Here is a 57,406-nt window from a genome sequence, read left to right as displayed (position 1 = left end):
GATTGCGCCAGCGTTTCAAGCAATTCCATCAGCATAGGACGCAGGCGCAATATCTCCTCGCGGTGGACCGCGCTTAATCGCGCCAGAATGCCATGCGCCTGTTCGGTCAAAAGCAGCAGCGCCTGCCGCCTGTCCCGCGCCGATGGCTGGCGCTGGACCAGATTCAGCGCCACCAGCCGGTCGATCAGGCCGCTCGCACTGTGCGGTTTCAGGATCAGCCGGTCCGCGACATAACCTACCGTCGCCTCCCCTGACGGGGCCGCGCGGATCGCGAGCAGCGCCTGATGCTGCTGCGGCGTCAGCCCGCAAGCCGCAGCGCGATTCTCGCTGAACGCCAGGAATTGGCGCAGGGAATATCGGAATTCCGCGAGGGTCGCATAATCGGCATCGGAAAGGTCGGCAGGCATAAGACACCTCTACGCCGTCATGCGGCATTGATAAATATCGTACTACGATATATTGGCGCGCCTTCCTTGTTCCTTTGGATGGACCCGCGATGCGTTCCTTCAACCTTTCCTCCTCTCCCCCGCGCCTGGCCGACCACAGCGCCGACCGGCGCATGCTGATGCTGGCGGCGGCGGCCATCGTGGTGGGGACAGGCGGCGCCATGGGGGCATGGCTGCTGTTGAAGGCGATAGCGGCCGCCACCAACATCTTCTGGTTCGGCCGCCTCTCCGCTGCGCCGTCCGAGATCACCGGCAACAGCCTTGGCCCGGCGGTCGCCGTCATTCCGGTCATCGGCAGCCTCATCGTCGGCCTGATGGCCCGTTTCGGTTCGGACAAGATTCGCGGCCACGGCATACCGGAGGCGATAGAGGCGATCCTCTATGGCGAAAGCCGCCTTTCGCCCAAGGTCGCCATCCTCAAGCCCCTGTCCTCCGCCATCTCCATCGGCAGCGGCGGGCCGTTCGGCGCGGAAGGGCCGATCATCATGACGGGCGGGGCGATCGGCTCTCTGTTCGCCCAGCGGTTCCACCTGAGCGCGGCGGAGCGCAAGACATTGCTCGTCGCGGGCGCTGCGTCCGGGATGACCGCGATCTTCGGCACGCCTGTCGCGGCCATCCTCCTCGCGATCGAGGTGCTGCTGTTCGAATGGAAGCCGCGCAGCTTCGTGCCGGTCGTCATCGCCGCCCTCACCGCGCTGCTGTGGCGTCCTCATCTGATCGGCGGCGGGGCGCTGTTCCCCGTCATCCACCATATCGCTCTGGAGCCGGTCATCATCGGCATCGCTCTCGCCATGGGCGCGCTCGCGGGATGTCAGGCCTCGCTGCTGTCGATCCTCCTCTACCGGGTGGAGGATCTGTTCGCCCGGCTGCCCCTGCATTGGATGTGGTGGCCCGCCATCGGCGCGGTCGCGGTGGGGATTGGCGGCCTGATCGACGCCCATGTGCTGGGCGCGGGCTATGACAGCATCCGGGCCCTGCTCGACGGATCGCTGGCGCTGCGGGTCGCGCTCGCGCTCCTCTTCGTGAAGGCGGCGGTGTGGCTGATCGCCCTTGGTTCGGGCACTTCGGGCGGGGTGCTCGCGCCGCTGCTGATGCTCGGCGGCGCGCTCGGTTTCGTGATCGGCCATTATCTGCCGGGCGGCAGCGCGCTATGGGCGCTGGCGGGCATGGCCGGGACGATGAGCGGCGCGATGCGCGCGCCTCTGACGGCGGCGCTGTTCGCGGCCGAACTGACCGGCGATTTCGCGATGCTGCCGCTTACCATGGCGGCGTCGGCCAGTGCCTATGCCGTCAGCGTCCTCCTCATCCGCCGGTCGATCCTGACGGAAAAGATCGCGCGCCGGGGACGCCACGTCTTGCAGGAATATAGCGTCGATCCGCTCGACTTCCTGCAAGCGGGACAGGTGATGACGCCCAACCCGGAAACGCTGCCCGGCACGATGACGGTCGCCCAAACGGTGCGCTTCTTCGCGGATGCGAAGCATCGCAGCTATCCCGTGGTGGACGAGGCCGGGCATCTGGTCGCGCTCGTATCCCGCTCCGACGCGCTGCGATGGCAGACGGACGCCGCGCCGCTGGACGCCACATTGGCGGAAGTGCTCTCGGACATATCCCTTCCCGTCGCCAGGCCGGAGGAGCCGATCGGCCGGATCGCGGACCTGATGGTCGACAACGGCATCGGGCGTATCCCGGTCATCGATCCGCACACCTCCCGCCTTGTCGGCATATTGAGCAGGCAGGACATGCTCAAGATACGGCATGTTCACCGCGCCGCCGAACAGGCGCGCGGCTGACGGCCCAGCCTCCGGCGGGGTGAGGACCAGACGATTGCGCAAAGGCCAGGACCCTGCTCCCGCCATGGGAACAGGGTCCAGTCTCAGCGCTTCACATTGCCGTTCCTCGACACTTCAAGTCGCAGGCGGCATCACCATTTGAAGCTCAGCGTCGCGCCGAATTCACGCGGGTTCGTGACGTTGACGGTGCTGTAGCCGGACTCGAACGCGCCAGCGACAGCAGCGCCGGTCTGCACTTCGCCCAGCGAGATGTTCGTGATCCGCTTCTGATTGAACAGATTCTTCGCGAACACATCCAGTTCCCATTTATCATCGTTGGAACGCACGCCCACGAACAGGTTGACGATTTCGCGATGCTTGAACCTATATTGCGACTGCCACCAATAATAGCTGGGCGTGTAGGTCAACAGCGCCCGGACAAAGGGTGTGACATTGTCCATCGGAAACCGCACTTCCGTATTGGCGTTCAGGCTGAAGTCCGGCGTATTCGCCAGCTTATCGTCGATATTGCAGTAGCTGACATTGCCTGGGCCGGTAACGTCGGGATCGCCAATGGTATTGGGCGCGCCAGTGCCCGCATAGTCGTTGCACGGCAGCCTGGCATTATCCCAGCGCGCCTTGGTATAGGCGGCGCTGACGTTCAGGTCCCAATCGGGCGTGGGCCGCGCATCGATGGACGCCTCGACACCCTTGATCGTGGCGTCTCCATTATAGTTGAAGTCGAAAACACCCGTGGGTCCGCTTGGGTTGGCGGGCGAAGACCAGAAGATATTGGTGAAGCGGCTGAGGAAACCGTCCAGCTTCTGATAGAAGGCCGCGACGCTATAGTTCAGCCTGCGATCGAACAGCGCTCCCTTCATGCCGATTTCAATGGAGTCCGTCTTTTCCGGCCGGGTCTGAATAAGATCGCCGGTAACTACGGCCGGGCCCGCCACTTTCGAACTGCCCTGGCGGAAAGAATGCCCATAGGCGGCATAGATGTTCAGGTCAGGGGTCGCTTCATAGTTGATGGTCGCCCCGCCAGTGATTGGCGTATTGCGGATGCGCTGCAAAGGCGCCGGAATGATTTCCTCGGCCGGTGAACTGATGAACCCTGCAAGCCCCTGCTGTGTCGTCTGCACCTTCTTCAAGATCGAATAACGCAAACCGCCCTGAATGGTCAGCGGGCCCGTCTTGTATCGGAGATTGCCGCTGAACGACCAGGTCTGCGTATTTACCGGAACTCTTATCAGCGCCGTCAGCGGGAGCTGGTTGGCCACGGTAAAGGGCGCGATCGGATCGTTGCATCCCACGGCCGCCCCGCCCACCAAGGCGCAAGGCGGATTGACCTGCGCATCCGGCGCCACGGGGTACAGAAGCAGGCTGCTATCCTGCTGCACGCGCGTCGTGCCGGTTTGCTTCGAATAGAAGGCGCTCACTCCCCAGCCAAGACCTTCCTCATTGTTCGAGGCCAGGCGCAACTCGCCCGTATCGACCTTGTACGGCGTGATCACGTTGGAAGTCTGGATATAGCCGGGAATGCTGTTTGCCGAATCCAGGTCCCGCTCGATCTTCAACTTGGTATATTGATGCGCGCCGACAAATGACAGCGTTGCGGGACCAAGGTCATAGTCGAACTGCAAGTTGACGAGGTGCGTTTCGTTCCGATTGCGGAAGATGCCTTCCTGCACCGAACCGCGATCGGACACGCTCAGCGGCGGACCGGACACGACGCTGGTATCAGGAGCGAAGGAACCGCCCCCAAATGCTGGCGGAACGAGGATCGTGGGCGTGCCGAAGAATGTGCTGTAGATGCCCAGCGGCGTATTGCCGCTTCCGACGACCTGCTGGAAAACGCGATTGTCCGCGTGCAGATATTGGTAGGTCAGGAAAGCGGTGAAGTCCGTGCTGGGCTGCCAGCCCAGCGTGATGCGGCCGCTTTCCGTCCGGCTGCGCGAATAATCGCCGCTGTTGACGTCCCGCACCTGATTGACGCGATTGCCATCGACCAGCCCCGCAACGCGGATCGCCAGCGTGTCGTTGAACGGCAGGGATACGCCGCCCTGCACATTATAGGCGTGCCGGTCGGTTCCGGTGATTTGCATATAGCCGTCCGGCCCGTCGAAAACCGGCTTGCGCGTGGCGATGGTGATCGATCCGGCGGGCGCCGACAGGCCGCGCAGCAGCCCCTGAGGACCGCGCAGCACTTCGATCTGCTGAATATCATAGACTGCCGTGAAGACGGTCTGCGCATCCGCCGGGACTTCATTATAATAGACCTGAACCGCAGGACCCGTCCCCTGATCGGGGTCGAACGTGATACCGCGCAAAGTCGTCGTGTTGTTACGGCCAGTCGTATTGGTAAGTTGCAGGCCCGGCGCAAGTTGCGAGATATCCTTGACGTCGAAAATCTTAAATTGCTCAAGCTGCTCGCCGGTGGCGACGTTCACCGACATCGGCACGTCTTGCAGCCTTTCTTCACGCCGGGTCGCGGTTACGATAATGTCGGCGGTGTTGCTGCTTTCAGCCCCTGATTGCGCATGAGCCGCAGCAGGCATGGCAAAAGCGGAAACACTGGCGCACAGCATAGCGGCGCGCGAAATGCGCTTCATCTTCATCCAGACATCCTCCCTCAGACGTAATTTTGTTGGACGACTCTTATCGGCCGTCTCTGTTCTTTATATCGCAGCTACTAAGGGGAGCAATGATCTTTCGAACGCCCCCGCACGATTTATTTCGGGAAGACTTGCCGCGCCATGGACATGCGCGATGGCGGCGGCAGATGCCATATCACTCCCGCCGCTGCTGCGTGCCGGAGCCCTCTTCCTCCGGCTGCCCGTCCGCCGCTGCCTCCGGCACGACCCAATTGAGCCGGATGCCCCCGCCCGCTATTCCCTCGACGGCGCGTCCGCCGCGCGATACGATGCCTTCGGCTATGGCGCGGCGCTGGGCGGCGGTTCCCCCGTTCACCTGCATGTCCTGCGACCGGCGCGACGATGCCCAGGCGGCAAGGTCCAGCAGCCTGCCGTCGACCACGCCCTGATCGATCCGCACGCCGGGCAGGTTCGTCTGTTCAGGCGGCGCCAGCGTCACCGTCCAGTCCGGCAAAGCGCGGCGGGCGCGATCTTCCAGCGCGCGATAGCCCTCAAGGCCCAGCCCCGGCAGCACGGCGGCGGTCGCGCCCAGGCTGCGCCGTCCGGGGTTCAGCCGCACGGCGGACGGGCTGGTTCCGGCGATAAGGCTCAGGATGCTGGCGGCCTGGTCAGGGCGGCTGCCAAAGTCCTGCCGCCCGCTCTCGCTCGCGCGGGCGATCTGCGCGGCCTCCGTCGCCCCTGCATCCTGCGAGGTGCGGAGCTGGTCGACATGGATATCCACCGGGCGGCCCAGCCGCGCCCGCAGGTCGGCCGCCAGCAGCGCGTCGGCCCTGGGAACGATGCCGGGCGTCAGCATGACGGCACGCACCCTCATCGGCGAGCGGGCATAGTCAATCTCGACCTGACTGAGCCGCGCGTCCGAAGGAAAGCGCGCCCGCACGGTATCGCGCACCTGACGCTGCGCCACCGCCTCGAACGCGATCTGCTTGAGCGCCGCGCTCAAGGGGATCGACAGCAGGCCCAGCCCTGCGAAGAACAACACCAGCTGCCATCCGGTATGGTGCGGCGATAAATGGCTGCCAAACCCATAGACGCGCGCCACCAGCGCCGCCGTCAGCGATATCGTCACCGCGTTGGTGATGAACAGCAGCAGCGCGCCGGAAAAGATCGTCCAGTTCCAAGTGGCGATGCCGAATCCGACCACCACGATCGGCGGCATCAGCGCGATGGCGATCGCGACACCCACCACCGTGCCGCCCCGCCCGCGGATCAGGGCATAGGCCCCGGCGAGGGCGGACAGCAGCGCCACCAGCAGGTCGAACAGGGTCGGCTGCGTTCGTCCGGCAATCTCGCTCGTGATCGTCTGGACCGGCGACAGGGCAACCAGAATGACCGACAGGATGACCGCGACGGCTGATCCCAGGCCCAGCGCAGTGGCGGCGCGCCGGATCTCCTGGAAATCGAGCGTCGCTATCCCGAAGCCAAGGCCGATGATCGGCATCATGAGGGGTGAGAGCAGCATCGCGCCGATCAGCACCGCGACCGACGGCATCAGCAGGCCCAGCAAGGAAATCGATGCGGAAATCAGCACCAGGAAGAGGTATCGCCCTGACCAGCCGGAATCCTCGCTGATCTGGTCGAGGACGGCCGCGTGATCCACGCCGCCCACGACCCAGATGCTCCACCATCGCCGCAGCTTGCTCCTGCTTTCGCGCTCTGCGGCTTCCACTGCAAAAACCTCTTGCTTTACATCAATGTGCCTCCTGCTAGGCGATCGGGTCCATGTCCGCAACCGCACGGGGACGGCAGGCCGCCATCACTCCGCCCGCGCACTGGACTCCGGCAGCACCAGCGTGACCAGCAGGCCCGGCCCAGCGTCCGACAGGACCAGCGTGCCGCCATGCAGCCGCGCCACCGCCGACGCCAGGGAAAGCCCCAGCCCCGCGCCGGCGATATGGCGCGAAGCATCCAGCCGGGCGAAACGCCGCAACGCCTCCTCCCGCCGGTCCTCGGCAATACCGGGTCCGTTATCCGCCACGCTCACCAATATGCGCCCCGGCTCGCGCCGCGCGGACAGCCGGATATGGGTGCCGCCATATTTCAGCGCATTGTCGATCAGGTTGGACAGCACCTGTCCGATCAGTTCGCGTTGCGCCCGGATCGAAAAGGCCGGCTCCGCATCGACGGTGATGGTCGCGCCCTTCTCCTCCGCGATGACGCCGTACATCTCCTGAAAATCACGCAGCAGCGCCCCGGCGTCGACGGCGGCGAAGCTGTCACGCCCGATCCCCGCCTCCGCCCGGCTGATGACCAGCGCGGTGTTCAGCATCCGCAACAGGGTATCGCTCTCCTCCAGCACGCTTTCCAGAGCGGCCCCGGTGCTCTCGTCCCGGCTGCTTTTGAGCGCGCTTTCGATAACGGCGCGCTGGCGCGTAAGGGGGGAGCGCAGGTCATGGGCCAGCCCGTCCGTCACCAGGCGCAACTCGCCCACCAGCCGGGTGATCTGGTCGAGCATGGCGTTGATGGCGCGGCCCAGCGCATCGAACATATCCCCGCTGCCCGTCAGCGCGATCCTGCGCTCCATCTCGCCCGTGCTGACCGCCGCCGCCGTGTCGATGACCGATTTCAGCCGCCGCTTGATGATCGCCGCCGACAGCCACGCCGCGCCGCCTGCCAGCGGCACCGCCAGCAGCACCGCGCCAATGAGGGCCGTCTGGAGGAAGCCGCCGACGCGCAAGTCATTCTCGACGACATGCCCCGTCATCAGCCGCGCGCCATCGGGAAAGCGGGCGGCGACGACGCCTATCTCTTCCCGCGCCCTGCCCTTGCGGTCGTTGCGCACCAGCCGGGCGCGATGCCATGTTTCGGAACTGCCTGTCCCCGCTGGCCAATGGTCCAGATTGCCCGCGATCTTCCGGCCATCCGGCGACAGCAGCAGGATCACCGAATTGCCGCTGGGGTCGGACGCGATCCGGCTGCGGACGGTCGCGCCTGCTGCGGCCGGACCGGCGGCGGCATAGGTCGCCGCGATATCGTCGCGCAGGCCCACCGCCACCTCCCGGCTCGCATGCGCCATCGACCGGCTGGTGAACTGGTGCACCGCCGCCAGCGCCACCAACACGCAGGCGATCTGCATCAGGAAGACGAGGATGGCAAAGCGCCAGATGACCGAATGAAGCCTCCGCACGAAGCCGCGTCAGCCCTGATCGCCCAGGCGATAGCCCGCGCCCCTTACCGTATGGATCAACGGCGCTTCCCCTTCCTCGTCGATCTTGCGCCGCAGCTTGCTGATATGCACGTCGATCACGTTGGTTCCGGGGTCGAAATGATAGTCCCACACCCCTTCCAGCAACATGGTCCGCGTCACCACCTCGCCCTGATGGCGCATCAGGAAATCGAGCAGGCGAAACTCGCGCGGCTGCAACTCTATCGTCCGCCCGCCCCGCGTCACCCTGCGCGACAGCAGGTCGATCTTGAGGTCGCCGCAGGTCAGCCGCGTTTCGGGAATAGGCCCCGCCGTCCGCCTGCGGATGATCAGGCGCAGGCGCGCGAGCAGTTCGGCAAAGGAAAAGGGCTTGGCGAGATAATCGTCGGACCCGGTGGTCAGCCCCGCAACCCGATCCTCCGCCGCGGCCAGCGCAGATAGGATGATGACCGGCGTTTCGATCGCCGCCGCGCGCAGCGCCGCCAGCACCGCCATCCCGTCCATGCCCGGCAGCATCCGGTCCAGGATGATCGCGTCATGGGTCCGCCCGGTGGCCAGGAACAGACCGTCGCGGCCATCGCTGGCGCGGTCGACCGTGAACCCCTCCTCCGTCAATCCCCTGCCGATATAGTCCGCGGTCGTCGCGTCATCCTCGACCAGCAATATCTTGTGGCTCATGACTGCCCTACCCCTTCCGCCGTCCGGTCCCGCGCGGCCCTGCCCATGCGCGAAGCCGCGCTGCCCCGGCCGCCGCCGACCAGCCGCTGAAGGTCGACCATGGCGCGCGCCATCGACAGCCCTTGCGGCCCGGCGATGAAGCGCGGCTCCCATTGCGGCGCGAACTTGGTCTTATAGGCGCGAAGCCCCTCGAAGCCATAGAAGCTCTCGCCATGGCGGTAGAGAAAGGCTCCGGCCTTGGCCCACCATGGCGACAACGGCCGCGCCGCGAGGCCCGACAGCGGCGCCAGGCCCAGCGTGAACCAGCGATAGCCCTTGTCCCGTCCCCACAGCATCAGCCGGGAAAACATGAAATCCATCGTGCCATAGGGCACGTCACTTCCATGGCGCATCAGGTCCACGGACAATTCGCCGCCGTCCGCCGCCGCCCATATGTTCGCGAAGGCCACGATCTCCTCGCCCCGGCACACCACGGCGCAGTCGAACTGTTGCAGATAGGCCGGATCGAAGCGGCCGACGCTGAAGCTCTTTTCCGTCGCGCCCTTCGCCTCCAGCCACTCGTCCGAAATCGCCTTCAGCCGGGGGATCAGCATGGGCACGTCCGCCCGTGGCACGATCTCGAACCGCGCGCCCTCCCGCTCGGCCCGGCGGACCGCATGGCGCAGCGGCCGGGCCGCCGGGCCGTCCAGGCTGAACCGCGTCAGGTCGACCCGCGCCTCCTCCCCATATTTGACGATCGACAGTCCAAGGTCGATGGCCAGCGGCAGCGCATCCATGCTCAGTTGATAGAGCAGCAGCCATCCCTGCGCCGCATGCGCCCTTTCCCGCATCCGCCACAGCAGGTCCGCCCATTCCGCCGGGTCGCCCACCGGATCGCCCATGACGATCCAGCTGCGCCCCTGCACCTGATACATCAGGAACGCGCTGCCGGTGGGAGAGGTCAGAAAACGCTTGTCCCCGGTCAGCGCCAGAAAGGCTTCGGTCCGCCGCGCCAGCGCCAGCGCCGTCCCGCTCGCCGATCCGCCATCCTCGTCCCCGCGCTGCGCGGCGGGCTGCATCATCGCCCAGACCGCCGCGCCGATCACGACCACGCCGGTCGCCAGCGCCGCCCGCAGGAATCGCGAAGCGTCGTGATGGCGGCCGAACTGCCACCACAGGTCGCTCTGATAATCGACATGCCGGAAAGCGAAAAAGCCGATCCAGATCGAAATGCCGACCGCGATCGACAATGCCGCGATCCATTCCCTCGACAGCACGGCGGAGGTGAAGCTGGTCGTCCGGTAGAAATCGCGGCGGCTGGCCTGCAGCACGGCGGCGATCACCAGCAGGATGATGGCCTCCTCATAATCCAGCCCCTTCATCATCGAAAAGACCGCGCCCGACAGCAGCAGCAGCCGCGTCAGCCAGAATGCGCCGTCCAACCTGCGGTACAGGCCCGCCGCCAGCAGGATCAGCACCGCGCCGATGACGCTGGCCGCCAGATGCGACGCCTCGACGAAGGGCATGGGCACGATCCCGCTCAACGCCCTGAACCGCGCCGGTATCGCGGGCAGGGAGCCCGACACCAGCAGCAGCGCGCCGCCCACCGCCACCAACGCGGCCAGCATGGCGGGCGCTATCCCGCGCACCACCAGTTCCGCGCCGTCCCATATCCGGCTGACCGGCCGCCGCCACGCCCGCCCCTCATGCAATGCCAGCAGCGCCGCCGCGACGATCAGCGGGATGACATAATAAATCGCCCGGTAGGCCACCAATCCCGCCAGCAGCCCCGGCCTGTCGAGTTGGGGAAGCGCCGCCAGCATCACCGCCTCGAACACGCCCGCGCCGCCCGGCACATGACTCACCAGCGCCACGATGATCGCCAGTGCGTAGCTGAGGAAGAAAAGCGGATAGAGGCTGAGGCTGACATGCGGCACCAGCACGAACAGCGCCGCGCTCGCCAGCATCAGGTCGATGCAGGCGACGCCGATCTGCGCGGCCGCCTGCGCGCGGGTCGGCAGCGCCAGGCTCCATCCCCACAGCCGGATCGACCTGGGCCGCCGCCCCAGCGCCGCCAGCAGGACCAGCGCGAAGAACAGGAGGATACAGCCGATGGCCCGCTGCATCCCCGCGCCGATCGTCACGTCCGCCAGCGTCAGCGGAGCGGGATGGACCACCATCATCAGCGCGGCCATGGTGATGACGCCGCTCCAGAAGGCCAGCCCCGCCGAAGCGATCACCCGCGCTATGTCGCTCGGCCGCAATCCCGCCGCGCCATAGATGCGCAGCCGCGCCGACCCGCCGGTCAGCAGCGACAGCCCCAGATTGTGGCTCAGCGTATAGCTGCAAAAGGACGCAAGCGCCGCCGTCCGCCATTTCAGCCGCTTGCCCACGATATGCAGCGCGACGTGATCATACAGCGTCAGCGCCAGATAGCTGAGGATGGTGAAGGCGATGGACAGCGCGATGGCCGCCGCCGGGATGGCGCGGAACGCCGACCGGAAATCGCTCGCCCGCACTTCGGCCAGCAAATGGTGGAGCGCGGCGAAGCCCAGCACCGCCACCAGCAGCGTGGCCGCGATCGCCAGAGCCGCCTTGCGCCTGCGCATCCAGCTCCCGACGCTGGCGAAGCTCATCCGGCCCGGCCTGCGCGGGACAGCGCCCGGTCCATCGCATGCAGGATCGCAGCGCTCGCGGCGTCCGCGTCGTCGTTCAGCTCATGCCCGCCCGGCAGCCCTACCACGGTCGCATTATCCTGGCCCAGCGCGGGGCACAGGCTGGCCCGCTCCTCCAGCCCATAGATGCAGAGCAGCGGCGTCCAGCTAAGCCGCCGGGCGGCAGTCACCGCATCTTCCTCCGGCTCGCCGATCGAGAATATTTCCGAGGGCGACGCGCGCCATTCCCGCGTCGCTCCCGGAACCACCAGCCCGACAAAAGCGATCCGCTTGCGCAGCGCGGTCGGCACATAGGGCAGCGATGGCGCGATCACATCCGCGCCGAAGGACTGGCCCAGCAGCAGCAGGGGCGCGCCGGGGTTCAGCCGGATCGCCCGGCGCAGGCCCTCCGCGATCATCGCGCCCGTCTCTTCGGGCGTCCGCCGGGTGCGGAAGAAATGCAGGCTGTTTCCCGTGACGATGCTGATGCCGCGCCGGTTGAGCCGTTCCGCGATGTCCGGTCCAAGCCCCGCATGAAACCCCATGTCTCCCGACAGATAGAGCGCCACCGCGCGCGGGTGCTGCGGCATCGCCCGCGCGGGCAGCACCCCGAACAGCGGACCGCCTATATAGCCGATATACCAGAAAGCGGCCAGCATCGCGGCGGCCAGCCCCAGCAGGCCGCGAACCACTTTCGTCATGGCGTCGCGCCGCCTTCCAGCGCGGCTGCCCGGCTTCCCGCCGTGGCGACATTCCCCGTCCGCTCCAGCTTGCCCCAGCCGACCCATGGCCCCAATATCGCGATGCCCACCGCCCGGATGACCACGCCATACATGATCTGGCGGTAGACGATCCGCTGCGCCAGCAGCAGCAGCGCCGGATATCGCCGCTCGCGCGGTTCCAGCCGGTAGGCGACGGCGCCGCATGCCAGGTCGATCGCGGTGAAGACCAGCCAGTAAACCGCCATGCGCAGCACGTCGCTTTCCGTCTGCGCCCAGCCATGCTGATGCACCCGCACCGCCGTGTCGATGGCGCTGACCAGCAGCGCCAAATCTATGATCGGGGACACGATCGCAAAGCCGATCTGGAACAGCCACGCCTGCGGCAATCCCACCCACGCCAGCCCGGCCGGATGGCCGTCACGCCAGATGCTGCGATGCTTCCACAGGCATTGCAGCGTGCCATAGGCCCAGCGGAACCGCTGCCTGGCGAGCGCGCGGAAACCTTCCGGCGCTTCGGTCCATGCCACCGCGTCCGTGTCGAAGGCGACCTGCCAGCCAGCGCGCTGCACCGCGATCGTCAGGTCCTGATCCTCCGCCAGCGTGTCCAGCGGATATCCGCCTACCGCGTCCAGTGCCGTCCGCCGCCACGCGCCCACCGCTCCCGGCACGACCGTGATCGCGCCGAACCGGGCAAAGGCGCGGCGCTCCAGATTCTGCGCTGTCACATATTCGACCGCCTGCCATCGCGTGACCAGGTTGACGCGGTTGCCGACCATCGCATTGCCCGCGACCGCGCCGACCCGCTCGTCCGCGAACCAGCGGGCGAGCCGCGCGATCGTCATTTCCTCGAACAGCGTGTCGGCGTCCAGCGCGACGATGATCGGCGCATTGGCGATCCTGAGCGCCCGGTTGAGCGCCGCCGCCTTGCCGCCGTTGGTGAGGGTGAGCAGCCGCACCCTCTCGTCACCGGCAAAGGCGCGGGCGACGATGGCGCTCGTGCCGTCGGTCGATCCGTCGTCGGCGACGATGACCTCCAGTGTCACGTCACGGCTGGCAAGGACCCGGCGGATCGACTGTTCGATCACCTTCGCCTCATTATAGGCGGGAATGATGACGGATACGAACTGGCCCGGCACGACCGGCGGCGGATCGATCCGCACGGACGGCGCGCGGCTGCGCAGCGCCAGCGCCGCCAGCATCACCGCCCGCCCCATGCCGAACAGGATGACGGCGAAGAACAGCCATTTGAGCGCCACGACGATCGCCGCGAAGATCAGGAACATGCCGACATCGATGCGCACCGCCGCAAGGTCGGCGCCTCTGACGGGCGGCATGACCTGCGCCCGGCTCAGCCCCGCCAGCGCCGATACCGTGACGAAGCGATAGCCCTTCGCCTCCAGCGTCCTGATGATCCGGGGCAGCGCCGCCACGGTCTGCGCCCGGTCGCCGCCGCTGTCATGCAACAGCACGACCTGCGCGGAACGATCGCCGTCGCCCGCTTCCACCTGCCGCACCGTCCGGTCGACGATGGCGTCCACGCCCGGCCGCGTCCAGTCGCCCGGATCGGCATGCAGCCCGACATTCAGATATCCGGCCTTCTGCGCCTCCAGCGCGGGCCCGATCTCGTCCGCCGTGGTCGGTTCGGCGTCCCCGAAATAGGGCGCGCGGAACAGCCTCATCGCCCGGCCCGTATAGGCCTCGACCAGCCGCTGCGTCCCGTTCAGCTCCAGCGAGATGCCGCGCGGCGACACTTCCGCCATGTTGGGATGGGTGTAGCTGTGATTGCCGATCTCGCTGCCCTGCGCGACGATCTGGCGCAGCAGGCCGGGATGCATCATCGCATTCTCACCGATGACGAAGAAGGTCGCCGGGACATGAGCGGCCTTCAGGATGCGCAGGATCGGCGCGGTCCACACCGCGTCCGGCCCGTCATCGAATGTCAGCGCGACAAGGTGCGGTCGATAGCCCGTCCGGCGGATCACATAGGGCGTCGGCAGGCTGGCATAGCGTTCGTCGACGATCAGGCCCTTGGCCCTGCCCGACCCCATCTGCACGGTCCGATGTCCCATCGTGGGCACATCGTCGATGCGCAATATCTCGCCATTGCCCTCGACATCGACCGAATTGAAGCTGGTAAGGCGGCCCAGCCCGCCCGCGCGCCCGGCCAGCGCCGCCCAGAAGCCAGGATCTTCCGACCCCAGCCGCCACAGCGCGATCCCGCCCGCGCCCGCCAGCTTCACCGCGCGGATCTGGTTCCACGCGCTCGCCGCGTCCAGCATCCAGACATGATGGACCCGCCCATCCTCCTGATAGTCGAAGGTGGCGTTGCCGCTTGCCGGATCGAAGCGCACCGGCGCGCCCGCATCATGGGCGGAAAGCCATGCATCCTCGATCGACAGGGCGTTGGCGAGGCCTCCATGCTCGGTCCAGTCATAGGCATAGTTCCCCACGGCGACGATCGCCTTGTCCGCCGGAACCTTGGTCAGCGCCGCGCGCAGCCTCTCCACGAACCAGGGCTGCGCGGCGATCGGCCCGGCATTCTGGCCGATATAATGCTGGTCATAATCCATCAGGATCAACCGGTCCGCCACCCGCCCATAGGCGCGCAGGTCCCATGTCCTGTCGTCCACCGGCACGGTCAGCATCGATTGGAGATGCCGTTCATGCAGGACCGCGCCCGCATGTCTCAGGAACCGCAGATAATCGCCCTGCGCCCGCCCCGGCAGCGCCTCCAGGTCGAAGACGGCGCCTGACGCATGGAGCGCCTTCAGTGCGGGAAGAAGCTGCTGCTTCAACCAGCGATCCGCCGCGCCGCGATCATGCAGCAGGCGCGCGGTCCCTTCTCCGTCCCAGTCGCCATTCTCGACATTCTGCACGACCGGCATCACGCGCGGCCGGTGCCGCGCCGTCCGCAATATGGATGCGAAGACCGGGTCCGCCGTCACGCGGAGCCGGTGCGCCGGTCCGGTGACGGACAGCAGCGATGGCGCCACCCAGTCGATCTGCCCGATATGCTGGCGCAGCGCCGCCTTGCTCGCATCGTCCCACGGCACGTAGAAGGCGACCCGGACGGGCGGGCGAACCGCTCCATGCCCGCCGCGGGGCAGCCATCCCGCAATCTCCCGCCGCAGCGACGCGCCGAAACGGCCCAGCCGCTGGCCGATCCCTTCGGGCCGGGGCCGCTCCATCCGCAAAGGCATGGCCGGAGGCACCGGGACATTCACGATCGTCGCGGCAAAGGCGATTGCAGCCGCCAATATGGCGGCCAGCATGACAGCTATGGCAGGCAGCGTCAGGCGGCGGCGGCGTCCGCTGGCATCATAAAAGACTGGCCTGTCCATTGTCCCGTTCGAAGGATTGGAGAGGCGGCATTAACAGGGGTAAATGCCGCCTCTCACCTGTGTGGCCATGCCATGGCCGCACCCGTCATTAGACCGGCTCAGTTGACCCGCCGATGGGCGGAACATGAAAAATAGTTCATGATCAGGCGCGATGGCCAAGCGGAGCGGGAGCGAATAGCCCGCCCCGCATTACCTCAGGACTGCGTCAGCACGCCCTCATAGGCGCTGTCTTCCAGCGCCCTGCCCGCGCCCGTCGCCACGCAGATCAGCGGGCTGTCGGCGACCTTCACCGGCAACCCGGTCGCATCCATCAGCGCTTCGTCCAGCCGCCGCAGCAGCGCCCCGCCGCCGGTCAGGGTGATCCCTTCCTCGATGATGTCGGCCGACAGTTCCGGCGCAGTCTGTTCCAGAGCGGTCATGACCGCCATCTTGATCTGGCCGACCGGCTCAGCGAGCGCCTCGGCGATCTCGGTTTCGCTGATGGTCATTTCCGCCGGACGTCCGTTCACCAGATCGCGGCCCTTGACGATCATGCGCCGCCCTTCGCCATCGGGCACGGTCGCGGCGCCGATCTCGCACTTGACCCGTTCCGATGTCGCTTCGCCAATCATCAGATTGTGGCTGCGGCGGATATGCGACGCGATCGCCTCGTCCAGCCGGTCTCCCCCCACGCGCGCCGAATTGCTGTAGGCGACCCCGCGCAGCGAAAGCACGGCGACTTCGGTGGTGCCGCCCCCTATGTCCACGACCATCGCGCCGCGCGGTTCGGTGACGGGCAGTTCCGCTCCGATCGCCGCCGCCATCGGTTCCTCGATAAGCTGGACGCGCGCCGCGCCCGCGTTCGACGCCGCATCGCGCAGCGCGCGCCGCTCCACCATCGTCGATCCCGAAGGAACGCAGACGACCACCTCATGACGCCGCCCGAACCTGCTGCCGTTCAGCGCCTTGTCGATGAAATGCTTGATCATCTGCTCCGCCACCTCGATGTCGGCGATGACGCCGTCGCGCAGCGGCCGGATCGCCTGGATATTGGCGGGCGTCTTGCCCATCATCAGCTTGGCTTCGTTGCCGACCACCTTGACCCGGCGCGTCCCCTGCTGCGTTTCGATGGCGATGACCGATGGCTCGTTCAGCACGATGCCCCGGTCGCGCACGTAGATGACGGTGTTCACGGTGCCAAGATCGATGGCCATGTCACAGGCCGAGGAAGAGAATAAGCGGGGAAATTTCATGGGAAGAATGAGCAATCTGCTGGGTGCCGGGGGGGGAGCCGATCCCCTGCATAACCGCCGCCTTCAGCAGAAGGGAAGTGCGACGGTCCGCCGGTCTGGCGGGTTCAACGGAGCCTGCACGCTCCATGCGCCGGTCTGCGGCCGCGCTCGCGAAAAGCCCCGCTTCGCAGAACCGAAGCGGGGCAGTTTGGGTCGCAATGCGGGCAAATGCCTGCGCCTGCCACTAAGTCATTCGATGGAGTTGATGACAAGCTCGAAACAAATTGATCCAGATAAACCCCGGCCACCAAACCTATGTATCTGAATATGTTAGCTGTCCCTTTTCAGAACAGCCTTAACATCTGTTATACATTATCTTTGCCCACAGGAAATTGCTGCTGGCCCTTCAAAATCCGGCAGACTGGCGCTATCTCGATCATATGAGCGCAACCGGCGCCTGGGGCCTTGCAGATGATGGACTTGTCGCCTGACACGCATGACAAAGCTTCGCCAGCGGCGGAGCTGCAAGGCGCGCCCCGGCACGACGCCATCTCCCCTGACGTCTCCGGACAGGATCGGCCCGCGCGGTGGTGGCATATGTCGCATGACCGGGCCGAAGCAGGGGTTCAGCTACTTTCGCGCTGGGCCGGGCCTGCCGTCCTCGCGCTGGCGATCGCGGCGATCGGCTGGTGGATTTTCGGCTGATCCCCTTTCCCGGATGATTTTCCCCTGATTCGTCCGTGTGTTGGTTAACGCTTCGGTGCAATGCAGCACATCGGGAATTCCGTTGGCCGCATTTGCGGGGCGGCACATCTCCGGGACTCAACGGATCATCGGAAAAGATGGTCCGCGCGTCCCACGCCCGATTGCCGGCCCCGAACATTTATGCCCTGCTGCTCCGCAACATAAAGAACAGGGCTGCGGAATTCTGATGAAAGCAAGCGGTTCCGAAAGGGACATGCTGCGCAATGACGTCACGACATAAAAAGGGTTGCAGATGTCGAAAATTGATCTGGCGATAGAGGGTTCCCCAAGTCGCCAGCCAGCAACAGCCGCGGTGCAGCGGAACGTCCGGCTCGGGCTCTGCCTGCTGATGCTGTTGGCGGACATGGCGGCTCTGGCCGCGGGCTTCGCTGCCGGGCTGCGCATTGCGGGTGTTCCCCTGTTTTCCGGGGACATCTGGCAACCGCTTGCGGGGGGCATGGCCGCCTATGGCATCGTCGCCTTTCACAACCAGGCCTATAATCCCGAATGCCTCACGCGTCTGACCTGCTCGCTGCGCAGCGCGCTCATGGCCTTTGCGGGCACGCTGCTGATCTTCCTGCTGGTCGTCTTTTCGCTCAAAGCCACCGGCGATCTGTCGCGGCTCGGCATCTCGACCGGGATATTGTGCAGCGGGACGCTGCTGGTGCTGCAACGCCTGCTCATCGTTCATTCGGTCAGGCGGAATCTCAGCGACAACCTTTTCGCGCAACTGCTGATCATCGATGACGGCGTCATCCCGGACGATGTCAACGGCATGATCCTGGTCGATGCCGCCGCCATAGGGATCAAGGCGGATCTGGACGATCCCTATATGCTGCACCGGCTTGGCACTTTGCTGCACGGTTATGACCGGGTTGTCATTTCCTGTCCCGCCGACCGGAAAGCGGATTGGGCACAGATGCTCAAGGGCGCGAATATCCTGGGTGAGATCATCGTCCCCGAACTCGATCCCATGGCGCCGCTGGCCGTCGAAAATTGCCGTGGCGTGCCCACGCTGGTGGTGGCGCGCGGTCCGCTGAACCTTGCGAACCGGGCGAAGAAGCGGCTGCTGGACATCGCCATCACCGTCCCGCTGCTGATCGCGCTGTCGCCGCTGATGATCGTCATCGCCATCGCCATCCGGCTGGATTCGCCGGGGCCCGTCTTCTTCAAGCAGGAGCGGATCGGCCGGGGCAACCGCCTGTTCCACATCCTCAAATTCCGCAGCATGCGGGTGGAACAGTGCGACGCTGCGGGCGCTGCATCCACGCGTCGCGACGATGACCGGATCACGCGGGTCGGGGCTTTCATCCGCAAGACAAGCATCGATGAACTGCCCCAGCTCATCAACGTCCTGCTGGGCGAAATGAGCCTCGTCGGCCCCCGCCCCCATGCGCTGGGATCGACCGCCGAAGAACAGCTGTTCTGGCAGGTCGACCGCCAATATTGGCACCGCCACGCGCTCAAGCCCGGCATTACCGGCCTCGCCCAGATCAGGGGTTTCCGCGGCGCGACCGAAACCCGCCGCGACATATTGAACCGTGTCGAGGCTGACCTTGAATATCTGCATGGATGGAGCCTGATGCGCGACATCGCCATCCTGATCGGGACGTTCAACGTGCTGGTGCACCGAAACGCCTACTGATCCCGCTTCCCTGCTTCGCCCGGCGCTGCCCTTCAGCGCCAGGCACTTTTTGCGATGAAATGATGACGTTTCCCGCACCCTGACAACTATTTGTTAACCCTGAAATCGGATATGTCCGTCATCACGAACAGGGCGGACATCAGAACGTGGCAGATGATTTTGCAGCGGTTGCCGTGGCGCAGCCTTCTCCGGGCCGTAGCCATGATGCAGAGGCGATCCGCCCGGCTGCCCTTCCCGCTTCATCCTTGGCCGATCGGGCCGATCGCGGCGTGGAAATCCTGTCGCGCTGGGCGGGCATCCTCACCTTCATTGGAGTCGTGGCGGGACTCGCCTATCTCATCTTCTGACCGCCGGGCATGCTGTTTAGCTTGCTCCCAGATTAACAACTTCGGACTTGGTTAACGCCCGGGACTGCGGGCTCTTTTTGCGACCAACCGAGCCGTTGCATTGACGCGACCAACTGCATCCGCAGTGGTTCGTTTTGCCTGAAAATCGGACTAGCATGACCTCAGTTGCTGCAATGCAATAAAGGGTCTGCGTTTGAATAATCCAGTAATTCCGTGCTTTCGGAAGCGGCTTTTTGCGCCCGCAAAACAGCCGCCTGGCTGGTCGGGCGCCGCAATGGCGGCGCTGGCTGGCACCGTTGTTGCTGCGGGCGCTCCGGCATCATTGTGCGCACAAACAACCGGTCCGCAAACCAATGCGATCGATGACGCTACCCGCATCAAGACCATGGGTCTTAACGCGACCGCTGGCCTCGACCTTCTCTATGACGACAACGTCTATCGGGTGGACGACCGGATCGAGGACCCAACGGCCGACCTGATCGTCACGCCTTGGGTCGAACTCACCTATGGCAAGCCGATCGGCCGCCACGACCTGCTGCTGCGCGGCCGCGTTGGTTACGACCGCTTCATATCGGAGGGCCAGCGCAGCAAGGTCAGGATCGACACCGAAGCCAGGGCCGTGATCCGCTTCGGCGCGACCTGCTCCGTCACGCCTCTCGCCTCCTATCGCCAGCAGCGCGCCGACTATGGCGATCTCAACCAGCAGACGGAAAATCTGCAACGCTTCACCACCTTCGGCGCTGATCTCAGTTGCGAGCGGCCGGGCTTTTTCCCCGTCGCCAGCTATCGCCGCGACATGACGCGCAATGCCGATGCGTTCGACTATGCCGATCAGACCAGCGACAGCTTCCTGGGCGGCGTCGGCTATTACAAACCCAGCCTCGGCACGATCACCGCCTTTTACGAACGGGTGAACAGCGACCGCAAAAAGCTGGGGGTCGAAAACCGGATCGACAGTTGGGGCGTCACCTTCAAGCGGAGCGTCTCCCCGCTGACCCAGATCGACGCGGACGTCCGCTGGCTGGACGTGGAAAGCGATTCCGATGCGGTCGGCAGCTATGACGGCCTTGGCTGGAATGTCAGCCTGTCGAGCAGCATCGTCCCGCGCCTCAAGCTCACCGCGACGACGCAGCGGGACATCGTCAACGACAGCCTGATCGCCAGCGGCTTCGCCGTCCGCACCCGCCACCGGATACAGGGCGAATTCGCCATTTCGGAACTGACCTCCGCCGGGCTCTATGCGGAATGGGAAAGGCGCAAATTCCGTCAGGATGCTGCGTTGCGTCCCTTCTCCATCACGGCCGATCGCAATCGCCGTTTCGGCGGCACATTGAAGCGTAAACTGTCCGACCGCGCCGAAGTGGCGCTGGACGCGCAGCATTATGTCCGCCGCACCGACACCAGCGTCGCCAATTTCAGCGGCACGCAGGTGACGCTGGGCGCGGCGCTCCGATTTTGACCTCGAACGAACAAGCAGGAGCTTGCGCTGTGAAAGCAGAAATCCTCCTCAAAACCCTCTCGGCAGGCCTGGCATTGGCGGCCCCCCTTGCCGCCGTTGCCCAGACGGCAACGGCCGCGGCGGCGTCTGCCCCGGCGGCCGCAACCGCGCCAGCCGCTCCGGCGGCGGATGCGGGCTATCTGCTCGGCCCGGATGATGAGGTAAAGATCTCCGTCTTCGGCCAGCCCGACCTGTCCTCGACCACGCGCATCAAGGCGGACGGCACCGTCACCCTCGCGCTGATCGGCCCGATTTCCGCGCGCGGCAAGACGACCTCGCAACTGGCGCAGGCGATCGCGTCCAGCTATGCGGCGGGCGGCTATCTCACCAGCCCGTCCGTGAATGTGGAGGTGAGCAATTTCGTCAGCCGCTTCGTCACCGTGCTGGGCAATGTGCCGCAGGCGGGCAACTATCCGCTCGACCGCAACTATACCGTCGCGTCCATGCTGGCGAAGGCTGGCGGATCGACCACGGCGGGCGCGAACGCCGTCGTTCTCACCCCCGCCGACGGCAGCGGCCCGGTGCGCATCTCGCTTGCCGACATGAGCGCTGGCGCCAACCGCGTCCTGAAACCCGGCGACATCCTGTTCGTGCCCCCTGCCGAGAAGGTCTATGTCTACGGCCAGGTGCAGGAGCCCGGCGCCTTCGCCTATGTGCCGGGCCAGAGCTTCCGCCAGGCGCTGGCGCTTGCCGGGGGGCCGACGCTCGCCGGATCGACCAAGCGCATCAAGGTCCGCCGCGCGGGCAAGGAAATCCAGGCCAATCTCGACGATCCCGTCCAGCCTGAGGACGTCCTCATCATCCGGGAGAAGCTGTTTTGACCGCAATCGACCATGGCTTCGTGCAAGACCGTCCCAGCGGCATGCTGGACTGGCTTTTGTCCTTCCGCCGCGGATTGTCGCGCACCGATGACGGCGTGAGCCCATCGCGCGAAATTCCGCCCCCGCCCCCTACGCTGCTGCTCGACACGCCGGTGCAGCCCGGCTTCCGCCCCGCCGCGCAGGAGGAGCAGGACGGCGCGCCGCGTCCCCTGTCGATGGGCGCGATGGCCGCGCCGATCAAGCCGATCAGCCTGCGCCGCGATTCCATCTACAACGCCTTCAACACGGCCATGCCCGTGTCCGACCGCCATGGCCTGGCCGGGCGCAACAATGAACTTGAGCGGCTGGTCGAAGCCATCGTGGTCCAGCGCAAGCATGCCGTCATCTTCGGCACGCGCGGATCGGGCAAGACCTCGCTCGCCCGCGTGTTCGGCGACCTTGCCGACGAAGCGGGCTGCATCGCCCTGTATGGCTCGGCCAGCGGCGACGCTGATTTCGACTCCCTGTTCCGCCCCTTCCTGACCGAACTGCCGATGAGCGCCGCCGGGCAGGAACGGGCGCGCAAGATGATGAGCGAGCCGCTGGACGTCACCCGCCTCGCCGCCCTGCTGGTGGAGGATGTGCGGCAAAGGTCCATCCTGATCCTGGACGAATATGACCGGGTGCGATCGGAAGAGGCGAAGGCCGATGTCGCCACCCTGCTCAAATTGCTGACGGACATTCATTCGCCGGTTCAGGTCGTGCTGGTCGGAATTGCGGGCGACGTGGACGGGCTGATCGCGGCCCACCCCTCGCTGCGCAGGCATATCGCGCCGCAGCGGGTGGCGGCGATTCCCAAGCCCGAACTGGAACGGCTGCTGCTGAGCTGCGCTGAAAATGCGGGGTTGCGGCTGGACCCGGATGCGCTCGACGCGCTGGCCGGGGCGGCCATGGGATCGCCCTATCATGCGCGGCTGTTCGGCATGCAGGCGGCGCTCGTCACCGAAGCGGCGGGGCGTGATCGCATGACCCTGCCCGATGTCGAACAGGGCCTCGCCGCCGCGCTGGAGGACTGGGCGGAAATGAGCGGCGCGACCCACGCGCTGTTCCGCCGCATCCTGTGGGATGCGGGCGCCAGCCGCCGGATGATCGCGCTGGCGGGCGTCGCCGCGTCTCAGATGCCCGCCCTCTCCTACGACCGGCTGGTCCGGCTGGGGCATGAGGTGCTGGGCGGCGGATCGATCAATGAAGGACAGGCGGCCGACGCCATGCGGCGGCTGGAACCGGCGCTGACCGCGTTGCCGGGCGGCGGCCTGTTCATGTTCGAAGATACGCTGGCCCCGCAATTCCTGCTGCTGATGGCCAAGCAACCAGCGCCAGCCACGCCTCCGCCGCCGACACCGGCCGAAGAGATGCGGGCCATGCTCAAGGGAGTGGACGGGCTATGACCATGAACCCCATCGACCTTCTGTCGGCGGTGCAAGCCCGCTGGCGGACGGCGGCGCTGCTGGGCGGCGCGCTGTTCCTGGTCATCGCCATCATCGCCTTCCTCCAGCCGCGCCAATATGCCGCGACCACATCGCTGCTGCTGGACCTGTCGCAGACCGACCCGACCGATTCCGGTAACCAGCAGGGGCCAAGGGTGGAGGTGGACAGCATCCTTGGCACCCAGACCGACGTCATCCGGTCGGCCAAGGTGATCAACGCCGTGGCGAAGGAAGCCGGTTTCGTCGACGCCCTGCCAAAGGAAATTCCCGCCGCCGCCCGTCTCCAGCAGGCAGCGGACCGGGTTCGCGCTGGCCTGACGGTCACGACCGGGCGGCAGAGCAATGTGCTGCAAATCCAGTATCTGGACCCCGACCCCGCAATAGCGGCGAAGGTCGCGAACCTGACCTCGCAAATCTACATGCGCGAACAGGTCGAACTGCGCGCCTCCCCCGCGCGCGGGTCGGCCAAATGGTTCGACGATCAGACGCAGGAAGTGCGCCGCCGCTACGAACGGGCGCAAAAGCGCCTGTCCGATTTCCAGCGCGCCCATGACATCATCGGCATCAACCGCATGGATCTTGAGGCCGAAAAGCTCAAGAATATGTCCTATCAGCTCACCCAGGCCCAGGCCGAGGCAGCGGCCGCCCGGTCGAAGGCTGGCGCGGGCTCCGTGTCGGACATCGAAGGGTCGCTGATCGTCCAGAACCTTCAGGAACAGGTGGCGACCCAGTCCGCGCGCGTGTCGGAGCTTTCCAAGACGCTTGGCCCCAATCACCCGAACATGGCGGCCGCCAATGCGCAGCTTTCGGAATTGCAGGCGAAGCTGGCGGCAGCGCGGGGAAGCCAGGCGGCGGCGGTCAGCGCCAACAGCCGCGCGGCCAGCCGCCGGGAAGGCGACCTGCGTTCGAACATGGCCGGGCAGGAAGACCGCATGATCCGCATGTCCGACGTGCAGGATCAGCTCATGGTGCTCCAGCGCGACGTGGATGCGGCGCGCCAGACCTATGACACCGTGCGCCAGCGCTTCAATGAAGCGACGCTGAAAAGCCAGATCTCCCAGCCCAACGCCAGCCTGCTGGACGAGGCGGCGGTCCCGCTGCTCCCGGCCAAGCCCAATCTGATGCTGTGGCTGGTGGCGGGCGTCGCGCTGGGTCTGGTCGGTGGCGTCGCGGCTGTCGTCATCGCCGAAATCCTCCATCCGCGCGTCCGCTCCGCCACCGGCGTGGCCCGCGCGACCGAAGTCGAAGTGATCACTGAACTGATGCCGGCTCCTTCCCGGAACGGCTGGTTCTTCAAACAGCAGGAGGCCGCATGAGACTGCGTTCAACGGCAGGCGCCCCGCCCCAGATGATGCCGGGCGGCGGCAGCGCCGCTCTGCGTCCCCGCGCCAGGGACCATCAAAGCTTCGCCCGGCTGGCGGTCGAAAACGGCTTCCTGGCGGAGTCGGACGTCAACCGGGTCGATGCCCATGCCCGCGCCCAGGGGCTTCCCTTCCATGAAGCGGCGGTCGACCTGGGCCTGCTGGATGCGGACGCCGCCGGGCTGCTGGCGGCCTTGCAGGGCGGCTTCGCCCTTCTGCCCGCAGGCGACGAGCGGATCGACCCGCTGGTGGTCGCCGCCTTCGATCCGGCAAGCCCCTATGCCGCGAAGGTCAGGACCGTGCGCGCCAAGATGCGCGCGGCGGCCAGGGCGGGCGATCCCGCCGCGCTGCGCCTTGCCGTCCTGTCCATCGATGCGGGGGACGAGGCAGCGATCCTCGCCGCCAACCTCGCCGTCGTGCTGGCGCAGATGGATGGCCAGACCATGCTGATCGACGTCGACATGGGCACGCCCCGGCTCGACCGGCTGTTCCGGGTCGCGAACAAGGCGGGCCTTGCCGAACAGTTGATGGGCAGCGCGGCGCTGCTGCCTGCCGCGCGGACGGCGATAGACGGCCTCTGGCTGATGACCGCCGGGCGGGCGTCGGGCAGCGCGGCCAGCCTCATCACGCGCGGTCCCCTCGCCGAAACCGCCAATGGCTGGGGCCTCAGGGATACGTCGATGCTGTTCTACCTTGCCGAACGCAGGGGCGAACAGACGCCGTTCGGCAGCATCCTTGCCGGTTTCCACGCTGTGGTCATCGTCGCCCGGCGGGGCGGCACCGCCATTGCCGACATGCGGCGGGTCATCGACGATCTCGACCGGCAGGGCGTGCCCATCGCGGGTACGGTCATCGCATGAGCGCAGAGCAAGCGCTGCATCAGCCCTTTCCTCCGGCCGAGCAGGAAAGGACCGTCATGGTGGGCGGCATTCCCGTGTCCACCCTGTCGCTCGATGCGCTGATCGACAAGATGGTGCGCGACGCCCCGCTGCGCCGCATGCTGAAACAGCCTCCGCTGCTGGTGTTCGACTGCAACGGGCAGGGCCTGTCCATGAACGCCACCGATGCGCAGTTCCGCGCCGACCTGGCGCAGGCGGACCTTGTCCATGCCGATGGGCAGATCGTCGTCATGGCCTCCCGCTGGTTCAGCAGCACCCCGATCGCCGACCGGTCCAGCACCACGGATATGTTCATCGACAGCCTGCCGCACGCCGCCGAACATGGCGTCAGCTATTATCTGCTGGGCGGCGAGGATCAGGTGAACGCCGAATGCGCGCGCCGGATCACGCAAGCAGCGCCCGGCCTGGCGCTGGCGGGCCGCCGCCATGGCTTCTGGACGGCGGAGGAAGAGGATGCGGTGATCGAGGAGATCAACGCCGCCGCGCCCGACGTGCTGTGGGTCGGCACCGGCAAGCCGCGCGAGCAGGCCTTTTGCGTGCGCAACCGCGACCGGATCAAGGCCGGATGGATCGTCACCTGCGGCGGCCTCTATAATTATGTGACCGGCGATTATCCGCGCGCGCCGATGTGGATGCAGAAGTCCGGGCTGGAATGGCTGCACCGCATGGCCACCCGCCCGCGCCAGCTCGCATGGCGCTACATCACCACCAATCCCCACGCGCTCTGGCTGATCTGGAAGCATCGCCATGGCTGACGGCGGCGCAAAGGCTGGCGGTCTTCTCACGCCCCTTCCGCAGGCGGGAGGAGCCGGAAGCGCGCCCGCCCAATCGCGGCAGGGGGACCGCAAAGGCATCGCCAGCCTGTTCGGCCGCTTCGGGCTGGCCAGCCTGTCGTCGGCGATCGTATCGGTCAGCCACCTTGCCGTTCAGCTCTTTTCGATCCACCATCTCGGCACCGCCGCCATCGGCACGCTCGCTTTCCTGCTGGTGATCATCCAGTTCGGCTACAGCCTGTCGAACGCGCTGGTTGCGACCCCCTATACCATCGCCGTCAACCAGACCGACGATGCGGATCAGGCGGGCTTCGATTTCTTTTTCCCCATGAACCTCATGCTGTCGCTCAGCCAGGGCGTGCTCTGCGCCGTGATCGCCTGGGTGACGGCCTCTCCCGCGGCGGCGCTGCTGTTCGGCCTTGCGGGCACCTTGTCGCTGATCCGCTGGTTCGGCCGGTCCAATGCCTATGCCCATCATGCGCCCGCTCGTGCGGCGCGATCCGACCTCGCCTATGCGGGGACCATCGTCGCGGGCCTGCTGATCGCCAGCCGCACCGGCGCGGACCTTGCCGGGATCGGCGGCATGCTGGTGGCGGCGAGCCTTGCCGGACTGCTGCCCTTCGGCCTTGCCTATCTGCGCCGCCATGCCGCGATGAACCCCGTCCGCGCGTTCGGCGCTTACCGTCCCGTGTGGCGCGACCAATCCGCCTGGACGCTGGTCGGCGTGCTCTCCACCGAAGCGACGTCCAACTCGCACAGCTATATCGTGACATTGCTGGCCGGGCCGGCAGCCTTCGCGCCGATCGCCGTGGGCATGCTGTTCTTCCGCCCGGTCAATGTCTGCATCACCGCCCTCACCCAGCTGGAACGGCCGCGCATGACCCGCGCGGTGGCGCGCGGCGATCATGATGCGGCGATCAGGGCGGAGCGGCTGTTCATGGGCGCGCTCATCTTCCTGTGGCTCGCGACCTGCGTGCTGGCGGCCGTTGTGCTCTACGGCTTTCCGGGCCTGATCCTGAAACCCGCGCTGGACCATGCCCAGGTGGCGACGGCGGTCGCCCTCTGCGCGCTGCTCAGCCTCGTCCAATGCATCCAGACGCCCATGAGCGTCCTTACGCAGGCGCGCCGCGCCTTCCGCCCGCTCGCCACGCAGAGCCTGCGCAGTTGCGGCGTCGGCATCGTCGCCGTCACCCTGCTGACGCTGGCCGTCGCGCCGATCTTCTCGATCGCGGGCGTCGTGCTCTCGCAACTGGTGATGATGCTGGGCATCTGGGCGCTGGACCGCAAATGGCGGCGCGAACGGCAGCGGGGGGAAGGCTGAACCATGGCCTCCACCTGGCACCGCATCGGCCAGGCGCCCGCCGCCGCCCTCCCCGGCACGCCCGCCGCTTCGCAGGACAGCCGGATCACGCTGGTCGCGCAGATCTTCTATTTCGTGTTCCTGATGATGGTCTTCATCGGCCAGCGTCCCTTCGCGTCGCGCACGCAGGACGAACTGGTCGCGATGGCGCAGAATAATGACGGGTCCGACCTGTTCAAGCAGGCGCTGTTCATCGGTTTCGCGCTGCTGCTGACCATCGTCCAGATCCTGCGCAAGCATCCGGTCAAATATAAATTCTCCTTCTGGCCGCTGGCGATCATGCTGGTCTGGTTCCTGATCACCTGTAGCTGGGGCGTGGACCCGTTCGTGTCCTTCAAGCGGGTGATGCAGCAGTTCATCGTGATCTACATCACCTTCTGCGCGCTGACGCTGATGGGGCCGGACCGGCTGTTCACGGCGCTGCGATCGGCGCTGATCCTCTCGCTGATCATCTGCTGGGTATCGCTGCCGCTGACATCGGCGGCGGTCCATCCGCCGACCGAAAGCGACAAGGCGCTGATCGGCGCGTGGCGCGGCTTCTTCTTTCACAAGAATATCGCCGGTGCGGTGATGGCGCTGACCTTCATCGTGTGCGGCAATGCGTGGATCGACAAGCGTAAATGGTATTACGCCCTGTTCGCGCTGATGGCGTTCGTCTTCGTGATCGGGACCAAGAGCAAGACTTCGCTTGCCCTCTGCTTCGGCATGCTGGCGATCAGCAATTTCTACCGCGCATTGAGCGACAGCACGCAGAAGCGCGCCATATTGCTGCTGTTGCTGGGGTTCGGCATGGTCGGCTTCCTCGCGCTCTACATCGCCTATCAACCGATGGTGGAAAGGCTGTTCGCCGACCCCACGTCGTTCACCGGGCGCGTGTCGATCTGGCAGGTGGTGTTCGACTATCTGCGCGACCATCCTTTCCTGGGGGCGGGCTTCGGCGGCTTCTGGCAGGTCGGCGCGCAGTCCCCCGCGCATGATTATCTCAACCAGCAGTTCCAGATGCTGACCGCCCATTCGCACAATGGCTATCTGGAAATCTGGGTGACCACCGGACCGCTGGGCCTCATCATGCTGCTGCTGTCCTTCATCGCCCTGCCCGCCTGGTGGTTCCTGAGCGGCGCGACGAAGGAAAACCAGCATCTGATGGTGCCCGCCTTCGCCGTCTGGATCTTCGTCCTTTACCAGAATCTGCTCGAAACCTCCTTCTTCGACAAGGACCGGCAGGTCTGGGTGATCTTCCTCGCCGCGATCGCGACCGCCCATGCGACCTTCAAGGCAAGGCCGCGCCCGCAATGGCGCAGGCAGCCGCTCGCCAGCCCGGAGCCCGCTTATGGCTAAGGTCATCATCTGCATTCCCACCTGCCACCGCCCGCAGGGGCTGCTGCGCACATTATTGTCGATCGCCGCGCTCGAAACGCGCCATCAGTTGGAAGTGCTGGTGGCGGACAATGACGCCACCCGGATGGAAGGCATGGCGGCGGTCGAGCGCCTCGCCGCCCACGGTTATCGCTGGCCCATCGAAGCGCTGCTGGTGACGGAGCGCGGCATCCCTCTCGTGCGCAACGCCCTCGCCGCGGCGGCGCTGGCGCGTCCCGGCGTCACCCATGTCGCGATGCTCGACGATGACGAAGCCGCGTCCCCCGGCTGGATCGACGCCATGATGGACGCCGCCGGCCGCTGGGACGCCGATGTCGTGGGCGGCGCGGTGCTGCGCGAAATGGACAGCCATGTCGCGCCCTGGGCCGCGCGCCACCCGCTGTTGCAGGCCAAGCGCCGGGGGCGGTCCGGGCCCGTCGCGCTGGTCGACAGCACCGCCAATGTGCTGATTGCCGCCCCGGCCCTGCGCGCCATGGGCGACCGCCCCTTTGACGAGCGTATGGCGCTGACCGGCGGGTCGGACAAGCAGCTTTTCACCCGCATGGCCCGCGAAGGCTTCCGCTTCGCCTGGGCCGAAGAGGCGCTGGTGACGGAGTTGATCCCGGCAAGCCGCGTCACCGCCAGATGGCTGCTGATGCGCGGCTATCGCCTGGGCATGACCGACATGATCGTGGAGCGCTTCCACAAGGGCCGCCTGCGCGCCCTGGCCGGGGAAGCGCCCCGCATCCTTGCCGGGTTCCTCGTCGGCACGCTGGGCGCTGTGGCGACATTCGACCGGGGCAAGCGGCTCGTCCGCCTCGGCAAGCTCTATCGCGCGGCGGGCAAGATCGCCGGCCTCGCTGGCATCCATTATGAAGAATATCGAAAGGTGCACGGCGCATGACCAATGCAGCCCCCTTCTTTTCCGTCGTCATCCCGCTTTACAACCGCGCGGCCATCGTCGGCGACACGATCCGTTCGGTGCAGGCGCAGGACTGGCAGGATTTCGAGATCGTGGTCGTCGACGACGGTTCGCATGATAATCCCGCCCCCGTCATCGAAGCATTTGGCGACCCGCGCGTCCGCTATATCCGGCAGGATAATGCAGGCGGCGGCGCGGCGCGCAATCGCGGCATAGCGCAGGCGCGCGGACGCTATATCGCCTTCCTCGATTCCGACGACCTGTTCCTGCCCGGCAAGCTGTCGACCATGGCGCGCGCGTTGCAGGACGATGATGACGGGACCACCGTGCTCTATTCGCGGATGAAGGTCGATCGCGGCGTCGATCGCTACTGGATCAGGCCCGAACGCGGCATTCGCGATGGCGAGGATGTGGGCGAATATCTGTTCTGCGCCAACCAGTTCATGCAGACCTCCACCATGGTCGTCCCCACTGATCTTGCGCAGCGCGTCCTGTTCGACCCTGCGCTGAAAAAGGGGCAGGACCTGGATTTCTGCGTCCGTCTTCAGGCGGCGGGCGCGCGGTTCCGCATGATCGACCGGCCGCTCACCGTCTGGCTGGATGCGAGCGAGGCCGGACGGACATCCTATGTGCGCGGCTATGAAACCTCGCTCGACTGGCTCAACCGCTGCGGCCACATGCTGACCGGCCGGGCCAGGCGCGGCTATCGCGCCACGGTGCTGGCCTATCACATGGCGCCCATCCGCCCTGCCCTTGCCCTTCGCGACCTGATCATCGGCATGCTGGCGGGCGGCGTCCCGCCCCGCGTCGTCGCCCGCCAGGTGCTTCGCTCCTATCTGCCAAAGCCGCTCTACCGTTCGCTCGTCAATCTGTTCGTGCTGCGCTTCGGCAAGGCGGGAACAGCCCATGGTGGAGGCCGATAGTGATGACTGCGTGGCAACCTCCGTCCACCCTTCAGGCGTCCGCCGCCCAGCCGCTCTTTTCCGTCATCATCCCCACCTATCAGCGGCGGGACGCGGTCGTCGCGGCGGTGCTGTCCGCGCTGGAACAGAGCGTCGCCGTGATCGAGGTGATCGTCGTCGTCGACGGGTCCACCGATGGCACCGAGCTGGCGCTGGGGGCCATAGAGGACCCCCGGCTGACCGTCGTCGTCCAGTCCAATCGCGGCGCTGCCGCCGCCCGCAACGCCGGGATCGATCATGCGCGGGGCCGCTACATCGCGTTCCTCGACTGCGACGATCGTTTCCTGCCCCATCACCTCGCCGACCTGCTGCCGCTGCTGGAGGAAAGCGATCATGTCGTCGCCTATGGCCAGGTGCTTGCCGATCGCGGCGGCGGGCGCAATTTCCTGAAACCCCCGCGCGCCATCGGCCGGGGCGAGCGCCTGGACAAATATCTGATGTGCGATCGCGGCTTCATCCAGACCAGCAGCGTGGCGCTCAGCCGCGCGCTCGCCGAAAAGGTGCGCTATCGCGAGGATGTGAAGTTCGGTGACGATACCGACTTCGCCCTGCGCCTGTCGCTCGCGGGCGCGCAGTTCCGCATGACGCAAAGGCCGGGCACGATCTGGGCCGACCGGCAGGCTGACGGCCGCCTGTCCCAGGTGCGCGGCAATATCGGCAGCCTCGCATGGCTGGCCGACCTGCGCCCTCATATCTCTTCCCGCGCCTTTTCCGGCTATATGGGCTGGCACGCGGCCAAGAGCCTGTGGCCGACGCAGCCCAGCCGGGCGCTGCGCTATTATCTCGCGGCCTTGCTGCGGGGCGCTTACGGCCCCCGGCTGGCGGGCGCGGTGCTGATGCAGATCGTGCTGCCCGACGCGCTTTACCGCAGGATCAGCGACCGCTGGATCGATCTGCTCCGCCTCGCCGCCGGGAAGAGGCAGCCGCTATGAGACGGCGGGATTTCCTCGCCGCCGCCGCCGGGCTCGCCGCCTGCTCCCCCCTGCCGCCCAGCGTCGCGCGGGAGGTGTCGCGCGAAAGCCTGGCTGAACATGCCCGGCGGTCGGGCCGCTATTTCGGCATGGCGGTCAAGTCGCGCCTGCTGCGCGAGGACAAGGGCTATCGCACCGCCGTCGCCCGCGAAAGCAACATATTGGTGCAGGAATATGAGCTGAAGCGCGGCACGACGGAGCCAAAGCCCGGCCAATATGATTTCAGCGGCGCCGATCAGATCATCGACTTCGCGCAGGCCCATGGCATGCGCGCGCGCGGCCACACGCTGGTCTGGTACGCCGCCAATCCGCCCTGGCTGGAGCCTGCGGTGATGCAGGCAGGCCCGAAGGATCAGTGGCGGCTGATGACCAGCTATATCGACACCGCCATGCGCCGCTATGCCGGGCGCATCACCGAATGGGATGTCGTCAACGAAACGCTGGAACCCAACGAAGGCCGCGCCGACGGCATGCGGGCGGAAAGCCTGTGGATGAAGGCGATGGGCGAACAATATATCGACCTCGCCTTCCGCCGCGCCCGCGAAGTCGATCCCGCCGCGACATTATATCTCGCCGATTTCGGGCTGGAACATGACTCGCCGCGCTGCGAACGGCGGCGCACGGCGATGCTGAAACTGCTCGACCGCCTGATGAGCCGGAACGTGCCGCTCGACGCCATCGGCATCCAGGGTCATCTGAAACCCTATAAGGAACCGTTCAACCAGCGGCAGTTCGCCGATTTCCTGCACACCCTTAGCGGCTATGGCCTCAAACTGGCGGTGACCGAATTCGACATCGCCGACCGTGGAGGACCGCCCAGCCCGGAAAAAAGGGACCGGGAAGTCGCCTCCTTCGCCAAGGCGTTCCTCGACGTCGCGCTCGACAATCCGGCGATGCAGTCGGTGCTCTGCTGGGGCGTTTCGGACAAGGATTCCTGGCTCTCCAAATATCCTGAATATAAATGGCCGGACGGTCAGCTTTCCCGTGGCCTGCCCTTGGACGGCAACATGGCGCGAAAGCCCTTCTGGGACGCGATCGCCTCCGCCTTCGACGCGGCCCCGCCCGTCCGCGGGAACAACGCATGAGGATAGCGCCCCTCACCGGCCTGCGCGGCGTCGCCGCCGTGTCGGTGCTGCTCTATCATATCCCGCATCAGCCCGCCTTCGCCGCCTTCGCCATTCCCCTCTTCTCGCGCGCCTATCTGGCGGTGGACCTGTTCTTCGTCCTGAGCGGCTTCGTCATCTCCTTCGGCTATCATGACCGGGTGGTGAAGCATCCGGGATCCCGAAGCTATGCCGATTTCCTGATCAACCGCATGGCGCGCGTATGGCCGCTGCACATGGTCGTGACGCTGGTCTTCGCCGCGCGCATCCTGCTCAACCTTTCGGGCACCCAATCGATCGAGCTAACGCCCGTAAACGCCGCCGCGAACCTTGCCATGGTGCAAAGCTGGGGCTGGGGTACGCAGCCGATTGCGGGCAATAGCTGGTCGGTCAGCACCGAACTGGCCGCCTATCTTCTCTATCCGCTCATCGGCCTGCTCGCCTTCTCCCGCTGGGCCTGGGTGCAGGCGGCGGGCTGCGCGGGGCTGTTGCTGCTGGTCGCCTCCTCCGGGCTGGGGGCAAGCGGGCCGATGGACGTCATCGATCCCGGCAGCATCCTGCCGCTCCTGCGCTGCCTCGCCGGATTTTCGCTGGGCGTGCTGACATATCGTTGCGCGGACAGTCCATGGTGCAGGCGCATGCTGGACCGCCCCGGCGGCTTCGCCATCATCTGCGGGCTGATCGCGGCGGCGCTGCTGCTGCCCGGCGCTGACCTGCTCGTCGTGCTGCTGATGCCCGCGCTGGTGCTCTGCTGCTATTATGACGGACCGGCGGTACGCGCGATCATGGCCAATCCGGTCAGCTTCCATCTGGGGGTGATCAGCTATTCCATCTACCTCTGGCACCCGCTGGTGCGCGATGTCGCCGCCCGCGCCATGACGGCGGCGCACCGCCATGGCCTCAACGGCATGGACTGGCTGTTCGTCGCTGGCATGCTGGCCGCCACATGGCTGCTCTGCTGGGCCAGCTATCTGCTGGTGGAGGTGCGCGGGCACCAGCTCATCAAATGGCTGCAAAGCGGCCGGGCGCGCCGACCCTCTCCGCTGGAGGCCGCCGCGCCATGACCGGCGGCAAGGCGATATGGATCGCCATCCCCACCTTCCGGCGGCCCGCCGAACTGCGCCACCTGCTCGACAGCCTCGCAAAGCTGGTCCGCCGCGATGACGTCATGCTGCTGGTGGCCGACAATGACGGCGCAAGGATGGAGGGCGCTGGCGTCGTGGAAGCGCTTCGCCAGGCGGGCTATCCGCTTCCCCTCACCCTCCTTCCGGTGCCGCAGCCGGGCCTGTGCGCCGTGCGCAACGCCATCTGCGCGGCGGCCATGGCCGATCCGGCCATGCGTTTCATCGCCATGATCGACGATGACGAATGGCCGCAGCCGGGCTGGCTGGATGAACTGCTCTCCTGTCAGGCGCGCATCGGCGCTGATGTCGTTGCCGGGCCTGTCGATTTCCATTTCCGGGGATCGCCGCCACGCTGGGCGCGCGAAACGCTGGTCTTCCGGCCCGAACAGCGGGCATGGGGCGCGACCGGCATGCTGTGGGCCAGCAACAATCTGCTGGTCACGCGCAAGGCGCTGACCATGACCGATCAGCCCTGGTTCGATCCCCGCTTCAACCGCAGCGGGGGGGAGGATCTGGATTTTCTCGCCCGGCTTCATGCCGCCGGGGCGCGGTTCGGCTGGGCTCCTGACGCCCGCGTCAGCGAATGGGTGCCGCCCGAACGCGCGCGCCTGTCCTGGGTGCTGAAACGCATGTGGCGGATCGGCTTCACCGAAACGCTCGCCCGGCAGAAGCAAAGGCCGGGCCTGTTCGGGCGCGCGTCCCTCATGGCGCGCTCGCTCGCCATATTGACGGTGCGGACGCTTGGCCTCGCGGCTTTGATCCTGCCCGGCGCGCGCCGCGTGGACATTGCCGGGCAGTGGGTCAAAAGCTGGGGGCGCCTCTATGCCCTGTCGGGCGGCGCCCATAGCCATTATGGCGCGCTGTAGATGCGGAAGCTCTTGATGATCATGTCGCCCGAACCATCATCATAGGCGCCGCTGGTCTTCACCGCCACGTTCATGATCGGATACCAGCGATGCCCCTTGAACGGATTGACCGACTGATATGTCTCCACCCCGTCCACGAACCAGGTGATATAGTCCCGCTGGATGTCCACGGCAAAGCGGTGGAAGCCCTGCGAATAGCCTTTCAGCCCATAGGCCTGCTCCGTCTGGATCGTCACCCCGCGCTGGAAGCTGCGCGCCCCGTTTGATCCGCCGTGGATGGTGTGGGCGGCGTGCCGGTCGAAGTCCCAGTAGTTCTGGTAACCAAAGCCTTCATAGATGTCGATTTCCGGCGGCCAGCCGCTGGTGGAAATCAGCCAGAAGGCAGGCCACGACCCGCGCCGCGACGGCATCCTCGCCTCCCACTCATATTGGCCATAGCCGATCTGCGACGCCAGGAAATTGCGCCCGTCCAGCACCGACGCGCCATAATGCCAGTCGCGCCCTTCATAATGGATCGGCGTCTTGAGCTTCTGGCTGTGCAGCACCAGCCCCTGCGTGCTCCAGTAAACCGGCCCTTCGATACCGGGGAACAGGCTGGAATCGAGGTACAGCCCCGTCTCGGCATTGGCGATCTGCGTGCGGCCATGCGACAGCGACGTGGCCCAGCGGTTCCAGCCGCCATCCGGCGACCGCTTGTGCGTGTCCCTGTCCAGTTCGAACTGGAGCGTGCCCGTCGCGGCAAAGCTGCGCGGCTGGCGGAAAGTGCCCGCCGCCTTCTGCGTCGCCGCCGTGCCGCTTGTGGCGGTGATCGTGGCTACCGATTGCCCCTGCAATCCGCCCCACGGCGCTTCCCGCAGCTTGAGCTGGAACTGCTGCCCCTCCGCCGCGCTGATGACCGGCACCTCCACCGTCTGCACCAGCGGGTCGCCAGGGCGGAAGATCACGACCGTATCCACCGTCTTGTAATGATAGCCCGACAGCGCGCGCAAGGCGCCCGACCCGTTCACCGTGATCACCCGCGCGATCACCGTGTTGGGCGTCGGCTGGTTCAGCCGCACCGGAACATAGGCGGTCCCCGATCCCGGCGCGAAAGTCGCATTCTCCAGCGACAGCGTCGCCTTGTCCGGCAGCTTCGTGCCATTGGCGAAGTCGAAATCGGCGAAGCTCGACGTCATCGTGGCAGTGGATGATGTCGCGGACATAGTTGTCGCCGACGCCGTGCCCGTCTCCGTCGATCCGCTTGCCAGCACTGTCGCGCCGCTGGTGGATGATGTCGATGTCGAACCGCTGCTCAGCAAAGTCGCCGCTCCTGCGGCAGCGACGCATAGCAATGATAATCCGGCTCCAGCTATGGAGCCAGTCAGTCTGATATTCATGATGTGCAACCCCCGTTTTATTACCTCCTAAGGGTCCTATACGGGAATTAACAAAAACTTCCGGTCAAGAACGGGTCGTCGCAAAAGTGCGTATTTTGCGATGACCCGTTCGCCGCGCAGGGAACTATTCCGCGGCTTGCACCAGCAGCTCCGGTTCGGGCAGCGCCCCGCGTCCGACGCTGACATAGGAAAAGCCCGCCGCCTCGGCCACGTCGGGCCGGTAGATGTTGCGCAGGTCGACCAGCCCGTCGCCCGCCATCACCGCCCGCAACCGGCGCAGGTCCAGCGCGCGCAGGGCGTCCCATTCGGTCACGATGACGACCGCCGCGGCTCCCTCCGCCGCCTCATAGGGGTTGGCGCAGAAGGTGACATCCTGAAGCATCGGCTGCGCGGCCTCCATGCCTTCGGGATCATAGGCCCGCACCTGGGCGCCCCCGTCCTGAAGCGCGCGGATGATCGACAGCGACGGCGCGTCGCGCATGTCGTCCGTATTGGGCTTGAAGGTCAGGCCCAGCACGCCGATCGTCTTGCCGCGCACCGACCCGTTGCACACCGCCACGACCTTGCGCGCCATGGCCCGCTTGCGGCTTTCGTTGATGGCGACCGTGGTTTCGATCAGGCGGATGGGCGCGCCCGCATCCTCCGCCGTCTTCACCAGCGCCAGCGTGTCCTTGGGGAAGCAGGACCCGCCATAGCCCGGCCCCGCATGCAGGAATTTGGACCCGATACGGTTGTCCAGGCCAATGCCCCGCGCCACCTGCTGCACGTCGGCGCCCACCTGCTCGCACAGATCGGCCATCTCGTTGATATAGGTGATCTTCATCGCCAGGAATGCGTTGGCGGCATATTTGATCAGCTCGCTCGTCCGCCGCCCGGTGAACTGGATCGGCGCCTGATTGAGGTAGAGCGGCCGGTAGACCTCCTCCATCACCGGGCGCGCGCGTTCATCCTCCAGCCCGATGACGATGCGGTCGGGGCGCTTGAAATCCTGGATCGCCGCGCCCTCGCGCAGGAATTCGGGGTTGGATGCGACGGCGAACTGCGCGGCCGGGTTCGTTTCCCGGATGATCCGGTCGACCTCATCACCCGTGCCCACCGGCACCGTCGATTTGGTGACGATCACGGTAAAGCCCGTCAGCGCCGAAGCGATCTCCCGCGCGGCGTCATAGACATAGCTCAGGTCCGCATGGCCATCGCCCCGGCGCGCGGGCGTGCCCACAGCGATGAACACCACGTCCGCCTGCGCGACCGACGCGGCCAGATCCGTCGTGAAGGTCAGCCGCCCGCCCTTGACGTTGCGCGCGATCAGGTCGGCCAGCCCCGGCTCGTAGATCGGCACGCCGCCATCCTGCAACAGCGCGATCTTGCGCTCGTCCTTGTCGACGCAGATCACGTCATGGCCAAAATCAGCGAGACACGCGCCGGAAACCAGGCCCACATAGCCGGAACCCGTCATAACGATCCGCATCAGAAATTCTCCTTGCTCAAACGCTTCCGCGCCGTCCGGCCTGCTCAAGGCGCACGATTCCGGCTCCTGAAAGTCAGGAGGCGGCAATGCGGCCATGGAATAAGTCGATTGCGGCGATGAAGCCCTGTGTCTGTGCCGGAACCAGCCGGCTGTGACGCAGCGCAGCATAATGCGGGACGCCGCGCGAAATCAACGCGGCCCGCCGCGCCCCCGGCACATATGGGCGCGGATCGACGCTCGCCCGCCGCCGCTTTCCGCCTGTATCCTAAGGGAAAAGCCCTCCGGCGAAGTTTAGATGCCGCCCGGAACCACCGGCCATCCGCCCTGCTCCAGCGCCTCGCAAAGCGCCGCGACGCAGCGCTCCAGAAGCTGCGGATCGGTGGAGCGGACCACGAAATTCGCGCCTGTCTTCCCCTCGCGGAAGAAAGGATAGCTGCCGATCTGGCATCCTTCATGCGCCCGCTCGGTCGCCGCCAATATGTCGGCAATCTCGCTTTCGGCGACCCAGCAGCCGATCTGCGCCGACAGCACCGGCCGTCCGCCCTCCAGCGTGCCGGTCAGGCTGTCCAGCATCCCGGCGGTGATGTGCGGCACCCCCGCCATGATGAAGATATTGCCATGGCGGATGCCCGGCGCGCCCGACATGCGGTTTTCGATCAGGCTCGCGCCCGCCGGAACCCGCGCCATGCGCAGCCGCGCTTCGGTCAGGCCGCCCCGCGTTTCATAATAGCCCGACAGCATCGCGCGCGCCTGCGGGTCGATCTCCACCTCCACGCCCAGCGCGCGGGCGATCGCGTCCACCGTGATGTCGTCATGGGTGGGGCCGATGCCGCCGGTCGTGAACAGATAATCGTAACGGGCGCGCAACGCGTTCACTGCCTCCACGATCGCCTCGTCATCATCGCCGATGACACGCACCTCGCGCAGGCGGATGCCCTGCACATTCAGCCAGGACGCGATCTGGGAAACGTTCCGGTCCTGCGTTCGGCCCGACAATATCTCATCGCCTATGACGATCAGCGCGGCAGTCCAGATGCGTTCGGGGGCAGTCATGGCCCCCGCAATAGCCCGCGCCGCCTTTCCTGCCTAGGACCCATCGAACCGCTACTCGCATTATCGCGCGTCCTTGCCTATAATCGGCAGCATGACCGAATATATGACGATGACGGCCGACGCGCCGATTTCCCGATCCACCGCGATCAAGCTTTATGACGCCGCCGGTTTCGACGGCATGCGCAAGGCGGGCCGCCTCGCCGCTGAAATATTGGACGCGCTGGTCCCGCATGTCGTGCCCGGCGTCACCACGGGCGAACTGGACGACATCGTTCGCCGCATGACGCTGGACGGCGGCGGCGTGCCCGCAACGCTGGGCTATCGCGGCTACACGCATAGCTGCTGCATTTCGCTCAACAACGTCATCTGCCACGGCATTCCCGGCGATCAGAAGATCAGGGAAGGCGACATATTGAACATCGACGTCACGCCCCTGGTGGACGGATGGCATGGCGACAGCAGCCGCATGTATATTGCGGGCGAAACCTCCATCAAGGCGCGCCGCCTGGTCGAGGTCACCTATGAATGCCTGATGCTGGGCATAGAGCAGGCGAAGCCCGGCAACCATCTGGGCGACATCGGCCACGCGATTCAGCGCCATGCGGAAAAGCATCGCTATGGCGTGGTGCGCGACTTTTGCGGCCACGGCCTTGGCCGCGTGTTCCACGACAGCCCGGAGGTGGTCCATATCGGGCGGCCCGGCACCGGCCCGGAACTCAAGCCCGGCATGTTCTTCACCATCGAACCGATGATCAACATCGGCAAGCCCGGCGTGAAGATGCTGGAGGATGGTTGGACCGCAGTGACGCGCGACCGCACCCTGTCGGCACAGTTCGAACATAGCATCGGCATCACCGAAACCGGCTGCGAGATCTTTACCAGGAGCCCCGCCGGGCTGGACGCGCCGCCCTACGCGCTTTGACCGCAAGCACTGCCTAAAAAACAGGCAGGGCTTGACGAAAGTGCCCGGAATCCGGGCAATATGGACAAAGGTTGCCGCTTCGCCGAAAGCGGGTTCTGGCGATTCGCCATTTGGCACGGTAATTGATTGTTTCAGGGGACGACGCGTGTCTCGGGGGCATGATGATCGTCGCTGGGGTGGCGGAAACGAGCGGGCAACCGCATCCATTCGCGCGTTTGGTTGGGATATAGTGATGAAAAAGATCGAGGCGATCATCAAGCCGTTCAAGCTCGACGAAGTGAAGGAAGCGCTGCATGAGGTCGGCGTGTCCGGCATCACCGTGACCGAAGCGAAGGGCTTCGGGCGGCAGAAGGGTCATACGGAGCTTTATCGCGGCGCTGAATATGTCGTCGACTTCCTGCCCAAGGTGAAGCTGGAAGTGGTGGTGGACGACGCTCTGGCCGACCGCGTGGTCGAAGCCATCTCCTCCGCCGCGCAGACCGGCCGGATCGGCGATGGCAAGATCTTCATCACCGCGATCGAAGGCGCCGTGCGCATCCGCACCGGCGAACGCGACAGCGACGCCATCTGACTTTTCCGGAACTTTTCCGCGCCGCCTGACCGGACGGTGCGGACATATGCATCAACTGCCCCTTCGGGGGGGGTATCAAGAGAGAAGGGCAAACTGCACATGGCTAACACGCCAAAAGACATCCTCAAGATGGTTGAGGACAAGGAGATCGAGTGGGTCGATCTGCGCTTCACCGATCCCAAGGGCAAGTGGCAGCACCTGACCATGGTCGCGTCCGTTCTCGGCGAAGATGAGCTGACGCAGGGCCTGATGTTCGACGGTTCGTCGATCGAAGGCTGGAAGGCGATCAACGAATCGGACATGATCCTCAAGCCCGACCTCGACGCCGTCTATGTCGATCCGTTCAGCGCCACCCCGATGCTGATCCTCTTCTGCGACATCGTTGAGCCGGACACCGGCGAACTCTATGCCCGCGATCCGCGCTCGACCGCGAAGCGCGCCGAATCCTTCGTCAAGTCGGCCGGTTTCGGCGACACCGTCTATGTCGGGCCGGAAGCCGAATTCTTCATGTTCGACGATGTCCGGTTCAATTCGGACTATAACGAGTCCTTCTACAAGATCGACGATATCGAACTGCCGACCAACACCGGCCGCGAATATGAAGGCGGCAACCTCGCCCACCGTCCGCGCGCCAAGGGCGGCTATTTCCCGGTCGCTCCGGTCGACCCGGCCACCGACATCCGCGCCGAAATGGTCACCACCATGCTCGAAATGGGCCTGCCCTGCGACAAGCACCACCATGAAGTGGCCGCTGCCCAGCACGAACTCGGCCTGACCTTCGGCACGCTGGTCCAGACCGCCGACCGCATGCAGATCTATAAGTATGTGGTTCAGATGGTCGCCCAGGCCTATGGCAAGACCGCGACCTTCATGCCCAAGCCGATCGCGCAGGACAATGGTTCGGGCATGCACACCCATATGTCCATCTGGGACGGCGGCAAGCCCCTCTTCGCGGGCGAAGGCTATGCCGGCCTGTCGGATATGTGCCTCTATTTCATCGGCGGCGTCATCAAGCATGCCAAGGCCCTGAACGCCTTCACCAACCCTACCACCAACAGCTACAAGCGTCTGGTGCCGGGCTTCGAGGCCCCCGTTCTGCTGGCCTATTCGGCGCGCAACCGTTCGGCTTCCTGCCGTATTCCCTACGGCGCTGGCGCCAAGGCGAAGCGGGTCGAATTCCGCTTCCCCGACGCGATGGCCAACCCCTATCTCTGCTACGCCGCCCTGCTCATGGCCGGCCTCGACGGCATTGAGAACAAGATTCATCCGGGTTCCGCGATGGACAAGAATCTCTACGACCTGCCGCCCGAAGAACTGAGCCAGGTCCCGACCGTTTGCGGCTCGCTGCGTGAAGCGCTCGACTCGCTGGCCGCCGACCACGACTTCCTGCTCAAGGGCGACGTGTTCACCAAGGACCAGATCGAAGCCTATCTCGAACTCAAGTGGCCCGAAGTCTACCGCTGGGAAATGGCTCCCTCACCGGTCGAATTCGATATGTATTACAGCGCCTGATTTCATCAGGACTGCCAGCAAAAAGGGCCCGGCCGCCCCAGCAGCCGGGCCCTTTTTTATCCTTCCCATCAGGATGGGGAGGGGGGCCGCCAAAGGCGGTGGAGGGGAAATGCGCAACCCCAGTCACGATTACACCCCAGCCAAAGCAGCCGAAAATTTACGCTGTCCTATTCCCCGGAGTCAGGCTATTCCGCCCCCCGGCTCTTTAAAATAGGAAAAATCGCCAAAACCCGCGCTTTTCCGCGGGTCTGTCGTGTCACTTATGTAACCCAAAAAGCCGGGAGCCAGGCGGCCCCTGTCACCCCTGATCCGGGATCGACGCTCCGAACAGCAGCACAGGCTCGCCCGCTGGCGACAGCGCGATCTCGCCCCCCGCCTGCGTCACCAGCGCCCGCACCATCCAGGCCGCCGACGTCCGCGACGCCAGCCCCTCCGGCGGCAGGGTCCCCGCCAGCGCAGACCGCAGATCAGGATCGAGCACCAGCTTGGGCCCTTCCGCACGGACGACAATCTCCGTCACGCCCGGCCGCCTCTCTGCGCCGATGTCGAGCTGCCCGCCGCGCACCAGCGCATCGCCCGCGATCAGCGCCAGGTTCAGCAGCACCTTGACCGGCAGCTTGTCGAGCATCTCCTCGTCCACCAGCCAGCCTATCTTCACCCGGCCGGACGCCGCGAACATGCCCTCTATCGCGACACGCGCCTCATGCGTCGGCACCGCGTCGCCAAAACCGCCCGCCGATCCGAACGCCAGGCGGAAAAATTTCAGCTTGTTGGCCGATGTCCGCGCACTATCGCCCAGCAATTCCAGGCAGCGCTGACGCATTTCCGGGTCGGTTTCATCCGCCATCAACTCCAGCCCGTTGTTGAGCGCGCCCACCGGGCTCAACAGGTCATGGCAGAGGCGCGAACAGAGCAGGCTGGCAAATTCGATGCTGTCACTCGGATTGGTCATGAAGGTCGCTGCCGCCGGGAAGTGAATGGAAGGAAGGGAATGAAAGGCTAATGCGCTGCCCCGCCCCGCGATGCAACCCCGGCCCGCCGTCTTTCGCTCACATGATATCGAGCGCGGCCGCCGCGAACCGTACGCCGCCCGCCTCTCCCGGCTCCGCCCGCCACAAGCGCGCGCCCCCCGCGGCGACGATCATCCAATAGCTTCCATCCGGCACGGCGCTCGCCATGTCCGTCGCCGATGGAAGCGGATAACCGCTAGGGTGGGAATGGTAATGTCCGATCACAGCCGGGCCGCCCGCGCGCGCCTCACGATGCGCGGCAATCAAAACCGCCGGGTCGATTTCGAAATGGATCGCCGGATCGGCGGCGACATTGGCGGCGGTCCGTATCGCCGAAATCCGCCCCGCCCCCCCCAGCAACAGGCCGCAAATCTCGTCCTTCTCAGCCGCCGCCAGAGAGACGATGCGGCCCAGCAACGACCTTGAAATACACAGCGTCATTCCTACATTCTTAACCAATGGGTTCGGGGGTTTCCATCATTGAAGCGGTGATCGGCGAAGCGCAGCAGGGTTTGCGGCTCGACAAGGCGCTGGCCGATCTGCTGCCCGGCCTCTCCCGTGAGCGCCTCAAGGCATTGATCGTGGAAGGACAGGTCACCGCTGGCGGCCGGTCCCTCAACCCCTCGCTGAAGGTCGCGGCCGGGCAGGCCTTCGCCATCACCCTTCCCGCGCCCGTCGAAGCGGAGGCCGTGGCGCAGGACATTCCTCTTTCCATCGTGCATGAGGATGCGGACCTGATCGTGATCGATAAGCCCGCGGGCTTGGTCGTTCACCCGGCTGCGGGCAATCTGGACGGCACTCTGGTGAACGCTCTCCTCCACCATTGCCGGGGACAGTTGTCGGGCATTGGCGGCGTGGCGCGGCCGGGGATCGTTCATCGCATCGACAAGGATACTTCCGGCCTCCTCGTCGTTGCCAAGTCCGACAAGGCGCATGAAGGCTTGGCGCAGCAGTTCAAGGACCATAGCATCGACCGCCTCTATGCGGCGATCGTCTACGGCATACCGCAAACGGCGGCGGGCACGGTGGATACCTGGATCGGCCGGTCCGATAGCGACCGGAAGAAAATGGCCGTCCATCGCGAGGGACGCGGCAAGCATGCCGTAACCCATTATCGCGTGGTCGAACGGCTTCGCGGCGCGGCTCTGGTGGAGTGCAGGCTGGAAACCGGCCGCACCCACCAGGTGCGCGTGCATATGGCGCATCTGGGTCACCCCTTGATCGGGGACCCGGTTTACGGTAGAGACAGAAAAGGTTTCAAATCAATACTGGAAACGCTGGGTTTCAAAAGGCAGGCATTGCACGCGAAAAGGCTGGGGTTCATACATCCGGTGACCGAGGAAAAACTCAGCTTCGACAGTGCACTGCCCACCGACATGCAGGAACTGTTAAGGCAGATCCACGTATAGGTTTAGACAAGTTTGCGACGGTGCTCAGGATGCCACTCACGGGTCCCACCGCGCATGAAAGGGAAAGGTGAAGCGACATGGCTGATAAAAGCAATGTCCCCGCGGTTCCAGCGCTGGGCGGTGAAGCCAGCCTCAACCGCTATCTTTCGGAAATCCGCAAATTTCCGATCCTAACGCCCGAGCAGGAATATATGCTCGCCAAGCGTTATGCCGAACATCAGGATCCTGAGGCGGCGGCGCAGCTCGTGACGTCGCACCTGCGCCTCGTGGCCAAGATCGCCATGGGCTATCGCGGCTACGGCCTGCCGGTCAGCGAGCTGATCAGCGAAGGCAATATCGGCCTGATGCAAGGGGTGAAGAAGTTCGAGCCGGATCGCGGCTTCCGCCTGGCGACTTATGCCATGTGGTGGATTCGCGCATCGATCCAGGAATTCATCCTCCGCAGCTGGAGCCTCGTGAAGATGGGCACCACCGCGGCGCAGAAGAAGCTGTTCTTCAACCTTCGCCGGATGAAGAACAATATCGAAGCGTTCGAGGATGGCGACCTTCACCCCGACGACGTCAAGAAGATCGCCACCGACCTCGGCGTGACCGAAGAGGATGTGATCTCCATGAATCGCCGCATGGCGATGGGCGGGGATACCTCGCTCAACGTACCGATGCGCGAGGATGGCGAGGGCCAGTGGCAGGATTGGCTGGCGGATACCGATCCGTTGCAGGATGAGCGCGTCGCGGACGAGCAGGAAAAGACCCTGCGCCACGACATGCTGGTCGAGGCGATGGATGATCTCAACGATCGCGAAAAGCACATCCTTGCTGAACGCCGCCTCGCCGAGGAGCCCAAGACGCTGGAGGAGCTGAGCCAGGTCTATGGCGTATCCCGCGAGCGGGTTCGCCAGATCGAGGTTCGCGCTTTCGAAAAGCTGCAAAAGGCGATGATGCGGATCGCGGGCGACCGGCTGGGCAAGATGAGGCTCGCCCTCGCCTGACGGCCACAGACGAAGCAGAAAAGGCAGGCCCCGGAGCGATCCGGGGCCTTGTCTATGTCAGGGAAAGAACGGCCCTTGTCGATCAACCCCTCGGAACGCAGGATAGCTTGAACAGCGTGAGGATCGCGCTACCACAGACGCATGACCGCTCGTTCCGCCGCTCCCCGCCGCTCCTTCCGCTGGGTTCGCATCCCCCTGAAGATACTGGGCGCGTTCGTCCTTTTCTCGCTGCTGCTCGTCCTCATCTATCGCTTCGTGCCGCCGCCTGTCACGCTGACCATGCTGCTGGACCCCAATGGCATCACCAAGGACTGGATGAGCCTGGATGAGATCGACCCCGACATGCCGCGAGCCGCAATAGCGGCAGAGGACAGCCGCTTTTGCAGCCATCATGGCTTCGACGCCGTCGCCATCGCGCAGGCGATGCGCCACAACGCCAGCGGCGGACGCATACGCGGTGGATCTACGATCAGCCAGCAGACCGCGAAGAACGTGTTCCTATTCCAGGGCGGCGGCTTCATCCGCAAGGGGTTCGAAGCATGGTTCACCATGTTGATCGAAGCCATCTGGGGCAAGCGGCGGATCATGGAAGTCTACCTCAATGTCGCCGAAACCGGCATCGGCACCTATGGCGTTCAGGCCGGAGCGATGCGCTATTTCCACCACGGCGCAGGCAAGCTCACCCGCGCGGAAGCAGCCCGCATCGCCGCCATCCTTCCGCTTCCCAAGAAGCGCGCCGCCATCGCTCCGCGCGGTTTTACCCGCCGCTACGGAAATAGCATCATCAGCCGCATCGGTGTGGTGCAGCGGGATGGGCTGGATAGCTGTTTGAAGTGATGTGCGGAGTAACCATGTTCGGATAGCAGGCGCTACCGGTTCAAAATCTCGTCCTCCCCGCGCATGCGACTGGATTGCCGAAAGCGACATGGGTCCGCGCCTGCGCGGGGACGACAAAGATGGGTGGAAACGCAACAGCCAGATTCCAGGCCCATTATTCAGTTGTCAGACGCTAACCGTCTTCAAAATGTAGGCTGCGAAACCGCTTTTTCGTACTCAGCGACCAAGCGCTCAAATTCCCGCTGTTGTCTCTGTATTTGAACTTTGCGTAGGTAGACAATCACAAGAACGCAACGGCGATTGTCGCGCAAATCAAAGCCAACGCAGGTGCGCCGTCTCGGGTGGCGAGTGCAGTGTAGCTGGTTAAAATGATCGCGAAGACCCAAGCGGCGATCACGCAGAAAGTGGTCAACCGCCAATACATAGGAGCTTCGGGCCTACCGCTTCTTGGGTCGAAAGTGACTTTCTGAGTGAGGCTCCACATGGTTCAATCCTGCCACAGATGGCAGGATAACGCTAGCTGACTTCTTTCGGGAAAGTCCGTTAGCGGTAGGCGGCAGCAGGGCCGGGAAGGGCAATAAATGGCCGGTTCCTGCCATCACTTACATATATGCATTTAGCACAAGCATCTTAACCTTTGCGATTAGCCAACAGCTACAATCCAAAGCTAGATCATAACGCCCTGCCTCGCTCCATCAAAAAAGGCCCGCCGCAGTTACCCGGCGAGCCTTTCATAGCAGCGAGTCTCCTCAAGCCGCGTCTTCGGCGCGCTTGTCCTTTTCGCTGAATACCCGGATCGGTTCCTTGGTCCCGGCGACGACATCCTTGTCCACAACGACCTCGCCCACGCCTTCCATGGACGGCAGGTCAAACATCGTGTCGAGCAGGATCGATTCGAGGATCGACCGAAGCCCACGCGCGCCGGTCTTGCGCTCGATGGCTTTCTTCGCGATCGCGGTCAGGGCATCATCCGTGAAGCTAAGTTCGACATTTTCCATGTCGAACAGCTTGGCATATTGCTTCACCAGCGCGTTCTTCGGTTCGACCAGGATCTTGACCAGAGCGGCCACGTCCAGATCCTCCAGTGTCGCGATCACCGGCAGACGGCCGACGAATTCGGGGATCAGGCCGAATTTCAACAGGTCTTCCGGCTCGCTCTGACGCAGCAGTTCGCCCGTCTTCCGCTCCTCCGGCGCGGCGACATGGGCGCCGAAGCCGATCGACTTGGCTTCCAGACGGTCGCCGATGATCTTTTCCAGACCCGCGAAAGCGCCGCCGCAGATGAAGAGGATGTTGGTCGTATCGACTTGCAGGAACTCTTGCTGCGGATGCTTGCGTCCACCCTGCGGAGGAACCGACGCGGTCGTCCCCTCCATCAGCTTGAGCAGCGCCTGCTGCACGCCTTCACCCGACACATCGCGCGTGATCGAGGGGTTTTCCGCCTTACGGCTGATCTTGTCGATCTCGTCGATATAGACGATGCCCCGCTGCGCCTTCTCGACATTATAGTCGGACGCCTGGAGCAGCTTGAGGATGATGTTCTCCACGTCCTCACCGACATAACCCGCTTCGGTCAGCGTCGTCGCATCGGCCATGGTGAAAGGCACGTCGAACGTCTTCGCCAGCGTCTGCGCCAGCAGCGTCTTGCCGCAGCCGGTCGGCCCGACAAGCAGGATGTTGGACTTGGCCAGTTCAACCTCGCCCGGCTTGGTGCCGTGGTTGAGGCGCTTGTAATGGTTGTGCACGGCAACGGACAGGACACGCTTCGCCCGGTTCTGGCCGATCACATAATCGTCCAGCACATCGCAGATTTCCTGCGGAGTGGGTACGCCGCCATCCTTCTTGCCGACGAGACCGCCCTTGGTCTCCTCACGGATGATGTCGTTGCACAGTTCCACGCATTCATCGCAGATGAACACGGTCGGCCCCGCGATCAGCTTCCGCACCTCATGCTGCGACTTGCCGCAGAAAGAGCAGTAAAGCGTGCTTTTGGAATCGGAGCCCGTAAGCTTAGTCATTCGCCAATCTTTCCTCCCTGCCCTTTGCGACCACCGCTCCGGGCGAGGGATGTTCTGGTCCTAGGATCATCCTAGACCGCGTCACGCCGGTTTCACAATAGGAGAAAACGGCGCGCGCGATTAAGATCCATGTCAACTTTCCGTCGTGTCCGGCAATGCCGGCCGCCGGTCGAATACCTCGTCCACCAGGCCGAAGGCTTTCGCCTCCTCCGCCTCAAGGAAGGTGTCGCGGTCCATCGCCCGCTCGATTTCCTCCAGCGGGCGGCCCGTATAGGTCGCATAGAGGGCATTCAGCCGCTGGCGGATGCGCAGGATTTCCTTCGCCTGGATTTCGATGTCGCTCGCCATGCCCTGCGCACCGCCCGAAGGCTGGTGGATCATGATGCGGGCGTTGGACAGCGCGATGCGCTTGCCCGGTTCGCCAGCCGCCAGAAGGAAGCTGCCCATCGACGCCGCCTGCCCTATGCAAACGGTGCCCACCTGCGGGCGGATATATTTCATGGTGTCGTGAATCGCCATGCCGGACGTCACGACCCCGCCAGGCGAGTTGATGTACATCCAGATATCCTTCTTCGGATTTTCCGACTCAAGGAACAGCAGCTGGGCGACGATCAGCGACGCCATATGATCCTCAACCTGGCCGGTCACGAAGATGATCCGCTCACGCAGCAGGCGCGAATAGATGTCGAAGCTGCGTTCCCCCCGATTCGACTGCTCGATGACGATGGGGACCAGCGCGGCCATGGGATCAGACATGATATCGGTCATTTTGCTCTTTCAGCTAAGGTGCTTTTGCCCGAACACTACATCGGCACAAAAGCCGGGCGGTTCAAGGGGTCGCGTGAACAGGCGGCGGCTTCAGTCGCGGCGGGCGAAATCGGACGGCGCGCGGAAACCCAGATAGGCAAGCCGCCGCACCTCCCGCCGCCCGCGAACCACGGTATCGAGGATAAGGCCGCACATCGCCGACAGGGTCGCCAGGATCATGAGGCCAGTCACCAGGATCGCCGTGGGAAATCTGGGGACCAGGCCCGTTTCCATATAGGTGAGGATGAGCGGCGCCGCCAGGGCAAGGCTCATCGCCGCGAGCAGCGCCGCTATGATCCCGAAGAACAGGACGGGCCGCTCGATGCGGTAGAGGGTGATGATGGTCCGCAGGATTCGCCAGCCGTCCCGATAAGTGCTGAGCTTGCTGACGGAGCCCTCAGGGCGCGCGCCATAGACCGTCATGACCTCGGCGACCGGCATGGACAGCTCCAGCGCATGGACGCTGATCTCCGTTTCGATCTCGAAACCCGCCGACAGCACCGGAAAGCTTTTCACGAAGCGGCGGGAAAAGACGCGATAGCCGGAAAGGATATCGGTGAAGCTGCGGCCGAACAGTTGCTTCAACAGGCTGGTCAGCGCCCAATTGCCGAAGCGATGCCCGCGCCGGTAGGCTTCCTCCACCTCGCTCTTGCGGGCGCCGACCACCATGTCCAGATTATCCTCCAGCATAGCGGCCACCATGCGCGGCGCGGCGGCGGCTTCATAGGTCGCGTCGCCATCCGCCATGACATAGATGTCGGCATCCACATCCGCAAACATACGGCGGACGACGTGCCCTTTCCCCTGCTGCGATACGCGGCGGACGATCGCACCCGCTCCTGCGGCCAGTTCGCGGCTGCCGTCGCTGCTGTTATTGTCGAAAACATAGACATCGGCGGCGGGAAAGGCGCGGCGGAAATCCTCGACCGTCCGCACGATCGCTCCTGCCTCATTATAGCAGGGCAGGATGACGGCAATGCGCGGACCTTCCGTCCCCTGCGCGCCTGCCACTGCCGGAAATTCCTTCATCACCCAACTCTCTCGCCCCAACGGCGCCCTCAATCGACCTGGCGCTCCTGCGGGCAGGGCCCTGATCCTGGCTCCAGCCTCGCTAAGAGCACGATACCCCCAGCGGCGCTCCCCAGACCACATGAACGGGCCTGATTAACATTTCGTCTGCCATGGCACGGCAAAAATGAAAAGCGCCCGCGCTTCCATCGAAGCCGGGCGCCCGTCATTCAGGCAATGACAGCCTTATTCAGCCTTGGCGGCAGCCTTCTTGGCAGGGGCCTTCCGGGCTTTGGGCTTATCCTCCGCAGCGGCATCTTCGGCCACGGCTTCGTCCTTCTTGGCAGCAGCCTTCTTCGCCGGAGCCTTCTTGGCAGGGGTTTCCGCCGCAGCCTCAGCAGCAGGCGCTTCCTCAGCCTCAGCCGCCTTCTTCTTGGGAGCAGCCTTCTTCTTCGGCTTTTCCTCATGATCGTGGTCATGGCCGCAGCCGGGGCCGTGGACATGCGGTTTCAGATCGCCATCTTCCGCCTCAATCGCGGCTTCCAGCTCTTCGCGGCTGACAGCGCGGTCAGTGATCTCCGCCTTTTCGAACAGGAAGTCGACGACCTTGTCCTCATAGAGGGGCGCACGCAACTGAGCGGCGGCCATCGGGTCCTGACGGACATATTGGACGAACCGCTCGCGGTCCTGCGGGCTGTACTGCTGCGCCGCCTGCATGATGAGGCGGTTCATTTCCTGATCGGAAACGGTAACGCCGTTCGCCTGACCGATTTCCGAAAGCAGCAGGCCCAGGCGGACGCGGCGCACGGCGATGGCGCGATAGTCCTCCTTCTCCGCTTCCATCTCCTTGATGGCCGCTTCGGGATCTTCCTCATGGCTGGCTTCATGCTGAAGCTGCGCCCAGATCTGGTTGAATTCGGCCTCGACCATGCTCGGCGGCACGTCGAAATCATGAGCAGCAGCCAGCTGGTCGAGCAGCTTGCGCTTCATATAGGTGCGCGTGAGGCCGTTATGTTCCTGCTCAATCTGCCCCTTCAGCAGTTCCTTGAGCTTGTCCAGACCTTCAAGGCCAAGCGACTTGGCGAAATCATCGTCCAGCTTGGGCTTGTCCGCGTCCAGTATGGCCTTGACGGTGACGTCGAAGGTCGCGGCCTTGCCAGCAAGATGCGCCGCGCCATAATCTTCGGGGAAGGTGACGGTGATCGTCTTCTCATCGCCCTTCTTGACGCCGGTCAGCTGCTCCTCAAAACCGGGGATGAACTGACCCGAACCGATCTTGAGCTTCACATCCTCGGCCGAACCGCCTTCAAAGGCTTCGCCGTCGATCTTGCCGACGAAATCGATGGTCAGCGTGTCGCCGTCCTTCGCCTTGTGCGAGGCAGGATATTCTTCCAGCGCGCCCTGCTGGCTGGCGATACGGCCAGCGGCTTCATCGACCTGAGCGTCGGCCACTTCGACGGTCAGCCGTTCCAGCTTCAAGCCTTCGATGCTGGGCGCCGCGATTTCCGGCAGCACTTCCAGCGCGACCTTCACCTCTGCGTCCTTGCCGAACTCGAAGCCTTCGTCCAGCTCGACCGACGGCTGCATGGCCGGGCGCAGCTTGTTGTCGGCGATCAGCTTCTGGATGCTGTCCTGGATCGAACTGTTGAGAGCGTCGCGCTGGAGCGATTCGCCGTGCATCTTCTTGACGAGGTTGGCGGGCACCTTGCCGGGGCGGAAGCCGGGCATGCGGACCTGCGGCGCGATGGCGGCGACTTCCTTTTCGACGCGGGCGTCGATGTCCTTCGACGTGATGGTCACGGTGTAGGCGCGCTTCAGGCCTTCGTTCAACGTCTCGACAGTCTGCATCTCTTCTCTCAAACGCTTTCTTCAGCTGAATTCAGATGGCGCCTGCTATGACGCAAGGCCTGGCGCTCTGGTGCGGGCGAAGGGACTCGAACCCCCACATCTTGCGATACCAGAACCTAAATCTGGCGCGTCTACCAGTTTCGCCACGCCCGCATCGGCCGCCGGTCGGCGCGGCATAGAGAAAAGCATCCGGCGAGGCAAGCAATTGTGGATAAGTGGCGGGGAACCCGCCCGCGGCCCGCGCGTAGCCATCCCGAAGGAGAGACAGATGGCCACTCAGCCCACGCCGGAACCGATCGACATTCCCCCGCCGGATACGATCGAGCCGCAATCGCCCCCCGAAGCGCCGCCGCCGTCAACGCCGGATGAGACTCCCGGCGGCGAACCGCCCGGTTTTGTCCCGAACCGGCCTGATTACGATCAGCCCGATCGCTCCATTCCCGAGCTTCCACCGGATTGAGGCGCGCATTCATCCACAGTTTTTCTGCAACAGTGCAAAGTTTTTTTCGCTGGTTAGTCCTTATTCACCTTCCAGCGCTGGACAGGTCCATGCAGGCATGATTGTACTATGACAAACATATGAAAACGGGAGAGGCGCGGCTGACATCAAGGGGGTCAACGTGCATCATGTTCGCGCCAAACTGGACTGGTTCAAGACTGTCATCCTACCGCAGGAGGCCGCCCTTAGAGGACGGTTGAGGCGGATACTTCCCTCTACCCACGAACTCGATGACATGGTCGCGGAGGTATTGACCCGCGCCTATGCCACGGAAAACTGGGAAAATGTCACCACAGGGCGCGCCTATCTTTTTACGATAGCGCGCAACCTGGTGATCGACGCCGCCCGCCGGAACAAGGTGGTCAGCTTCGAAACGATCGCCGACCTGGAACTGTTGCAGGGCGACAATAATGTCGAAGCGCAGCTTCACGCCCGCGAAGCGCTGCGCCAGGTCGAAGCCATTGTCGACTCGCTTCCGCCGCAGTGCCGCAGGGTCTTCATCCTCCGCCGTATCCACGAAAGATCGATGCTGGAAATAGCGGCGGAGATGTCCCTGTCCGTTTCTACAGTTGAAAAACATCTGGCCAAAGCAATCGGGATAGTTATGCGGGCCTGGGCGGAACGTGAGGAAACGGATTTCGAGCGTGCAGGCGTCGGGACCAGGTTCAAGCTGCGGAAGCAGGACAGCGATCGAAGCGGAAGCCGCGCGCCTGCTGGCTAAGCTCAGCAGCGATCCCACTCCGCAGAACGAAGCCGAACTCTATGCCTGGGTCGAAGCCGATCCGCGCCACGCCGTAGCGTTCGCCCAGGCAGAGGCTGCCTGGGAAGCGGCGGAAAGGCTGAAATGCGCCGCAGCGGACGTTCAACTGCCTCCATTGACCGAAATGGTCAGCGAGGAGCAGCAGCGGCGGCTTTCCCGCAATATCATCATCGCGGCGGCACTGGCCGTAACGCTTTTCATCATCGCCGCGATCGTGACGCTGCGCACCTTCAATGATGTCGACCGGTACAAGACCGCAGTGGGCGAGATTCGGAATGTCGCCCTCAGCGACGGATCGGCGCTCCATCTCAACAGCGACAGCGAAGCCGAGGTGCGCTACACGGACAATGGCCGCAAGGTCCGGCTGATCAAGGGCGAAGCGTCTTTCCAGGTGGCGCATGACAAGGACCGCCCTTTTGAGGTCGAAGCCCGTTCGGCGGTCGTCCGCGCTGTCGGAACGGTGTTCAACGTCCGGCTGCGGCCATCGCTTATCGAACTGACCGTCACGCGCGGCGCGATTACCGTCCGCTGCGGCGACAAGGCGGCTCAGCGCGTCGCGGCCGGGAACGGCGCCGTCCTCCAGCCGCGCAACATCGTGCTGACGCGGCTTGACCCGGACATGATCTCGCAGCGCACCGCCTGGCGTCATGGGATGATCGTCCTTAACGGCGAAACGGTCGAACAAGCCGCGGGAGAGTTTAATCGCTACCGCGTCGCGCCGATCCTGATTGGCGATATGCGCGCCTCTTCGCTGCGTATCAGTGGCCATTTCCGCACGAACGACAGCCACGGCTTCCTCGCCCAGATGCAAGGAAGGCTTCCCGTGCGCGTGGTGGATGGAGAAGATGGATCAGTGATGCTGCTCTATCGGGACGAGCCTGAACAGGCGAAGCCCGCGCCCACCCCTGCCTAGGGCCTTGTTGGCCCGAACGGGATAAAGCTTAGCTCAGCAAGCCGCGAACGAATTCCGGGACCAGTTCGCTGGCCTTCCCGATCCGGCTTTCATGAAAGTAAAAGCTGCCCGCCGACGGCTCCAGATTAAGCTCGATCGTCCGGGCGCCATAGTGGCGAGCGGTCTGCACAAATCCGGCGGCGGGATATACCGCGCCCGATGTACCGATGGACAGGAACAGGTCGGCCCGGCCCAGCGCATCATCAATGGCATCCATCTGGTAAGGCATTTCACCGAAAAAGACGATGTCAGGCCTCAGACTTGGCTCACCACATCCCTCGCATCGCGTTCCTGGCGGCAACGGGCCCGGCCAGCCGGTTGCTTTCCCGCAGTGGGCGCAAAGGGCCGATCGCAGTTCGCCATGCATGTGAATGACCCGCCTCGCACCCGCCCGCTCGTGCAGATCATCGACATTCTGCGTCACGATCAGCAACTCGCCCGGCCACTGCCGGTCCAATGCCGCCAGCGCCTCATGCGCAGCATTGGGGGCTACCTCCTCCAGCTTGGCGCGCCGCTCATCATAGAAGCGGTGCACCAGCGCGGCATTGCGCGCCAGTGCCTCTGGCGTGCACACATCTTCAACGCGATGCCCTTCCCACAAGCCGTCAGGCCCCCGGAAGGTCGCAAGCCCACTCTCGGCGGAGATGCCTGCGCCGGTCAGGATCACGATGTTGCGAATATCATCCATGGCGTTCCTCATGCGCGCCCGATTGTCCTGCGGACGCGAAGCCAGCTTGCAGATGACAAAGCATGCCGGGTCTGGCATCGGACGGTCAAGATCATCACGGGCAGCAATTGAAACATGGCGAAGATTGGCATTTTCGGGGCAGCGGGCCGCATGGGCCGGGCGATCGCACAGGTCGCGCTGGACGCGGGGCTGGACATCAGCGGGGGCACCGATCGGCCCGGCAGCGGCGAAGTCGCGCCCGGCATCGTGATCACCTCCGATCCTGTCGAACTGGCGCGGCGCAGCGACGTGCTGATCGACTTTTCGGTTCCGGCCGCCCTGGCCGCCCATCTCGACGCCTGCATTCAGGCGGGCAAGCCGGTGCTGGTGGGCACAACGGGATTGGAAACACAGCATCACGCCCTGATCGACAAAGCCGCTAAGTCGATCGCGGTTCTCCAGACAGGAAACACTTCGCTCGGCGTCAACATCCTTTCCGCCCTTGTGGAGCAGGCTGCGGCGCGGCTGGGCGACGATTGGGATATCGAGATTGTCGAGATGCACCATCGCCACAAGGTGGACGCACCTTCCGGCACGGCGCTGCTGCTGGGCGAAGCCGCCGCGCGCGGACGGGGAATATCGCTGGCTGACCATAGCGCGCGCGGCCGCGACGGCATCACGGGCGCGCGTGTCCAGGGTGCAATCGGTTTCGCCGCTCTGCGGGGAGGATCGGTTGCGGGCGATCATCAGGTGATCTTCGCAACCGAAGGGGAACGGATCGAACTTGGCCACCGCGCCGAAAGCCGCGTCATCTTCGCGCGCGGCGCGGTCAGGGGCGCAAGCTGGCTGCTTGGGCAACCCGCCGGGCGCTACGACATGAAGGGCGTTCTGGGCCTTTGACGTTCAGATGAACCGGGATCAGATATTCGACTTTTTCAGCCGTCTGGCCGAGGCGAATCCCGCGCCCCGGACGGAACTGGAATATGGCAATGATTATCAGCTTCTCGTCGCGGTCGTGCTCTCCGCCCAGGCGACCGACATCGGCGTGAACAAGGCCACGCGCGCTCTCTTCCGCGAGGTCGAAACGCCTGCGCAGATGGTGGCGCTGGGCGAGGAAGGGCTGAAGGCGCATATCAAGACGATCGGCCTCTATAACGCCAAGGCGAAGAATGTGATTGCCCTGTCGGAGATATTGGTCCGCGACTTCGACGGCAAGGTGCCGCAGGACAGGGATGTGCTGACGACCTTGCCCGGCGTCGGGCGCAAGACGGCCAATGTGGTGATGAACACCGCCTTCGGACAGGAAACCTTCGCCGTCGACACCCATATCTTCCGGGTGGGCAATCGCACCGGCCTCGCACCCGGAAGGACGCCGCTGGCCGTCGAGCAGAAGCTGGAAAAGCGCGTCCCCGGCCCGTTCCGCCGCGACGCGCACCATTGGCTGATCCTGCACGGCCGCTATGTCTGCAAGGCCCGCCGTCCTGAATGCTGGCGCTGCATCGTGGTGGATCTTTGCCGCTATAAGCCGAAGACTCCCCCTCCTCCGCAAAAAGCAACCGCTGCCGCTTCGGCAGGGTGAAACCTTTCCCATTATCATGCCGTTCAGCCAGACTGTGGTAAACAGCCGCGAAATGGTCGATTCCTGTGGCCATGACTTACAATGTGAGGAGAGACACGCATGACTTCGCCCTTCTCCACGCCTGCAACGGGCTTTGCGCTCGCACTGGCGCTCGCCTGCACGGCCCCGGCCGCCATGGCCAAATCGAAGGCCGACAATCTCGTGCCGTCCGGCAAGCCCGTGAGTTGCGTGAACTTGCAATCGATCCGCAGCACGGAGGTTCGCGACAACCGGACCATCGATTTCATCATGAACGGCAACAAAGTCTATCGAAACACCCTGCCGAACAGCTGTCCGGGGCTGGGATCGGAAAGGCGCTTCCTCTACAAGACCAGCCTGTCGCAGCTTTGTTCGGTGGACATCATCACCGTGCTTTACAATTCGCCGAACCTCAATCCGGGCGCAAGTTGCGGCCTCGGCATGTTCCAGCCGATGGCGAAAGCCGCGAAATAGAGGCTCGTGCCGTGATTTGGTGCTGGCGCCGGAGGATATGCTTTGCTAAGCGGCGCTTCGCACCAGCGACACGCACCCATAGCTCAGCTGGATAGAGCGTTGCCCTCCGAAGGCAAGGCTAAGTCAAGTGGGTTGTGGGTGCTAGGTAAGAAAATTGAGCAAAACCAATATCTTGGTGATGCTCGAAGGAAGCGCAAAAACCGCTTCCGTGGTCACGGAAGCATCACGGAAGCAAACTGAAGGAGGCTGTAGAGAACGAGCGGCGACAATCGGCAGAGCTTTTTAGCCTAGTCCGGTATCGTCGATTCGAAGTCGGATTCGTGATTGACCCAGTTCGGTCTCGAACCCTATCTGAACACAGATGCACCCGTAGCTCAGCTGGATAGAGTGTCGGCCTCCGAAGCCGAAGGTCACAGGTTCGAATCCTGTCGGGTGCGCCACCCATTTTTCTTCAACTTGATCTTTGCTCCAGTTCGACCGCCATATTTCTGGCGATGCCGAGCAGATGCAGGGCTGCGCGTTTGGGATTGGTATCAAGCCAGACGGCGCTTATCGTGCCGATGCTGTCCGGTCCGACGATTGGCCGCCATACCGTACCAGTGATATCGATGGCGTCGGCAAAGCTTACCCCGGTGACGGTAAAGCCACTGCCAATCTGCACTTTCAGAACGATCGTGGCCTGACAGGCCTGACACTGTTCGATAACGGGTGCCCGTTCTCCGGCGGAGATGCGATCTGTAAGCCAAGGCTCGAGCAGCGTGTCCGCCGTCAGCACCAATGGCGCAGATTTGAGGTTGTGATTTAAGGAG

The 57,406-nt window shown here is 64.7% G+C and carries 50 protein-coding genes and 2 tRNA genes (1 of these 52 cut by a window edge); 31 read left to right on the top strand and 21 right to left on the bottom strand.

All coding sequences use genetic code 11. The features are described 5' to 3' along the window. Nucleotides 1–407, bottom strand: the 5' portion of a protein-coding gene (locus ET21_RS0109825; protein ID WP_021239538.1) for a MarR family winged helix-turn-helix transcriptional regulator. The gene continues 4 nt to the left of window position 1, outside the view; only the first 407 of its 411 coding nucleotides appear in the window; the start codon lies at nt 405–407; the stop codon falls past the left edge of the window. Between the two features lie 89 nt (nt 408–496). Between ET21_RS0109825 and ET21_RS0109820 the strand changes: the two genes are divergently transcribed. Beyond that, entirely contained in the window at nt 497–2,239 is a 1,743-nt protein-coding gene (locus tag ET21_RS0109820) for a chloride channel protein (RefSeq protein ID WP_030539541.1), read from the top strand. A gap of 131 nt (nt 2,240–2,370) precedes the next feature. On the opposite strand, the gene ET21_RS0109815 is transcribed toward ET21_RS0109820, so the two are convergent. From ET21_RS0109815 to ET21_RS0109780, 8 genes are all read right to left on the bottom strand, one after another. Beyond that, nucleotides 2,371–4,836, bottom strand: a complete 2,466-nt coding sequence (locus ET21_RS0109815) for a TonB-dependent receptor (RefSeq protein WP_030539540.1) — start codon at nt 4,834–4,836, stop codon at nt 2,371–2,373. 172 nt (nt 4,837–5,008) lie between these two features. Then, nucleotides 5,009–6,541, bottom strand: coding sequence for a DUF389 domain-containing protein (locus ET21_RS0109810; protein WP_021239541.1), 1,533 nt, complete (start codon nt 6,539–6,541; stop codon nt 5,009–5,011). Nucleotides 6,542–6,628: 87 nt separating this feature from the next. Next, complete coding sequence (locus tag ET21_RS0109805) at nt 6,629–7,999, bottom strand: sensor histidine kinase KdpD (RefSeq protein WP_030539538.1); 1,371 nt, start codon at nt 7,997–7,999, stop codon at nt 6,629–6,631. A gap of 9 nt (nt 8,000–8,008) precedes the next feature. Then, the gene (locus ET21_RS0109800; RefSeq protein WP_030539537.1) at nt 8,009–8,695 is read right to left on the bottom strand and encodes a response regulator transcription factor; all 687 of its coding nucleotides are present in this window, start codon (nt 8,693–8,695) and stop codon (nt 8,009–8,011) included. After that, entirely contained in the window at nt 8,692–11,310 is a 2,619-nt protein-coding gene (mprF, locus tag ET21_RS0109795) for a bifunctional lysylphosphatidylglycerol flippase/synthetase MprF (RefSeq protein WP_051768094.1), read from the bottom strand. Before mprF ends, ET21_RS0109800 begins: the two co-directional genes overlap by 4 nt. After that, nucleotides 11,307–12,029 carry an AcvB/VirJ family lysyl-phosphatidylglycerol hydrolase gene (locus tag ET21_RS0109790; RefSeq protein ID WP_030539535.1) on the bottom strand — a complete coding sequence of 241 codons (723 nt, stop codon included), beginning with the start codon at nt 12,027–12,029 and terminating at the stop codon, nt 11,307–11,309. Before ET21_RS0109790 ends, mprF begins: the two co-directional genes overlap by 4 nt. After that, complete coding sequence (locus ET21_RS0109785) at nt 12,026–15,391, bottom strand: glycosyltransferase (RefSeq protein WP_030539534.1); 3,366 nt, start codon at nt 15,389–15,391, stop codon at nt 12,026–12,028. Before ET21_RS0109785 ends, ET21_RS0109790 begins: the two co-directional genes overlap by 4 nt. Nucleotides 15,392–15,585: 194 nt before the next feature. After that, nucleotides 15,586–16,623 carry a rod shape-determining protein gene (locus tag ET21_RS0109780; protein ID WP_030539533.1) on the bottom strand — a complete coding sequence of 346 codons (1,038 nt, stop codon included), beginning with the start codon at nt 16,621–16,623 and terminating at the stop codon, nt 15,586–15,588. A gap of 450 nt (nt 16,624–17,073) precedes the next feature. Here ET21_RS0109780 and ET21_RS27645 point away from each other — a divergent pair, with 450 nt between their 5' ends. The 17 genes from ET21_RS27645 to ET21_RS0109695 all read left to right on the top strand — a co-directional run bounded on the left by ET21_RS27645 (nt 17,074) and on the right by ET21_RS0109695 (nt 34,820). Continuing rightward, nucleotides 17,074–17,307, top strand: coding sequence for a hypothetical protein (locus tag ET21_RS27645; protein WP_030539532.1), 234 nt, complete (start codon nt 17,074–17,076; stop codon nt 17,305–17,307). A 292-nt stretch (nt 17,308–17,599) separates the two neighbouring features. After that, nucleotides 17,600–18,991: a sugar transferase gene (locus ET21_RS0109770; RefSeq protein WP_030539531.1), complete on the top strand. Its 1,392-nt coding sequence runs from the start codon at nt 17,600–17,602 to the stop codon at nt 18,989–18,991. 146 nt (nt 18,992–19,137) lie between these two features. After that, the gene (locus ET21_RS25765; RefSeq protein ID WP_037470648.1) at nt 19,138–19,338 is read left to right on the top strand and encodes a hypothetical protein; all 201 of its coding nucleotides are present in this window, start codon (nt 19,138–19,140) and stop codon (nt 19,336–19,338) included. 274 nt (nt 19,339–19,612) lie between these two features. Beyond that, a complete protein-coding gene (locus ET21_RS0109760; protein ID WP_030539530.1) occupies nt 19,613–20,797 on the top strand; it encodes a hypothetical protein in 1,185 nt (394 codons plus the stop codon). A 29-nt stretch (nt 20,798–20,826) separates the two neighbouring features. After that, the gene (locus ET21_RS0109755) at nt 20,827–21,657 is read left to right on the top strand and encodes a polysaccharide biosynthesis/export family protein (RefSeq protein ID WP_030539529.1); all 831 of its coding nucleotides are present in this window, start codon (nt 20,827–20,829) and stop codon (nt 21,655–21,657) included. Beyond that, entirely contained in the window at nt 21,654–23,084 is a 1,431-nt protein-coding gene (locus ET21_RS0109750; RefSeq protein ID WP_030539528.1) for an ATP-binding protein, read from the top strand. Before ET21_RS0109755 ends, ET21_RS0109750 begins: the two co-directional genes overlap by 4 nt. Then, nucleotides 23,081–24,439: a GNVR domain-containing protein gene (locus ET21_RS0109745; protein ID WP_021236854.1), complete on the top strand. Its 1,359-nt coding sequence runs from the start codon at nt 23,081–23,083 to the stop codon at nt 24,437–24,439. The genes ET21_RS0109750 and ET21_RS0109745 overlap by 4 nt, the downstream gene beginning before the upstream one ends. Then, the gene (locus ET21_RS0109740; RefSeq protein WP_030539527.1) at nt 24,436–25,344 is read left to right on the top strand and encodes a capsular biosynthesis protein; all 909 of its coding nucleotides are present in this window, start codon (nt 24,436–24,438) and stop codon (nt 25,342–25,344) included. Before ET21_RS0109745 ends, ET21_RS0109740 begins: the two co-directional genes overlap by 4 nt. Next, nucleotides 25,341–26,138 (top strand): WecB/TagA/CpsF family glycosyltransferase, encoded by a 798-nt coding sequence (locus ET21_RS0109735; protein WP_030539526.1) that lies wholly within the window; start codon nt 25,341–25,343, stop codon nt 26,136–26,138. The genes ET21_RS0109740 and ET21_RS0109735 overlap by 4 nt, the downstream gene beginning before the upstream one ends. Beyond that, nucleotides 26,131–27,477 carry a lipopolysaccharide biosynthesis protein gene (locus ET21_RS0109730; RefSeq protein ID WP_237751535.1) on the top strand — a complete coding sequence of 449 codons (1,347 nt, stop codon included), beginning with the start codon at nt 26,131–26,133 and terminating at the stop codon, nt 27,475–27,477. The genes ET21_RS0109735 and ET21_RS0109730 overlap by 8 nt, the downstream gene beginning before the upstream one ends. Before the next feature lie 3 nt (nt 27,478–27,480). After that, nucleotides 27,481–28,854 (top strand): O-antigen ligase, encoded by a 1,374-nt coding sequence (locus ET21_RS0109725; protein ID WP_030539524.1) that lies wholly within the window; start codon nt 27,481–27,483, stop codon nt 28,852–28,854. Further along, on the top strand, nt 28,847–29,776 hold the full coding sequence (locus ET21_RS0109720; RefSeq protein WP_030539523.1) for a glycosyltransferase family 2 protein: 930 nt from the start codon (nt 28,847–28,849) through the stop codon (nt 29,774–29,776). Before ET21_RS0109725 ends, ET21_RS0109720 begins: the two co-directional genes overlap by 8 nt. Continuing rightward, entirely contained in the window at nt 29,773–30,717 is a 945-nt protein-coding gene (locus ET21_RS0109715; protein ID WP_030539522.1) for a glycosyltransferase family 2 protein, read from the top strand. Before ET21_RS0109720 ends, ET21_RS0109715 begins: the two co-directional genes overlap by 4 nt. A gap of 2 nt (nt 30,718–30,719) precedes the next feature. After that, nucleotides 30,720–31,688 carry a glycosyltransferase family 2 protein gene (locus ET21_RS0109710; protein ID WP_030539521.1) on the top strand — a complete coding sequence of 323 codons (969 nt, stop codon included), beginning with the start codon at nt 30,720–30,722 and terminating at the stop codon, nt 31,686–31,688. Continuing rightward, complete coding sequence (locus ET21_RS0109705; protein WP_030539520.1) at nt 31,685–32,812, top strand: endo-1,4-beta-xylanase; 1,128 nt, start codon at nt 31,685–31,687, stop codon at nt 32,810–32,812. The genes ET21_RS0109710 and ET21_RS0109705 overlap by 4 nt, the downstream gene beginning before the upstream one ends. After that, entirely contained in the window at nt 32,809–33,894 is a 1,086-nt protein-coding gene (locus ET21_RS0109700) for an acyltransferase (RefSeq protein WP_030539519.1), read from the top strand. Before ET21_RS0109705 ends, ET21_RS0109700 begins: the two co-directional genes overlap by 4 nt. Beyond that, nucleotides 33,891–34,820: a glycosyltransferase family 2 protein gene (locus tag ET21_RS0109695; protein WP_030539518.1), complete on the top strand. Its 930-nt coding sequence runs from the start codon at nt 33,891–33,893 to the stop codon at nt 34,818–34,820. Before ET21_RS0109700 ends, ET21_RS0109695 begins: the two co-directional genes overlap by 4 nt. On the opposite strand, the gene ET21_RS0109690 is transcribed toward ET21_RS0109695, so the two are convergent. The 3 genes from ET21_RS0109690 to ET21_RS0109675 all read right to left on the bottom strand — a co-directional run bounded on the left by ET21_RS0109690 (nt 34,805) and on the right by ET21_RS0109675 (nt 38,717). Then, nucleotides 34,805–36,022: a family 16 glycosylhydrolase gene (locus ET21_RS0109690; protein ID WP_237751534.1), complete on the bottom strand. Its 1,218-nt coding sequence runs from the start codon at nt 36,020–36,022 to the stop codon at nt 34,805–34,807. The two genes, ET21_RS0109695 and ET21_RS0109690, sit on opposite strands and share 16 nt — an antisense overlap. A gap of 298 nt (nt 36,023–36,320) precedes the next feature. Beyond that, nucleotides 36,321–37,664: a UDP-glucose/GDP-mannose dehydrogenase family protein gene (locus ET21_RS0109685; protein ID WP_030539516.1), complete on the bottom strand. Its 1,344-nt coding sequence runs from the start codon at nt 37,662–37,664 to the stop codon at nt 36,321–36,323. Between the two features lie 291 nt (nt 37,665–37,955). Further along, entirely contained in the window at nt 37,956–38,717 is a 762-nt protein-coding gene (locus ET21_RS0109675) for a molybdopterin-binding protein (protein ID WP_021239229.1), read from the bottom strand. A gap of 91 nt (nt 38,718–38,808) precedes the next feature. On the opposite strand from ET21_RS0109675, the gene map reads away from it, so the two are divergent. The 3 genes from map (at nt 38,809) to glnA (ending at nt 41,722) form a co-directional block, all read left to right on the top strand. Continuing rightward, complete coding sequence (gene map / locus ET21_RS0109670) at nt 38,809–39,639, top strand: type I methionyl aminopeptidase (RefSeq protein WP_030539515.1); 831 nt, start codon at nt 38,809–38,811, stop codon at nt 39,637–39,639. Between the two features lie 232 nt (nt 39,640–39,871). Then, nucleotides 39,872–40,210: a P-II family nitrogen regulator gene (locus tag ET21_RS0109665; protein WP_021239231.1), complete on the top strand. Its 339-nt coding sequence runs from the start codon at nt 39,872–39,874 to the stop codon at nt 40,208–40,210. 99 nt (nt 40,211–40,309) lie between these two features. Next, nucleotides 40,310–41,722: a type I glutamate--ammonia ligase gene (gene glnA, locus ET21_RS0109660; RefSeq protein WP_030539514.1), complete on the top strand. Its 1,413-nt coding sequence runs from the start codon at nt 40,310–40,312 to the stop codon at nt 41,720–41,722. Nucleotides 41,723–42,020: 298 nt separating this feature from the next. On the opposite strand, the gene ET21_RS0109655 is transcribed toward glnA, so the two are convergent. Further along, nucleotides 42,021–42,674: a histidine phosphotransferase family protein gene (locus tag ET21_RS0109655; protein WP_021239233.1), complete on the bottom strand. Its 654-nt coding sequence runs from the start codon at nt 42,672–42,674 to the stop codon at nt 42,021–42,023. Nucleotides 42,675–42,771: 97 nt separating this feature from the next. Next, complete coding sequence (locus tag ET21_RS0109650; protein WP_030539513.1) at nt 42,772–43,173, bottom strand: Mov34/MPN/PAD-1 family protein; 402 nt, start codon at nt 43,171–43,173, stop codon at nt 42,772–42,774. Between the two features lie 17 nt (nt 43,174–43,190). Between ET21_RS0109650 and ET21_RS0109645 the strand changes: the two genes are divergently transcribed. From ET21_RS0109645 to mtgA, 3 genes are all read left to right on the top strand, one after another. Beyond that, on the top strand, nt 43,191–44,141 hold the full coding sequence (locus ET21_RS0109645; protein WP_030539512.1) for an RluA family pseudouridine synthase: 951 nt from the start codon (nt 43,191–43,193) through the stop codon (nt 44,139–44,141). A gap of 77 nt (nt 44,142–44,218) precedes the next feature. After that, nucleotides 44,219–45,130, top strand: coding sequence for an RNA polymerase sigma factor RpoH (gene rpoH / locus ET21_RS0109640; protein WP_021239236.1), 912 nt, complete (start codon nt 44,219–44,221; stop codon nt 45,128–45,130). Between the two features lie 141 nt (nt 45,131–45,271). After that, a complete protein-coding gene (mtgA, locus tag ET21_RS0109635) occupies nt 45,272–45,967 on the top strand; it encodes a monofunctional biosynthetic peptidoglycan transglycosylase (RefSeq protein ID WP_030539511.1) in 696 nt (231 codons plus the stop codon). Between the two features lie 749 nt (nt 45,968–46,716). On the opposite strand, the gene clpX is transcribed toward mtgA, so the two are convergent. The 5 genes from clpX to ET21_RS0109605 all read right to left on the bottom strand — a co-directional run bounded on the left by clpX (nt 46,717) and on the right by ET21_RS0109605 (nt 51,801). After that, complete coding sequence (clpX, locus tag ET21_RS0109625; RefSeq protein WP_021239239.1) at nt 46,717–47,985, bottom strand: ATP-dependent Clp protease ATP-binding subunit ClpX; 1,269 nt, start codon at nt 47,983–47,985, stop codon at nt 46,717–46,719. A 132-nt stretch (nt 47,986–48,117) separates the two neighbouring features. Beyond that, nucleotides 48,118–48,753 carry an ATP-dependent Clp endopeptidase proteolytic subunit ClpP gene (gene clpP / locus ET21_RS0109620; protein ID WP_021239240.1) on the bottom strand — a complete coding sequence of 212 codons (636 nt, stop codon included), beginning with the start codon at nt 48,751–48,753 and terminating at the stop codon, nt 48,118–48,120. 90 nt (nt 48,754–48,843) lie between these two features. Then, entirely contained in the window at nt 48,844–49,821 is a 978-nt protein-coding gene (locus ET21_RS0109615; RefSeq protein WP_030539509.1) for a glycosyltransferase family 2 protein, read from the bottom strand. 225 nt (nt 49,822–50,046) lie between these two features. Continuing rightward, entirely contained in the window at nt 50,047–51,648 is a 1,602-nt protein-coding gene (gene tig / locus ET21_RS0109610) for a trigger factor (RefSeq protein WP_030539508.1), read from the bottom strand. 68 nt (nt 51,649–51,716) lie between these two features. Beyond that, a tRNA-Leu gene (locus tag ET21_RS0109605) sits at nt 51,717–51,801 on the bottom strand. 115 nt (nt 51,802–51,916) lie between these two features. On the opposite strand from ET21_RS0109605, the gene ET21_RS0109600 reads away from it, so the two are divergent. The 3 genes from ET21_RS0109600 to ET21_RS0109590 all read left to right on the top strand — a co-directional run bounded on the left by ET21_RS0109600 (nt 51,917) and on the right by ET21_RS0109590 (nt 53,820). After that, complete coding sequence (locus ET21_RS0109600) at nt 51,917–52,108, top strand: hypothetical protein (RefSeq protein WP_021239243.1); 192 nt, start codon at nt 51,917–51,919, stop codon at nt 52,106–52,108. A 160-nt stretch (nt 52,109–52,268) separates the two neighbouring features. Further along, nucleotides 52,269–52,868 (top strand): RNA polymerase sigma factor, encoded by a 600-nt coding sequence (locus ET21_RS0109595; RefSeq protein WP_030539507.1) that lies wholly within the window; start codon nt 52,269–52,271, stop codon nt 52,866–52,868. Beyond that, complete coding sequence (locus ET21_RS0109590; RefSeq protein ID WP_030539506.1) at nt 52,792–53,820, top strand: FecR family protein; 1,029 nt, start codon at nt 52,792–52,794, stop codon at nt 53,818–53,820. The genes ET21_RS0109595 and ET21_RS0109590 overlap by 77 nt, the downstream gene beginning before the upstream one ends. A gap of 28 nt (nt 53,821–53,848) precedes the next feature. Here ET21_RS0109590 and ET21_RS0109585 read toward each other — a convergent pair whose 3' ends face one another. Then, nucleotides 53,849–54,547, bottom strand: coding sequence for an NAD-dependent deacylase (locus ET21_RS0109585; protein ID WP_030539505.1), 699 nt, complete (start codon nt 54,545–54,547; stop codon nt 53,849–53,851). A gap of 114 nt (nt 54,548–54,661) precedes the next feature. Here ET21_RS0109585 and dapB point away from each other — a divergent pair, with 114 nt between their 5' ends. The 4 genes from dapB (at nt 54,662) to ET21_RS0109565 (ending at nt 57,037) form a co-directional block, all read left to right on the top strand. Next, the gene (gene dapB, locus ET21_RS0109580; protein WP_021239247.1) at nt 54,662–55,426 is read left to right on the top strand and encodes a 4-hydroxy-tetrahydrodipicolinate reductase; all 765 of its coding nucleotides are present in this window, start codon (nt 54,662–54,664) and stop codon (nt 55,424–55,426) included. A 7-nt stretch (nt 55,427–55,433) separates the two neighbouring features. After that, a complete protein-coding gene (gene nth / locus ET21_RS0109575) occupies nt 55,434–56,105 on the top strand; it encodes an endonuclease III (protein WP_030539504.1) in 672 nt (223 codons plus the stop codon). Between the two features lie 174 nt (nt 56,106–56,279). Then, nucleotides 56,280–56,597 carry a hypothetical protein gene (locus ET21_RS0109570; RefSeq protein WP_223308119.1) on the top strand — a complete coding sequence of 106 codons (318 nt, stop codon included), beginning with the start codon at nt 56,280–56,282 and terminating at the stop codon, nt 56,595–56,597. A gap of 363 nt (nt 56,598–56,960) precedes the next feature. Then, a tRNA-Arg gene (locus ET21_RS0109565) sits at nt 56,961–57,037 on the top strand. A gap of 11 nt (nt 57,038–57,048) precedes the next feature. Here the strand turns inward: ET21_RS0109565 and ET21_RS28025 are convergent. Beyond that, the coding region (locus ET21_RS28025; protein ID WP_162180697.1) for a hypothetical protein at nt 57,049–57,406 on the bottom strand (358 nt) is incomplete at its 5' end.

Source organism: Sphingobium sp. DC-2 (assembly GCF_000722555.1).
GTDB classification, from domain to species: Bacteria; Pseudomonadota; Alphaproteobacteria; order Sphingomonadales; family Sphingomonadaceae; genus Sphingobium; species Sphingobium quisquiliarum.
Note: the sequence above shows the minus strand (reverse complement) of the source record. Positions and strands in the feature narration are given on the sequence as shown.

Bases quoted from the DNA above. Each gene is read 5' to 3' on its own strand.
- ET21_RS0109820 (WP_030539541.1), top strand. From the start codon at position 497: ATGCGTTCCTTCAACCTTTCCTCCTCTCCCCCGCGCCTGGCCGACCAC.
- ET21_RS0109815 (WP_030539540.1), bottom strand. From the start codon at position 4,836: ATGAAGATGAAGCGCATTTCGCGCGCCGCTATGCTGTGCGCCAGTGTT.
- ET21_RS0109800 (WP_030539537.1), bottom strand. From the start codon at position 8,695: ATGAGCCACAAGATATTGCTGGTCGAGGATGACGCGACGACCGCGGAC.
- mprF (WP_051768094.1), bottom strand. From the start codon at position 11,310: ATGAGCTTCGCCAGCGTCGGGAGCTGGATGCGCAGGCGCAAGGCGGCT.
- ET21_RS0109790 (WP_030539535.1), bottom strand. From the start codon at position 12,029: ATGACGAAAGTGGTTCGCGGCCTGCTGGGGCTGGCCGCCGCGATGCTG.
- ET21_RS0109785 (WP_030539534.1), bottom strand. From the start codon at position 15,391: ATGGACAGGCCAGTCTTTTATGATGCCAGCGGACGCCGCCGCCGCCTG.
- ET21_RS0109780 (WP_030539533.1), bottom strand. From the start codon at position 16,623: ATGAAATTTCCCCGCTTATTCTCTTCCTCGGCCTGTGACATGGCCATC.
- ET21_RS27645 (WP_030539532.1), top strand. From the start codon at position 17,074: ATGATGGACTTGTCGCCTGACACGCATGACAAAGCTTCGCCAGCGGCG.
- ET21_RS0109770 (WP_030539531.1), top strand. From the start codon at position 17,600: ATGTCGAAAATTGATCTGGCGATAGAGGGTTCCCCAAGTCGCCAGCCA.
- ET21_RS0109760 (WP_030539530.1), top strand. From the start codon at position 19,613: ATGGCGGCGCTGGCTGGCACCGTTGTTGCTGCGGGCGCTCCGGCATCA.
- ET21_RS0109745 (WP_021236854.1), top strand. From the start codon at position 23,081: ATGACCATGAACCCCATCGACCTTCTGTCGGCGGTGCAAGCCCGCTGG.
- ET21_RS0109740 (WP_030539527.1), top strand. From the start codon at position 24,436: ATGAGACTGCGTTCAACGGCAGGCGCCCCGCCCCAGATGATGCCGGGC.
- ET21_RS0109735 (WP_030539526.1), top strand. From the start codon at position 25,341: ATGAGCGCAGAGCAAGCGCTGCATCAGCCCTTTCCTCCGGCCGAGCAG.
- ET21_RS0109730 (WP_237751535.1), top strand. From the start codon at position 26,131: ATGGCTGACGGCGGCGCAAAGGCTGGCGGTCTTCTCACGCCCCTTCCG.
- ET21_RS0109725 (WP_030539524.1), top strand. From the start codon at position 27,481: ATGGCCTCCACCTGGCACCGCATCGGCCAGGCGCCCGCCGCCGCCCTC.
- ET21_RS0109720 (WP_030539523.1), top strand. From the start codon at position 28,847: ATGGCTAAGGTCATCATCTGCATTCCCACCTGCCACCGCCCGCAGGGG.
- ET21_RS0109715 (WP_030539522.1), top strand. From the start codon at position 29,773: ATGACCAATGCAGCCCCCTTCTTTTCCGTCGTCATCCCGCTTTACAAC.
- ET21_RS0109710 (WP_030539521.1), top strand. From the start codon at position 30,720: ATGACTGCGTGGCAACCTCCGTCCACCCTTCAGGCGTCCGCCGCCCAG.
- ET21_RS0109705 (WP_030539520.1), top strand. From the start codon at position 31,685: ATGAGACGGCGGGATTTCCTCGCCGCCGCCGCCGGGCTCGCCGCCTGC.
- ET21_RS0109700 (WP_030539519.1), top strand. From the start codon at position 32,809: ATGAGGATAGCGCCCCTCACCGGCCTGCGCGGCGTCGCCGCCGTGTCG.
- ET21_RS0109695 (WP_030539518.1), top strand. From the start codon at position 33,891: ATGACCGGCGGCAAGGCGATATGGATCGCCATCCCCACCTTCCGGCGG.
- ET21_RS0109690 (WP_237751534.1), bottom strand. From the start codon at position 36,022: ATGTCCGCGACATCATCCACTGCCACGATGACGTCGAGCTTCGCCGAT.
- ET21_RS0109685 (WP_030539516.1), bottom strand. From the start codon at position 37,664: ATGCGGATCGTTATGACGGGTTCCGGCTATGTGGGCCTGGTTTCCGGC.
- ET21_RS0109675 (WP_021239229.1), bottom strand. From the start codon at position 38,717: ATGACTGCCCCCGAACGCATCTGGACTGCCGCGCTGATCGTCATAGGC.
- map (WP_030539515.1), top strand. From the start codon at position 38,809: ATGACCGAATATATGACGATGACGGCCGACGCGCCGATTTCCCGATCC.
- ET21_RS0109665 (WP_021239231.1), top strand. From the start codon at position 39,872: ATGAAAAAGATCGAGGCGATCATCAAGCCGTTCAAGCTCGACGAAGTG.
- glnA (WP_030539514.1), top strand. From the start codon at position 40,310: ATGGCTAACACGCCAAAAGACATCCTCAAGATGGTTGAGGACAAGGAG.
- ET21_RS0109655 (WP_021239233.1), bottom strand. From the start codon at position 42,674: ATGACCAATCCGAGTGACAGCATCGAATTTGCCAGCCTGCTCTGTTCG.
- ET21_RS0109650 (WP_030539513.1), bottom strand. From the start codon at position 43,173: ATGACGCTGTGTATTTCAAGGTCGTTGCTGGGCCGCATCGTCTCTCTG.
- ET21_RS0109645 (WP_030539512.1), top strand. From the start codon at position 43,191: ATGGGTTCGGGGGTTTCCATCATTGAAGCGGTGATCGGCGAAGCGCAG.
- rpoH (WP_021239236.1), top strand. From the start codon at position 44,219: ATGGCTGATAAAAGCAATGTCCCCGCGGTTCCAGCGCTGGGCGGTGAA.
- mtgA (WP_030539511.1), top strand. From the start codon at position 45,272: ATGACCGCTCGTTCCGCCGCTCCCCGCCGCTCCTTCCGCTGGGTTCGC.
- clpX (WP_021239239.1), bottom strand. From the start codon at position 47,985: ATGACTAAGCTTACGGGCTCCGATTCCAAAAGCACGCTTTACTGCTCT.
- clpP (WP_021239240.1), bottom strand. From the start codon at position 48,753: ATGACCGATATCATGTCTGATCCCATGGCCGCGCTGGTCCCCATCGTC.
- ET21_RS0109615 (WP_030539509.1), bottom strand. From the start codon at position 49,821: ATGAAGGAATTTCCGGCAGTGGCAGGCGCGCAGGGGACGGAAGGTCCG.
- tig (WP_030539508.1), bottom strand. From the start codon at position 51,648: ATGCAGACTGTCGAGACGTTGAACGAAGGCCTGAAGCGCGCCTACACC.
- ET21_RS0109600 (WP_021239243.1), top strand. From the start codon at position 51,917: ATGGCCACTCAGCCCACGCCGGAACCGATCGACATTCCCCCGCCGGAT.
- ET21_RS0109585 (WP_030539505.1), bottom strand. From the start codon at position 54,547: ATGGATGATATTCGCAACATCGTGATCCTGACCGGCGCAGGCATCTCC.
- dapB (WP_021239247.1), top strand. From the start codon at position 54,662: ATGGCGAAGATTGGCATTTTCGGGGCAGCGGGCCGCATGGGCCGGGCG.
- nth (WP_030539504.1), top strand. From the start codon at position 55,434: ATGAACCGGGATCAGATATTCGACTTTTTCAGCCGTCTGGCCGAGGCG.
- ET21_RS0109570 (WP_223308119.1), top strand. From the start codon at position 56,280: ATGGCCAAATCGAAGGCCGACAATCTCGTGCCGTCCGGCAAGCCCGTG.